Origin of the sequence: Parachlamydia sp. (genome assembly GCF_050255895.1) — a bacterium.
In the GTDB taxonomy this organism is placed as follows: domain Bacteria; phylum Chlamydiota; class Chlamydiia; order Chlamydiales; family Parachlamydiaceae; genus Parachlamydia; species Parachlamydia acanthamoebae.
This window is the reverse complement of sequence record NZ_JBFWIR010000003.1, coordinates 1-57,671: the sequence shown is the minus strand read 5'-3', so window position 1 is coordinate 57,671 and position 57,671 is coordinate 1. Positions and strand designations below refer to the sequence as shown.

At 39.4% G+C, this 57,671-nt stretch carries 53 protein-coding genes, 2 tRNA genes and 1 pseudogene (1 of these 56 running past the window's edge); 33 read left to right on the top strand and 23 right to left on the bottom strand.

All coding sequences use genetic code 11. From position 1 onward, the window contains the following. Both AB7E63_RS01110 and AB7E63_RS01105 read right to left on the bottom strand, forming a co-directional pair. Nucleotides 1-624: the 5' portion of a putative porin gene (locus AB7E63_RS01110; protein ID WP_013925756.1), read on the bottom strand. Its footprint begins 807 nt before the window's first position; only the first 624 of its 1,431 coding nucleotides appear in the window; the start codon lies at nt 622-624; the stop codon falls past the left edge of the window. 488 nt (nt 625-1,112) lie between these two features. Beyond that, nucleotides 1,113-4,082 (bottom strand): hypothetical protein, encoded by a 2,970-nt coding sequence (locus tag AB7E63_RS01105; protein ID WP_006340660.1) that lies wholly within the window; start codon nt 4,080-4,082, stop codon nt 1,113-1,115. Between the two features lie 146 nt (nt 4,083-4,228). On the opposite strand from AB7E63_RS01105, the gene thrS reads away from it, so the two are divergent. From thrS to AB7E63_RS01075, 6 genes are all read left to right on the top strand, one after another. After that, nucleotides 4,229-6,154, top strand: a complete 1,926-nt coding sequence (thrS, locus tag AB7E63_RS01100; RefSeq protein WP_006340661.1) for a threonine--tRNA ligase — start codon at nt 4,229-4,231, stop codon at nt 6,152-6,154. Nucleotides 6,155-6,282: 128 nt separating this feature from the next. Beyond that, nucleotides 6,283-7,038, top strand: a complete 756-nt coding sequence (locus AB7E63_RS01095) for a ParA family protein (protein ID WP_006340662.1) — start codon at nt 6,283-6,285, stop codon at nt 7,036-7,038. Nucleotides 7,039-7,096: 58 nt separating this feature from the next. Further along, a complete protein-coding gene (locus AB7E63_RS01090) occupies nt 7,097-7,837 on the top strand; it encodes a pGP6-D family virulence protein (protein WP_013925758.1) in 741 nt (246 codons plus the stop codon). 12 nt (nt 7,838-7,849) lie between these two features. After that, nucleotides 7,850-8,053, top strand: a complete 204-nt coding sequence (locus AB7E63_RS01085; RefSeq protein ID WP_006340664.1) for a twin-arginine translocase TatA/TatE family subunit — start codon at nt 7,850-7,852, stop codon at nt 8,051-8,053. A gap of 6 nt (nt 8,054-8,059) precedes the next feature. Next, a complete protein-coding gene (gene tatC, locus AB7E63_RS01080; RefSeq protein WP_006340665.1) occupies nt 8,060-8,974 on the top strand; it encodes a twin-arginine translocase subunit TatC in 915 nt (304 codons plus the stop codon). Between the two features lie 66 nt (nt 8,975-9,040). Further along, a complete protein-coding gene (locus AB7E63_RS01075) occupies nt 9,041-9,571 on the top strand; it encodes a biotin transporter BioY (protein WP_006340666.1) in 531 nt (176 codons plus the stop codon). A 47-nt stretch (nt 9,572-9,618) separates the two neighbouring features. Here the strand turns inward: AB7E63_RS01075 and AB7E63_RS01070 are convergent, their stop codons facing one another. Beyond that, nucleotides 9,619-10,695: a Glu/Leu/Phe/Val family dehydrogenase gene (locus AB7E63_RS01070; protein WP_006340667.1), complete on the bottom strand. Its 1,077-nt coding sequence runs from the start codon at nt 10,693-10,695 to the stop codon at nt 9,619-9,621. Nucleotides 10,696-10,997: 302 nt separating this feature from the next. On the opposite strand from AB7E63_RS01070, the gene AB7E63_RS01065 reads away from it, so the two are divergent. The 9 genes from AB7E63_RS01065 (at nt 10,998) to AB7E63_RS01025 (ending at nt 18,873) form a co-directional block, all read left to right on the top strand. Beyond that, nucleotides 10,998-11,720 (top strand): DUF2709 domain-containing protein, encoded by a 723-nt coding sequence (locus tag AB7E63_RS01065; protein ID WP_006340668.1) that lies wholly within the window; start codon nt 10,998-11,000, stop codon nt 11,718-11,720. Nucleotides 11,721-11,890: 170 nt separating this feature from the next. Continuing rightward, nucleotides 11,891-12,340 carry a tRNA (adenosine(37)-N6)-threonylcarbamoyltransferase complex ATPase subunit type 1 TsaE gene (tsaE, locus tag AB7E63_RS01060; protein ID WP_006340669.1) on the top strand — a complete coding sequence of 150 codons (450 nt, stop codon included), beginning with the start codon at nt 11,891-11,893 and terminating at the stop codon, nt 12,338-12,340. After that, complete coding sequence (gene yihA / locus AB7E63_RS01055) at nt 12,337-12,954, top strand: ribosome biogenesis GTP-binding protein YihA/YsxC (protein ID WP_006340670.1); 618 nt, start codon at nt 12,337-12,339, stop codon at nt 12,952-12,954. Before tsaE ends, yihA begins: the two co-directional genes overlap by 4 nt. 38 nt (nt 12,955-12,992) lie before the next feature. Beyond that, a complete protein-coding gene (locus AB7E63_RS01050; RefSeq protein WP_006340671.1) occupies nt 12,993-13,742 on the top strand; it encodes a putative quorum-sensing-regulated virulence factor in 750 nt (249 codons plus the stop codon). An 88-nt stretch (nt 13,743-13,830) separates the two neighbouring features. Further along, complete coding sequence (gene pdxS / locus AB7E63_RS01045; protein ID WP_006340672.1) at nt 13,831-14,739, top strand: pyridoxal 5'-phosphate synthase lyase subunit PdxS; 909 nt, start codon at nt 13,831-13,833, stop codon at nt 14,737-14,739. A 3-nt stretch (nt 14,740-14,742) separates the two neighbouring features. Then, entirely contained in the window at nt 14,743-15,339 is a 597-nt protein-coding gene (gene pdxT, locus AB7E63_RS01040) for a pyridoxal 5'-phosphate synthase glutaminase subunit PdxT (RefSeq protein WP_006340673.1), read from the top strand. A gap of 86 nt (nt 15,340-15,425) precedes the next feature. Further along, nucleotides 15,426-16,718, top strand: coding sequence for a glycosyltransferase (locus AB7E63_RS01035; protein ID WP_006340674.1), 1,293 nt, complete (start codon nt 15,426-15,428; stop codon nt 16,716-16,718). Beyond that, entirely contained in the window at nt 16,715-17,554 is an 840-nt protein-coding gene (locus tag AB7E63_RS01030) for a glycosyltransferase family 2 protein (RefSeq protein WP_006340675.1), read from the top strand. The genes AB7E63_RS01035 and AB7E63_RS01030 overlap by 4 nt, the downstream gene beginning before the upstream one ends. A 5-nt stretch (nt 17,555-17,559) precedes the next feature. Next, nucleotides 17,560-18,873 carry a hypothetical protein gene (locus AB7E63_RS01025; protein ID WP_284452620.1) on the top strand — a complete coding sequence of 438 codons (1,314 nt, stop codon included), beginning with the start codon at nt 17,560-17,562 and terminating at the stop codon, nt 18,871-18,873. A 44-nt stretch (nt 18,874-18,917) separates the two neighbouring features. Here AB7E63_RS01025 and AB7E63_RS01020 read toward each other — a convergent pair whose 3' ends face one another. Further along, complete coding sequence (locus AB7E63_RS01020; protein ID WP_284452621.1) at nt 18,918-19,514, bottom strand: hypothetical protein; 597 nt, start codon at nt 19,512-19,514, stop codon at nt 18,918-18,920. A 214-nt stretch (nt 19,515-19,728) separates the two neighbouring features. On the opposite strand from AB7E63_RS01020, the gene AB7E63_RS01015 reads away from it, so the two are divergent. From AB7E63_RS01015 to AB7E63_RS00990, 6 genes are all read left to right on the top strand, one after another. After that, nucleotides 19,729-21,132 carry a DUF1254 domain-containing protein gene (locus tag AB7E63_RS01015; protein WP_284452622.1) on the top strand — a complete coding sequence of 468 codons (1,404 nt, stop codon included), beginning with the start codon at nt 19,729-19,731 and terminating at the stop codon, nt 21,130-21,132. A 72-nt stretch (nt 21,133-21,204) separates the two neighbouring features. Beyond that, nucleotides 21,205-21,456, top strand: coding sequence for a hypothetical protein (locus tag AB7E63_RS01010; protein ID WP_036746038.1), 252 nt, complete (start codon nt 21,205-21,207; stop codon nt 21,454-21,456). Nucleotides 21,457-21,466: 10 nt separating this feature from the next. Next, nucleotides 21,467-21,541, top strand: a tRNA-Pro gene (locus tag AB7E63_RS01005). A 155-nt stretch (nt 21,542-21,696) separates the two neighbouring features. After that, complete coding sequence (locus AB7E63_RS01000) at nt 21,697-23,784, top strand: P-loop NTPase fold protein (protein WP_006340680.1); 2,088 nt, start codon at nt 21,697-21,699, stop codon at nt 23,782-23,784. 99 nt (nt 23,785-23,883) lie between these two features. Further along, the gene (locus AB7E63_RS00995) at nt 23,884-25,287 is read left to right on the top strand and encodes a DNA methyltransferase (protein WP_206535928.1); all 1,404 of its coding nucleotides are present in this window, start codon (nt 23,884-23,886) and stop codon (nt 25,285-25,287) included. A gap of 2 nt (nt 25,288-25,289) precedes the next feature. Beyond that, complete coding sequence (locus AB7E63_RS00990) at nt 25,290-26,168, top strand: hypothetical protein (RefSeq protein WP_036746013.1); 879 nt, start codon at nt 25,290-25,292, stop codon at nt 26,166-26,168. Nucleotides 26,169-26,232: 64 nt separating this feature from the next. On the opposite strand, the gene AB7E63_RS00985 is transcribed toward AB7E63_RS00990, so the two are convergent. From AB7E63_RS00985 to AB7E63_RS00950, 8 genes and pseudogenes are all read right to left on the bottom strand, one after another. Continuing rightward, nucleotides 26,233-26,457 (bottom strand): hypothetical protein, encoded by a 225-nt coding sequence (locus tag AB7E63_RS00985; protein ID WP_036746015.1) that lies wholly within the window; start codon nt 26,455-26,457, stop codon nt 26,233-26,235. Then, nucleotides 26,454-26,894: a DUF5681 domain-containing protein gene (locus tag AB7E63_RS00980; protein WP_428418455.1), complete on the bottom strand. Its 441-nt coding sequence runs from the start codon at nt 26,892-26,894 to the stop codon at nt 26,454-26,456. The genes AB7E63_RS00985 and AB7E63_RS00980 overlap by 4 nt, the downstream gene beginning before the upstream one ends. Nucleotides 26,895-26,979: 85 nt before the next feature. Continuing rightward, entirely contained in the window at nt 26,980-28,641 is a 1,662-nt protein-coding gene (locus AB7E63_RS00975) for an AAA family ATPase (protein WP_006340684.1), read from the bottom strand. Then, the gene (locus AB7E63_RS00970) at nt 28,638-28,835 is read right to left on the bottom strand and encodes a helix-turn-helix transcriptional regulator (protein WP_036746017.1); all 198 of its coding nucleotides are present in this window, start codon (nt 28,833-28,835) and stop codon (nt 28,638-28,640) included. The genes AB7E63_RS00975 and AB7E63_RS00970 overlap by 4 nt, the downstream gene beginning before the upstream one ends. A gap of 61 nt (nt 28,836-28,896) precedes the next feature. After that, a complete protein-coding gene (locus AB7E63_RS00965) occupies nt 28,897-29,706 on the bottom strand; it encodes a hypothetical protein (RefSeq protein WP_006340685.1) in 810 nt (269 codons plus the stop codon). Then, on the bottom strand, nt 29,699-31,027 hold the full coding sequence (locus AB7E63_RS00960; protein ID WP_100067492.1) for a tyrosine-type recombinase/integrase: 1,329 nt from the start codon (nt 31,025-31,027) through the stop codon (nt 29,699-29,701). The genes AB7E63_RS00965 and AB7E63_RS00960 overlap by 8 nt, the downstream gene beginning before the upstream one ends. A 306-nt stretch (nt 31,028-31,333) precedes the next feature. Next, nucleotides 31,334-31,557: pseudogene (dinD, locus tag AB7E63_RS00955) on the bottom strand (DNA damage-inducible protein D); the annotation flags it as partial. After that, nucleotides 31,553-31,753, bottom strand: coding sequence for a hypothetical protein (locus tag AB7E63_RS00950; protein WP_006340689.1), 201 nt, complete (start codon nt 31,751-31,753; stop codon nt 31,553-31,555). The gene AB7E63_RS00950 and the pseudogene dinD, both read right to left, overlap by 5 nt. A gap of 329 nt (nt 31,754-32,082) precedes the next feature. On the opposite strand from AB7E63_RS00950, the gene AB7E63_RS00945 reads away from it, so the two are divergent. Then, the gene (locus AB7E63_RS00945; RefSeq protein WP_186003467.1) at nt 32,083-32,406 is read left to right on the top strand and encodes an alpha/beta fold hydrolase; all 324 of its coding nucleotides are present in this window, start codon (nt 32,083-32,085) and stop codon (nt 32,404-32,406) included. Beyond that, a complete protein-coding gene (locus tag AB7E63_RS00940; RefSeq protein ID WP_006340691.1) occupies nt 32,388-32,609 on the top strand; it encodes an alpha/beta fold hydrolase in 222 nt (73 codons plus the stop codon). Before AB7E63_RS00945 ends, AB7E63_RS00940 begins: the two co-directional genes overlap by 19 nt. 32 nt (nt 32,610-32,641) lie before the next feature. Here AB7E63_RS00940 and AB7E63_RS00935 read toward each other — a convergent pair whose 3' ends face one another. Then, nucleotides 32,642-34,471 carry an amidohydrolase gene (locus AB7E63_RS00935; RefSeq protein ID WP_006340692.1) on the bottom strand — a complete coding sequence of 610 codons (1,830 nt, stop codon included), beginning with the start codon at nt 34,469-34,471 and terminating at the stop codon, nt 32,642-32,644. Between the two features lie 136 nt (nt 34,472-34,607). On the opposite strand from AB7E63_RS00935, the gene AB7E63_RS00930 reads away from it, so the two are divergent. Further along, nucleotides 34,608-35,339, top strand: coding sequence for a M17 family peptidase N-terminal domain-containing protein (locus AB7E63_RS00930; protein WP_006340693.1), 732 nt, complete (start codon nt 34,608-34,610; stop codon nt 35,337-35,339). Nucleotides 35,340-35,382: 43 nt separating this feature from the next. Here the strand turns inward: AB7E63_RS00930 and AB7E63_RS00925 are convergent, their stop codons facing one another. Continuing rightward, nucleotides 35,383-36,033 (bottom strand): hydrolase, encoded by a 651-nt coding sequence (locus tag AB7E63_RS00925; RefSeq protein WP_006340694.1) that lies wholly within the window; start codon nt 36,031-36,033, stop codon nt 35,383-35,385. Nucleotides 36,034-36,736: 703 nt separating this feature from the next. On the opposite strand from AB7E63_RS00925, the gene AB7E63_RS00920 reads away from it, so the two are divergent. The 3 genes from AB7E63_RS00920 to AB7E63_RS00910 all read left to right on the top strand — a co-directional run bounded on the left by AB7E63_RS00920 (nt 36,737) and on the right by AB7E63_RS00910 (nt 39,476). Further along, entirely contained in the window at nt 36,737-37,438 is a 702-nt protein-coding gene (locus AB7E63_RS00920) for a UDP-N-acetylglucosamine diphosphorylase (protein ID WP_006340697.1), read from the top strand. Next, nucleotides 37,431-38,483: a hypothetical protein gene (locus AB7E63_RS00915; protein WP_006340698.1), complete on the top strand. Its 1,053-nt coding sequence runs from the start codon at nt 37,431-37,433 to the stop codon at nt 38,481-38,483. The genes AB7E63_RS00920 and AB7E63_RS00915 overlap by 8 nt, the downstream gene beginning before the upstream one ends. Before the next feature lie 99 nt (nt 38,484-38,582). Next, nucleotides 38,583-39,476, top strand: a complete 894-nt coding sequence (locus tag AB7E63_RS00910) for a polyprenyl synthetase family protein (protein ID WP_006340699.1) — start codon at nt 38,583-38,585, stop codon at nt 39,474-39,476. A 2-nt stretch (nt 39,477-39,478) separates the two neighbouring features. On the opposite strand, the gene recA is transcribed toward AB7E63_RS00910, so the two are convergent. Further along, the gene (recA, locus tag AB7E63_RS00905; RefSeq protein WP_006340700.1) at nt 39,479-40,552 is read right to left on the bottom strand and encodes a recombinase RecA; all 1,074 of its coding nucleotides are present in this window, start codon (nt 40,550-40,552) and stop codon (nt 39,479-39,481) included. A 373-nt stretch (nt 40,553-40,925) separates the two neighbouring features. On the opposite strand from recA, the gene AB7E63_RS00900 reads away from it, so the two are divergent. Continuing rightward, nucleotides 40,926-42,407, top strand: coding sequence for a hypothetical protein (locus AB7E63_RS00900; RefSeq protein ID WP_006340701.1), 1,482 nt, complete (start codon nt 40,926-40,928; stop codon nt 42,405-42,407). Nucleotides 42,408-42,430: 23 nt separating this feature from the next. On the opposite strand, the gene AB7E63_RS00895 is transcribed toward AB7E63_RS00900, so the two are convergent. Next, nucleotides 42,431-43,249 carry an inositol monophosphatase family protein gene (locus AB7E63_RS00895; protein ID WP_006340702.1) on the bottom strand — a complete coding sequence of 273 codons (819 nt, stop codon included), beginning with the start codon at nt 43,247-43,249 and terminating at the stop codon, nt 42,431-42,433. A gap of 504 nt (nt 43,250-43,753) precedes the next feature. Here AB7E63_RS00895 and AB7E63_RS00890 point away from each other — a divergent pair. The 3 genes from AB7E63_RS00890 to AB7E63_RS00880 all read left to right on the top strand — a co-directional run bounded on the left by AB7E63_RS00890 (nt 43,754) and on the right by AB7E63_RS00880 (nt 48,949). Further along, a complete protein-coding gene (locus AB7E63_RS00890) occupies nt 43,754-46,609 on the top strand; it encodes a ribonucleoside-diphosphate reductase subunit alpha (protein ID WP_013924059.1) in 2,856 nt (951 codons plus the stop codon). A 44-nt stretch (nt 46,610-46,653) separates the two neighbouring features. Then, a complete protein-coding gene (locus AB7E63_RS00885; protein WP_013924060.1) occupies nt 46,654-47,691 on the top strand; it encodes a ribonucleotide-diphosphate reductase subunit beta in 1,038 nt (345 codons plus the stop codon). A 940-nt stretch (nt 47,692-48,631) separates the two neighbouring features. Continuing rightward, nucleotides 48,632-48,949, top strand: coding sequence for a hypothetical protein (locus AB7E63_RS00880; protein ID WP_006340706.1), 318 nt, complete (start codon nt 48,632-48,634; stop codon nt 48,947-48,949). Between the two features lie 57 nt (nt 48,950-49,006). On the opposite strand, the gene wecB is transcribed toward AB7E63_RS00880, so the two are convergent. The 4 genes from wecB to AB7E63_RS00860 are packed head-to-tail and all read right to left on the bottom strand — an operon-like array spanning nt 49,007 to nt 54,204. Beyond that, nucleotides 49,007-50,083, bottom strand: a complete 1,077-nt coding sequence (wecB, locus tag AB7E63_RS00875) for a non-hydrolyzing UDP-N-acetylglucosamine 2-epimerase (RefSeq protein ID WP_006340707.1) — start codon at nt 50,081-50,083, stop codon at nt 49,007-49,009. A gap of 11 nt (nt 50,084-50,094) precedes the next feature. Next, nucleotides 50,095-51,762, bottom strand: a complete 1,668-nt coding sequence (locus tag AB7E63_RS00870) for a Gfo/Idh/MocA family oxidoreductase (RefSeq protein ID WP_006340708.1) — start codon at nt 51,760-51,762, stop codon at nt 50,095-50,097. Nucleotides 51,763-51,777: 15 nt separating this feature from the next. Next, a complete protein-coding gene (locus AB7E63_RS00865; protein ID WP_006340709.1) occupies nt 51,778-52,884 on the bottom strand; it encodes a DegT/DnrJ/EryC1/StrS family aminotransferase in 1,107 nt (368 codons plus the stop codon). Nucleotides 52,885-52,905: 21 nt separating this feature from the next. Next, entirely contained in the window at nt 52,906-54,204 is a 1,299-nt protein-coding gene (locus AB7E63_RS00860; protein ID WP_006340710.1) for a nucleotide sugar dehydrogenase, read from the bottom strand. Between the two features lie 209 nt (nt 54,205-54,413). Between AB7E63_RS00860 and AB7E63_RS00855 the strand changes: the two genes are divergently transcribed. Then, the gene (locus AB7E63_RS00855; RefSeq protein ID WP_006340711.1) at nt 54,414-54,890 is read left to right on the top strand and encodes a hypothetical protein; all 477 of its coding nucleotides are present in this window, start codon (nt 54,414-54,416) and stop codon (nt 54,888-54,890) included. On the opposite strand, the gene AB7E63_RS00850 is transcribed toward AB7E63_RS00855, so the two are convergent. Together AB7E63_RS00850 and AB7E63_RS00845 are read right to left on the bottom strand one after the other, a co-directional pair. Further along, entirely contained in the window at nt 54,868-55,758 is an 891-nt protein-coding gene (locus tag AB7E63_RS00850) for a hypothetical protein (protein WP_006340712.1), read from the bottom strand. The two genes, AB7E63_RS00855 and AB7E63_RS00850, sit on opposite strands and share 23 nt — an antisense overlap. Continuing rightward, on the bottom strand, nt 55,728-55,952 hold the full coding sequence (locus AB7E63_RS00845) for a hypothetical protein (protein ID WP_006340713.1): 225 nt from the start codon (nt 55,950-55,952) through the stop codon (nt 55,728-55,730). Before AB7E63_RS00845 ends, AB7E63_RS00850 begins: the two co-directional genes overlap by 31 nt. A 356-nt stretch (nt 55,953-56,308) precedes the next feature. Between AB7E63_RS00845 and AB7E63_RS00840 the strand changes: the two genes are divergently transcribed. After that, nucleotides 56,309-56,396: transfer RNA gene (locus AB7E63_RS00840), tRNA-Ser, on the top strand. A gap of 215 nt (nt 56,397-56,611) precedes the next feature. Here the strand turns inward: AB7E63_RS00840 and AB7E63_RS00835 are convergent. Further along, on the bottom strand, nt 56,612-57,671 hold a 1,060-nt coding region (locus tag AB7E63_RS00835; RefSeq protein WP_428418443.1), incomplete at its 5' end, for an alpha/beta hydrolase family protein.

Here is a 57,671-nt window from a genome sequence, read left to right as displayed (position 1 = left end):
AAGAGGACGACGACCGATTTCAATATCAAAACGTGTGCCTTCGCAGCAGTATAGGTTATAACCTAAATAAGCTCTTTTGAGGTTGATTGAATCACCGAAACCACTTCCATGTAATCCTTCTCTAGCAGCTGGACATTTTCTGCTTGTTCCATCGATACCAGCAGCATTGTCGAATTGCAATTGAATAACACCCCATGTGTTGTCGCAAGAGTACTCTACGAAGAGGTTAGCTTCGATGTCATAGTCATCCCGAGAAATTGGTTCGCAATGACAATCGTCTTCGTCATGGCAAATTACATTAAATTCATCATTGCAATCTCTTTTGCAATCGCCAGGAAGTTTTCTTCCATGACCGCGTAGGTTTTGGCCTAAACGTTTTTCTTGGATGTGTCTCCACTCTGTGCGAACATCGCCGGAAATTGTTAAGTTTGTCGCTTTTTCAGCAACATTGATTGTGCGCTTTGTGTTGATGTAATCTAGCAAAGCATCCCAGTCTCTTTCATTGAGCTCTTCGTTAAAGCGCGCTTCGTCGCCAAATCTATCGTTAGCTGAATCTGCATAAATTGCAGAAGAAGTGAAACCTAGAGCTACCAGTAATGGCAACAAATACCTAAAAAGTTTCATGATTTTCTCCATTTTTGTTTGTTGCTAAGTTCTATTCAAATATTCTTTGCTAATCCCACCAAATTGTACTTGACAGCCACTCTTGGGCTCGTCTCCTATTTCATCCCTCTATCTACACGAAAAATGCATGACGTGCTAAGGGCATGTATAAGATTTAGTACATTTTTTGTAAATACAATTTGTAAATCTCTTTTTCGCTTTCTTAGCTAAAGCAGGCAATCTCGCTTTGGAAGCGACTGATTCAATTCGGTTGCGATCCTTGCTTTTTACCATTTCCCTTACAGGGGAAGCTTATGCTTAGGCTGATATAAAAGCCAAAAACGACTGCTCGTTGCTAACGTTTTACTGGATTTGGAGGGATTTAGTCAACATCTATTATGTTTTCGTGCATTTTAATTAATCAGAAGGGGGTTTGATGTTTTTTGAATCTCTTCCAACAACCCTTTCACATCATGCTGTAAATCAGGCCTGAATCATATAAATTCGAATTATTTATAATACTCGAATGGGCGGTTGTAAATTCCCCAGTCTAAATCTCTGCGACTTCCGTCTAACCACATCTCCCAGCTTTTCATAGGGACACCTGAGCTTCCAATCGGGTCTACACGCCACAGCTCTAAAGCTTCTGCCCCCGGATTAATGACAAATCCAAATTCTTCTTTTACCCAATTGGTGTCTGCAAAAATAAGGGGAGCGGGAATGGCATAACCTAATTTACGTGAAACCAAACTAATTTCTTTATGATAATCAATTGGGAACGAAGTTTTTTCAGTAATTAAACAAATAAGACTTTTACAAATTTCGCGTAAAATATGTGCAGTTAAATAAGGCTGGCTTCTGCGAGTTAAAACATTTAGTTTATCAACTGCTTTTTTTATTTCATTTAAATGAGTAACCGTCAATCCCGGCAATAATTGTATAATTTCAAAAATACGTTTTTCAAGTTGATAACGAGGAAATAGAGGCAGCCAACTATATAAATAACTATCGAGTTCTTCCGATAGTAGAGCAGGCTGATCCCCTCTTTGTAATCCGCGATCTTTTTCGAAAGCATTTAAGATTAAATTCCTTAATTCCGAAACACTTTTTCTGCCATAAAGATGTGCAAAAGTTTTTCGAAAATAATGGCGATAATTAACCGGTATTTTTTGTGCAATCAATTCAATTAAAACCTGAACCGCTTCTTCATCTAAAAGAATTTGTTCTGTGAATTCTTGTGCGGGTTTTAAAATTTGGTCTCTTAACCAAATATACGTGTAGGTCTCATCTTTCCATGCCTCTTTTAAACGATTAAATCCAGGCTTTAAAAGAAAGGCGTGTGTGGGAGAATGCATCAACATTGACTTATTGGGAGAGCGCTCATATTCTTCCTGAATTTTAGGGGGAAGCTGCTTAAGTGTATCGACCAAAAAAACCAATAGCTCCATAGGATTTTCCACCCACCTTGACATTTCGGAGGGTTTTTGATCCCGAGCAAAATAAGCACTCACCAATGTGCTCATGGAACCACCGGATGTATAAACCCATGGTTTTTTTTCAATCTGATCCAGATGATCGAGAGGATCCTTGATCGGTTTCGTGTGATGTGCTGCGGCCATGCGATAAAAGGCGGTTTCTAAAAATTCACGGGTGCGGATATGTCCCACGACAGCCGAAATAATTTCAGAAATATCTCGATCTAACCCCTCTGCAATCGGATCATTTTGAATCTCACTTTCCGTGGTGATAAAAAAGGAAACCAATGCATCAATGAATTCGTTTTGATTTTGAATAAGCGTCCATTGAGCCGTATTACTTCGTCCATGCTTAAATAAAAGGCGAAAACCCGCTGGACTGTCATCGTACGGTCCTGTTGAGACATCGTGCATATCTGCATCATAGACTTCTTGAAAATAGGAAGGAAATAGACTGTCATACATCTCAACTAGCGCTGCAAAAAGTTGCGCAAACTGCTGCGCTTTAGAATGCATTTGATCTCTTAGCTCTTGAAGAACATTTAACTCATTCGCTTTACTTTGGTATTCAATTTTAATCCATTTCGCTTCTTGTTCAGTGGAAGCATGGCGAATCCGTTGTTCTAAGTACTTGACTTGCGAAAATAACATTTCGTATTCCGCTTGTCGGTCCTGTACAGTTTGATTGCATACATCCAATTTTTCTTTAATCATCCGATAAAGGCATTCTCCAATGCCACCCGGCTCCTCAGGGGCAAACCCTAAGCTGGAGTACAAATTCCAACGAGTGAAATTGGCTTTTGTTTCTGCAAAAGAGGCTAATGTAAATTCCCAAGATTTCAACAACGCATTATCAGTCAAGGCTTTAAAAGCGCTCTTGGCATTTTCTAACATCACAAAAAAATGGGCGGAAGCTTGGTGTTTTGAAACTTTGGCTTTACCTGCTTGGGGAACAGAATGAATCAATATGTCTGTATAAAGCATCCCTTTTGTACGATTTTCATAATCCACTAAATCCTGATGGGTCAAATCTAAATATTTAAGAAGGGCTTCATGAATTAGTTCTTCCGATGAAATCAAGAAATAAGGAATATTACCTTTGTAATCTTTAAAGACTTTTTGGATGACCTGCTTGGTTTTTTGAATTTTCCTTTTCAAAGAAAGATCTTCCGTAATGATGCCCGCATTTTCAAAAGCTGCTAATAGGCCGGGAGAAAGCCAAAACTCAAAATCTTCAACCGCATTTTTAATAATCAAAAACTGTCTCTTTAATTCCCCTGCTCCCCAGCTAGTACTTAATGGAACTGAATACTCAACTCCGCCAAACGTTCTTTTTAATCGTCCTGTAGCCAAAATTTCTCGGATATCCGTCAAAAATAATTCGGGTTGTTCATCATGCACGATAATCGCGGGTGCGGTGGCAAAACAGGATCCCACATTTTGACGTAAGTAGCACATCCAAGCTGATAAAGCCGCTCTTCTGGCATGTGCATCCGTAACAGCCACATTTGGGGGTATTTGAAGGGCATCTCGAATGATTTGATCGGCAAATTTGTGTTGATAAGGCCGACTGATACTTTTCAAAACGACAGCCAAATTTTTGTCGTTTAATAACAATGTTAAAACATGGAGGATATGCTCTTGCCTTTTGGTATCGTATTGTCGGTTAGGTCCCAGAGAATATAGATATGTTTTAAGATGCTCAATTAAGGGTGGAATAAGAGAGAAATTGATTTCCCCCTCTTCATTGACCAATAAATTAGCCAATCTGCGTGTGCGTAAAACATTTCTTGCTGAGCAACTTTCTTGCAAAGAAGACTGATCCATGCGTCTGGATAATTCTTCGTATTCCTCCGCACAAACCCTCTTTAAATTATCCCCATCTTTGGCATCTCGATGTTGCCGAATTTTTGTCACAATGGCAAATAGGTTTTGAAATAGACGAGGATCCTCCAAAGAAGTTTCAAGCTGTAAAAAAAGCTGTTCGATTTTTTCAGGATCCACGGTTGCCTCTCTTTTGTCTATTGCAGAGTATACAATTTAATTACCGTTTGCAATCAAGCTTTTTAAACAAAACAATCGGATATAATGTGCAAATCAGCTAAAATCACAATTCAACTTTTTCAATGCTATTTTAAGGAAATCATATCATGTTCGTTAAGGTCAGTGGAACAAAAGTATCAGAACTGGAATTACCAGAAGAAAGCACTGCAAAAGACCTTGCAGATAAGCTTCATTTAAACGGCCCTAGTCAAGCTGTCGGTGTAAATGTAAACGGCAAAGCTGTTGATTTAACCTATCCATTAAAAGATGGCGATGCGATCACATTTTGGTCATTTGATGATCCGCAAGGCAAAGAAGTCTTTTGGCATACATCTGCACACGTGCTTGCTCAAGCCATTTTACGCATATGGCCCGATGCTCAACCGACGATTGGTCCTCCAATTGAAAATGGTTTTTATTACGACTTTGGAAATTTAACGATCTCTGATCAAGACTTCGAAAAAATCGAAGAACAAATGCGTTTGATCATTGAGGAAAACTACCTTTCCAAAAGAGAAAGCTTTGCTAATAAAGAAGAAGCCCTCCAAGCATTTGCCCATAACCCCTTTAAACAGGAATTGATTCGCAGCTTCCCAGAAGATGCAGAACTTTCAGGCTATCGCCAAGGTGAATTCTTTGATTTATGCCGTGGCCCGCATTTATACAACTTGGGTAAGATTAAAGCTCTTAAAGTGCTTAAAACATCGGGTGCGTATTGGAGAGGAAACCACGAAAACGAAATGTTGACACGTGTGTATGCCATTACATTCCCCGACAGAAAAATGTTAAAAGATTACTTAACATCTGTTGAAGAAGCTAAAAAAAGAGATCACAAAGTTTTAGGTGCTAAGCTCGATTTATTCTCTTTAAAAGAAGAAGCCCCTGGTATGCCCTTTATTCATCCAAAGGGTACTATTATTTGGAATGAGCTGTTGGCTTACTTACGTCAATGTTTGGACGACAAAAACTATATCGAAATTAAAACGCCAACCATGATGACGCGTGACCTGTGGGAATTATCCGGTCATTGGAGTAACTATCGCCAAAACATGTTTACTTCAGAAATTGAAAATCGTGATTTTGCGATTAAACCCATGAATTGCCCTGGATGCATGCTTTACTACCGCGGTCAAATTCATAGTTATCGCGAACTCCCTCTGCGTGTGGCAGAAATTGGAAACGTTCATCGTTTTGAACCTTCCGGATCCTTATCCGGCCTTTTTAGAGTCCGAAGCTTCCATCAAGATGACGCGCACATTTTCATGAAGCCAAGCGACATTCGCAGCGAAATTTTGAATGTCCTCAACTTAGCGCATGAAATCTATTCTACTTTTGGACTTACCTACCGCCTAGAGTTATCCACACGTCCCGAAAAAAACACCATCGGAACAGATAAAGAATGGGAAATTGCAACGGAAGGGCTCAAAAATGCCTTGGATGAAACCGGCCGACCTTATCGCATAAATGAGGGTGACGGCGCTTTCTACGGTCCAAAAATTGACTTCCATATTCAAGATGCGATTAACCGTACTTGGCAGTGTGGAACAATTCAGTTAGATATGGCACTGCCTGAAAAATTTGAGTTGGAATATACGGCTGAAGATGGGAGTCGGCAACGACCCGTTATGATTCACCGTGCTATTTTTGGATCAATTGAACGATTCTTTGGTATCTTAATCGAACACTTTTCTGGTCGCTTTCCTTTATGGATCAGCCCCCTTCAAGTGCGCTTAATCCCTGTTGCAGACCGTCATGTTGAGTATGCTAGAACATTGCGCAAGCAATTTAAGCAAGCAGGATTCCATTGTGATATTGATGAGTCCAATGAATCTGTCAGCAAAAAAGTTCGGAATGCTCAGCTTTCTCAAATCAACTACATGTTAACAGTGGGTGATCAGGAAGTGCAAAATCATACTGTGAATCTGAGAACGCGAGAAAATGTGGTCCTCGGAGAAATCAAACCCGAAGAGTTGATTGCATCTATGCTCGAGGAGAAACGCTCACGCGCACTCATTTCTCCTTATCATAAATAAACGGTTTGCTATACTGCAAACGTTTGCTTTTTGATCGCTTTTTTAGTTAAAACCTATCAAAAAACAAATTGTTTGCAGTATACATTGACAAGGTTAACCTTATCTGTCAGGAGGATCGTTTCTTCACCATGCCTAACATCATTGCGATTAGTAGCTTTAAAGGCGGCACAGCCAAAACATCGACAGCTTTACACTTAGGAGCTGCGATGGTAAAATATCATAAAAAGAAAGTTCTATTGATCGATTTCGATGCCCAAGCCAATCTCACCACAGGCTTAGGATTTGATCCAGATGAAAATGACAGCCTAGCACCTGTTTTACAGGGACACAAGGAGTTATCTGAAGTTGTCCTTCCTACATCCATTTCTGGGTTAAATTTAATTCCAGCAGACACATGGTTAGAACGTGTAGAAGTCACGGGAACCTTAGCGACAGATCGCTATTCTCATGAAAAACTACGCAATATCCTATCACCCTTGAAGTATGATTTTATTATCATCGATACTCCTCCTTCCTTATGCTGGCTAACAGAATCTGCTTTAATTGCAGCCCAACATACTTTAGTGTGCGCGACGCCCGAATTTTATAGCATCAAAGGTTTGGAACGGCTCTCACAGTTTGTGGAAAGCCTAAGCCAAAGACATCCGCTATCGGTGCTGGGGGTTGTGCTGTCATTTTGGAATGCGCGCGGAAAAAGCAATAAAGCTTTTTTAGATGTTATTGAAAAAACGTTTCCCAAAAAACTCCTCAAAACAAAGGTCAGACGAGACATCAATGTTTCGGAAGCTTCAATTTTCGGAAAACCCCTTTTTGAAACCATGCCTACAAGTCGTGCTGCAGAAGATTACCTTGCAATGTCCAAAGAATTGCTTAAACGACTTTGAATTTTCATGTAAAGCCGCTTTACATCGTGAAAAAACAACCTAAATCAAGAGAATGGATATGGCCAATGTTAATGCTTTGTTAAGTGAACGATTAAATACGAATCGCCAGTCTACCAAAATGGCTAAAATGGCGCATGCATCTGCGACAGGAAACCTCACAAGTTTTTCTGGCATTTTTAGCATCTCCGATCTTTCTGACAAAGAAAAGCAACTGCTTGAAGACATCCTGAAAGAATATACAACAGGTGAGCAAAATCCCGAGCATGACCTTCCCGCGCTTATGCAATTAACTTCCGAAGTCAAAGCAATCAATAGCCAAGCTATTATGTTGCATGGGGAAAGAATTAAAAAAGTGCATGACATTTTAATTCAGTACAAAGAAGGTGCTTTCACAACATGGCTGATTGCAGCTTATGGAAATAGACAAACCCCCTACAACTTTATGCAGTATTACGAACTGCATGCAAAAGTTCCTAAAAAACTGCATGCTGTGGTCGATTCCATGCCTAAACAGGCCATTTATACTTTAGCCAGCCGCGATGTAAATTTCGAAAAAAAACTAGAATTTATCGAATCTTATAATGGAGAAACCAAAACCGAACTTTTAGCCAAAATTCGCACCTGGTTTCCATTACCCCAAGAAGATAAGCGACAGGCAAACATCAAGGAAACTCTGGTACAAGGCCTAACCAGATTGCATAAATTGGTCAAACAAAATACTTTTCGTTTGTCCAAGGACGAAAAAAACCACGTTAAGGATCTTATTGAAAAACTTTCGAATCAAATTGATCAAAAATAAAAGGATTTAAGCATGATTGGAACAGGTGAATTAATTGTCATTTTTTGCGTAATTCTTCTTTTATTCGGAGGAAAAAAACTTCCTGAGCTTGCTAAAAGTTTAGGGCGAGCGATTCGTGAATTTAAAAAAGCCTGTGAAGAAGATGAGTCTCAAGAAAAAAAATTGGAGCCTTCTCGCATTCGTGTCGAAGAATCGAACCCCTCCAACGATCTCTAATGCAATATGAAAGCACCTTTCTGGGATCACGTTGAAGAACTAAGAAAAACCCTGCTCCGTTGTTTATTTTCTATCGGAGTAGGTTTTCTTCTATGCCTTCTGGCCTATAAGCCCCTTTTACATTTTTTGATTCAGCCACTCCAATCTTCTCAATGGACGGAAACATCCATTGTCCGAAAAAAACTCACGAATTCGACTCAGCAAGATCAAGTTGTGCACCTTACGCCCGACATGATGGTTGCCCCATCTTTTGCGAACGAATCGATTAAACAAAATGCATCCACTTATGTCGTCCCGGCTGGACAATCGATCGTTATTGATATTGTACAAAATGGTTCGAAACTCATCTTGACAAGTCCTCTAGAAGGCATTTCGACGGTTGTTAAATTGTCTTTTTGGTTTGGCTTAGCAGGATCTTCCCCTTTATGGATTTGGTCTATTCTTCGCTTTATCTCCCCCGCATTATCCATCAACAAGCAAAGACTTTTGCTAAAAGCGTTCTTTCTCACCATTGCTTTATTTGGGCTAGGCGTCTACGTTGCATACAGATTGACCATCCCTCTAGCCAACGCGTATTTTATGCATTTCAATCGGGAGTTAGGTATCAATTTATGGAGCCTATCATCCTATCTTGAGTATACGATTATCCTTATGCTGGGGAATGGATTGGCTTTCGAAGGCGGTGCTATTTTATTATTGCTTGTCCAAGGTGGCGTGATCTCCCAGAATACGATGAGAAAATACAGACGTCATGCCATTGTGGGGATTTTTTTACTCAGCGCTATTTTAACTCCTCCGGATGTGCTCTCGCAAATTTTGTTAGCGGTTCCGCTTATCTGCTTTTATGAGCTCGCCATTTTATATGCAAATTGGTTAGATTTAAAAAATAAGAATGAAGAAAAAATAGCTTTTGATAACTAAAACCCTTTTGAAGTTTTTGTGAATCTGCTAACCTGGTGTTTAATGATTTTAAAAGGAATATGACCCATGCAGACCCTTGCAATCCGTTCTACAAGCTTTTCTAACATCCAAAATGTTCTCCAAATCATTGGGTGTTCCCTTCTTTTAGCATTAAGTGCTCAAATTGCGATCCCTCTTCCCTTTACTCCTGTTCCTTTGACCCTTCAAACATTAACAGCTCTTTTGATTGGAGCAAGACTAGGTCCTGTGAATGGAGCCTTGGCAGTCCTGCTTTATTTAATTGAAATTGGTTTTGGGTGCCCATTTTTAGCTGGAGGCCTTGCTAGTCCGACTGCTTTATTTGGCTTAAAAGGGGGATATTTAATAGGAATGGTTGTTCAAGCTTACATCATGGGATTTTTTGCTGCTAACAGCCGCTCCTCTGCACATTTTTTTGTTGGAGGATGCTTCGCATGCTTAGCCCAACTCTTCTGCGGAGCTAGCTGGTTTTCCCTCTTTTTCGGATGGGAAAAATCCATACTTCTGGGCTTTGTCCCTTTTCTTCCGGGTGAAATAATTAAAGTTTATTTATTAACTAAACTTATTAAGAATAAATAAACATTTAGTGAATGAAGAGGGAATTGATATTCCCTCTTCTGCAAATTTTAATGAAAGATAATGGGTGTCGTTCTTTTTCCCACTAAATTTTTAAGATGACTCTCTGCCAATTCATCTGCAATGAGACTTGTCGACTGATGCTCTTTTTCAGATCGTTCAAAAATCAAAGATAGTGTTTCAAAAATATGATCCACTTTATCTCTTGAAGCTTTGGGATCATATCCCCCTTCATTATATTCCGCGGCGGCATTAATGATCCCCCCTGAATTAATAACGTAATCGGGAGCATATAAAATATTTCTTTTTAAAAGTGCCACCCCATCTTCAGGAACACGCAACTGATTATTTGCAGCCCCTGCAATAGCAAAGCAACGCAATTGAGGAATCGTTTCTTCATTCAAAATCGCACCAAGTGCACACGGACAAAAAATATCGCATGGGATATCCATAATATTAGCTGGAGCTACAGCTCTTGCCCCGTATAACCAGGATAATTCTTGTAGCTTGTGCTCATCTTTGTCTGTTAAAATAAGTTCGGCTCCTTCCCAAAACAAAATATCAGCTAATTTGGCGCCTACATTGCCAAGACCTTGAATGGCAATCGTTTTCCCATCTAAAGAACGCTCCCCCCATAATTTTTTAGCAACAGCCTGCAAGCCTCGGTAAACGCCCCATGCCGTAAAACGACTCGGATCCCCACTGCTATTTTTGGATGCTGAAGCTGCCACATAATGGGTTTTCTCATGCAAAACATTCATATCTTCGATAGAACTTCCAACATCTTCTGCTGCAATATACTTCCCTTCCAATGCGTTCAGTACCTCAGCAAACGCATACAATAAGGCTTTGGATTTTTCTTTGTGTGGATCGGCAATGATCACACTTTTTCCTCCACCTAATCCATTTGTGATCACAGCAGATTTATATGTCATCCCTTTGGCTAAACGCAAAACATCATTTAAAGCATCTTGTGAAGAATTATAAGGATAAATTCTCACACCACCCAATGCAGGTCCCAGGGAAGTATTATGGATGGCAACAAAACAGTGTAACCCACTACTCTCATCTATGCCTTCGACGACTTGTTCATATCCTGGTACTTGCATTTTTTTTATTAAAACCATTGTGTCCTAAACTCCATGTTCTTGGGATATTCACTAGCAATTCAGCTATTTTGATTAGTTTTAGATTTTTTGACTACCACAACTCTCCTTTAAACAAACTATAAACTGGACAATCGAAGAATTTTCTAAAAATTTAAAACGGAACGAAATGTCTAGATGGATCATATGGCTATTCCATACGAATAAAAATTTCCTCTAAAGGTTTATAAAAATTACCTTGATTTATAATTTCTAAACAAGTTAATCTGGAAGACGGTTATTAATTTATTGAATCAAAAAAAAATGGTATAAAAGAGGTCGCAATGACTAAGGTTGTCATCTCCGATGAAATAAAAACGGCATTATTGCATTTCCTTCAAGAGAATCCCCATGCCGATCTAGTGACAACATATCTTCGCTATGTGGAAAAAAAGTTCAACCTCTCTCCTGTGCTTTTTCCTAAAGAGAAAACAATTTTTCAGAGTACTGATCAAGCAGTCAATTTTCTCGAAAAAGAAGGTAAACTTTGGCACGAAGCTGAAATCAAGATTGGTTTTAGTAATTTAAGTGTCAATGAAGGAACTAAAAAAATTTACATTTGCCCTTTTACTGGCAAAGTTTTTGGAGACAACACGCACCCTAACCCGCAAGATGCTATTTATGATTGGGTTTCAAAATGCCCTGAAAATACAGAAAGAGTGGGCGGTCTACGTGTAAAACGTTTTTTTGTTTCTGAAGATCCGGACGTGATTCGAAGCTACATTTCGAAAACAAAAACGAAAGAATCGATTACAAAAGCCGTTTATTCATCCGTTTTAAGCGGAAAACTTTTTAGCACGAAACAAGCTGTTATCCTAGATTTTGAAAAAAATTATTTAAAAAAACTCTCTTTAGTCGAAGTTCAGAATCAAAATCGTTTCCAAATTGAAGAAAGTTTTTTGAATTTTATTCAAAAACAATTGGAAGAAGATAAGATTGCCTCATTTGTTGAATCTGTAGCGGAAATTGAAGACTTTACTCCTTTTGTTGAGCAATGGATTGAGTAATAGTATAACGATTTCTCAACACCTACTGAAGCTGAATCTACCGACTACTCTAATCTCTCTTCAGTTAAGCCAATGCATTAGGTTTAACAATACTTGCTCGACCACATATCCTATTTCCTTCAGCTTTAAAATATGGGAAAATAATAATTTCTCGTGACTTGGAACCTTACATGATGAATTCACTTAAAGCCGCGATCTATTCTTCTTCATCGGAAGAACAGACTATGCAACACGCTTATCAGTTAGGCCAAAGTCTTGTCCCAAATAGTATTGTGTGCTTCCACGGAGATCTAGGAGCCGGAAAAACAACCTTCATTAAAGGGCTTGTATCTGGCGCAACAAATTGTTTGCCATCCGAAGTGAATAGTCCAACTTTCGTCTACATGAATATTTATGAAGGCCAAAAAACTGTTTATCACTTTGATTTATATAGACTCAATCACGCTGATGAATTTCTTGGAATGGGATTTGATGACTTGCTATACGCAAATGGCATTTGTTGCATTGAATGGGCAGAGCGGATCCAAAACCTCATCCCCCCTCATGCTATTTCCGTGACCATCCAACACACTGGTGAACATGAACGCCATATTGTCATCAAACCTGGACAATCCATATGAAATACTCATTTAAAAATACATGCTTTATCACAACCGCAGTTAACCAAAAAAATTACCCTAGTGTAAAAGATACTGCAGGCCTCGTTTTACCTGAAATTGCGGTTGCCGGACGATCGAATGTAGGAAAATCTAGCTTGCTCAATCACTTATTCCAAGTAAAAAACTTGGTGAAAACATCCAGCACTCCAGGAAAAACCCAAGCGTTAAATTTTTTCAATGTCGACGAAAAACTCGTTTTTGTTGACCTTCCAGGTTATGGATTTGCACAAGTTCCTCTAGAAGTCCGTAAAAAATGGGGACCACTCATTGAACACTACCTAAGAGAACGTGAAAATTTAAAACTCATTTTATTTCTTTTTGATATTCGACGCTTACCCAATGAAGATGACAAATTATTTTTGGATTGGGTCATTAAAAATCAAAAATCAATGATCTTAGTATTGACCAAGGTTGATAAAGTCACGGCAAATCAAAAAGCGAGTCAAACACGCGCAATCCTTTCTGCTTTTGAAGCTGAGAATATTCATTATGCTTATTATTCAGTTCCAAAAAATTTAGGAAGAAAAGAATTAATTGCGATGATGAACGAAGCTCTTGAAGAAGAACGCACTTAATATTATCTATACAAAAAAAATATAAAAAAAGTTTATTTATGTCTTTGTTAGAAAAAGCAACATTTGTCTGTATCGATTGTGAAACTACCGGTTTGGACGTTCATGCCGATCGTATTATTGAAGTCGCAGTTGCGCGATTTACATTCGATCAGATCCTGGAACAATTCGAATCCTTGATCAATCCCGAATGCCCAATTCCAGAAAGTTCCATCCAAATCCATCACATCACAGCTGAAATGGTTGCTGACAAACCACCAATTACCCAAGTAATCCCACAAATTCTCGATGCAGTTCGCTCGCATACAATTGTAGGACATGGTGTTTTATTCGACATAGAACTCATTGCAGTCGCTGCAGAACGTGCAGGGATTCCATGCTCTATTCGGCAAAATCCTTACTTGGATACATTGCGTCTAGCTAGACTTTATGGGGAGAGCCCCATTAATTCCCTCGAGCAATTGCGCATGCACTTTAATATTCAATTTGAAGGTGCACACCGTGCGATGAGCGATGTTTTAGTTAATATTGAGGTTTTTAAGCATCTAGCAAAACGATATAAAACAACCGACAATCTTTTTCAAATTCTCTCTAAGCCAATCTTGCTAAGATGCATGCCCCTTGGAAAACATAAGGGAAGATCTTTAAAAGAAATTCCTTTAGACTACTTGAAATGGGCTGCTCATAAAAACTTCGACCAAGATTTATTATTTAGCATTCGTTCAGAGCTAAAAAGAAGAAAACAGGGCAATCTATTTTTGCAATCTGTAAGCCCTTTTTCAGATTTGTAAAAAAATACAAGCATAAAATTGTCCATACTTGCGATACTGTTTAGCATACGTATTCTGTAAAATTTAAGAATATCATTTCGGAGCCGATATGGTGGAAAAAAAATTAACAAATTATCCCGAAAAAAATACCTTTGAAGTCAAAATTGGGCTTGCAGAAATGCTAAAAGGTGGAGTGATTATGGATGTCACAACACCCGACCAAGCTAAAATCGCGGAGGATGCGGGAGCCGTTGCGGTGATGGCACTCGAAAGAATTCCTGCGGATATCCGCTCTCAAGGTGGGATAGCGCGCATGTCCAATCCAGAACTGATTCAAAAAATTCAAGAATCCGTATCCATTCCAGTTATGGCAAAATGTCGTATTGGCCATTTTGTTGAAGCACAGATTTTGGAAGCGCTTTTTATTGATTTCATTGATGAAAGTGAAGTTCTCACACCTGCTGATGAAGAAAATCATATCGACAAGACCCCCTTTAAGATCCCTTTTGTCTGTGGTTGCCGCAATTTAGGGGAAGCTTTACGCCGAATCGGGGAAGGCGCAGCGATGATTCGCACAAAAGGAGAGGCGGGAACAGGCAATATTGTGGAAGCTGTTCGCCATATGCGCGCTCTTCTGCGTGAAATGCGCTTGCTCACAATGCTCGATCCTTCCGAATTAATGGCTGAAGCAAAAAAAATGGGAGCTCCATTTCACCTCGTGCAACAAGTTGCGAAAACAGGAAAACTCCCTGTACCCAATTTTGCTGCAGGTGGAATCGCTACTCCCGCTGATGCTGCGTTAATGATGCAACTTGGAGCGGAAAGTGTTTTTGTTGGATCTGGTATTTTTAAATCAGAAGATCCACCACAAAGAGCAAGAGCGATTGTTGCTGCTGCAACTTACTACAATAATCCTGAGATGCTAGCTAAAATTTCTATGGGCCTTTTAAGTGCCATGGAAGGTTTGGAAATTCAGCAAATCAAAAAAGAAGAATTGCTTGCATATAGGGGCTGGTAGTCTATGCATGCGCCGGTTATTGGAGTTTTGGCCTTACAAGGAGCGTTTGCAAAACACATGGAAATGTTGCACGCTCTTTCTATTCAAGCGAAAGAGGTCCGCACCCCACAAGATCTGCAAGAATGTGATGGACTAATTATTCCCGGGGGAGAGTCCACCACAATTTCAAAACAAATGCGCTATATCCATCTCGAAGAACCTATTCGTGAATTTGCCAAAAAAAAACCCCTCTTTGGCACCTGTGCAGGCTTAATTTTAATGGCTTCTGAAGTCGATATAGGTGAAATCACGCCTTTCCATTTACTCGATATTTCTGTGCAAAGAAATGCTTATGGAAGACAAATTGAATCATTCGAAGCTGAGGTTGACATTTTTTTAGGGCGGCCCAAGCAAACCTTTCCAGCTATTTTCATCCGTGCTCCCTTAATTAAAAGCTGTGGAAAGCAAGTTGAGATTCTCAGTAGTTTTAACCACACGCCTATTTTGGTTCAGCAAGGCCGTCATCTTGGTGCCACCTTTCATCCTGAGCTCTCTCATCAAACAATGATCCACAGGTATTTCTTTAAGCTTGTCAAAGATGCAGCTTCTGCAAAAGACTAATACCCAACTCCATCAATTCGTTTGAATTATACGCCTGCCTTTCTTATGATATTGCCTGCCACAATCTTCAAAAAGGAAAGTTTGCTTTGCGCATTTTAATTATCTCGACTTTTTTCCCCCCCCTAAATTCTATAGCCTCTCTTAGACCCTATTCTTGGGCCAAATTTTGGGCAGAAGCAGGCCACGAAGTATCCGTATTAACCACACAAAAAATGCCTTCCTCATGTACATCTCTTACTTTGGAGAATTCAGGATTTAGGGTGCATGAAATTCCTTATTCAGATTTTTTGAGCACCGTTAAAAAAAGTTATCAGAAAGATAGAAAAACGCAAGAATCGCAAAAATCATTTTCGCTGAAAACGCTTCTCTGGAATAGCTTTCAAAAGCTCCGTACCAAAACAGGAATTTTTAATGCCTGTCGCATGCCCGATTTAACCGATCTTTGGATTAATCCCGCTTATAAATACATTGAAAAGCAAGGAACTTGGGATTTAATCGTCAGCACTTCAGGACCTTATGCCGTACATGTCGTCGCTCAAAAGCTCAAGAAACAGGGACTAGGGAGAAAATGGATTGCGGACTTTAGGGATTCATGGAGTGATAATTATATCTATCCTGGCATTTTCCCTTTTAACTGCTTCGAAAACTGGTGGGAACGAAAACTCATGCAATCAGCCGATCTTCTAACTACAGTCAGCACACCCTTTGCGAAGGATTTTGAAAAAAAATACCCACAGAAAAAGGTATTGACCCTTGAAAATGGGTTTGATCTAAGTGATCGTGAAAAGCTTCCAGTGGAATCGATCTTTCCCGAAGATGGGAAATTTCGCATTGTCCACACCGGCTCAATTTATTCAGCCAAAAGAGATCCCTCTCCCCTTTTTCAAGCCATTGCAGAAATGCAAAAGGATCCTCATGATCTAGCTCTCTTAAATAAATTAGAAGTGATTTTTGTCGGTGAACAGCTCGGAAATCTCCACACACTTGTTGAAAAATATCAAGTCTCTCAATGGGTCAAGAACTATGGCATGCGCAAAAGAGAAGATGCCCTACGCATGCAAAGAGATGCACATGCCCTTTTATTTCTTCCCTGGACAGATCTGGATTTCCCTGGCGTTTTGACAGGAAAAATCTTTGAGTACCTATTTTCGGGTACTCCGACTATTGCTGTCGGTGGAAAAGGAATTGAACAATCACAACAACTCATTTTAGATGCGCAAGCGGGTGAAGTATTGGAAAATGTGGAAAAAATAAAACTGTATTTACGAAACAAGCTAGACTGTGTTGTGAAGGAATATGTCCAGCCTTGCCGAACCATTTTAAGTCAGTATGATCGCAAAACCCTCGCGTTAAAACTTCTTGCAAGCATACAAATATGAACCAGATAGCCATCATTATTGTCACTTATAACAGTCAACTCCATCTCCCTAAAGCCATGGAATGTTTGCAAAATCAGACCGTTTCCCCCTCACAAATTATTATTGTTGATACAGGTTCCAAAGATAAAAGCTATTTATGGGATTATCAGGAAAATCCTTTGGTTGAACTTGTCTACGCTCCACAAGATGCGGGCTTTTGTGTGGGAAATAATTTGGGATGGAAAAATGTGGCTCCAAATACCGATTATGTCTTTTTCCTAAACCCCGATGCTTTTATCACCAGCACCTATTTAGAACAGGCCTTGCAAATGATGCAAAATCCTTCCCATGCCAACTGTGGAGCCTTAACAGGCACAACTTTAAAATATGACATGCAGGCAAACCAACCTAAAAACGTCTATGATACAACAGGCATTTTTCATACATGGTATGGGCGGTGGTATGATCGTGGACAAGAAGAAACATACGAACCTCAGCGCTTTCGAGAAATCGAGAAAATTCCTGCCATCTGTGGTGCCGTTTTCTTTTGTCGAAAAAAAGCATTAGATGCTGTTTTAATTAACGAACAAGAGATTTTTAATAGCGATTTTTACATGTATAAAGAGGATATCGACTTATCATTGCGTCTCCAAAAAAACAATTGGTCGCTTCTTTTTCATCCGAATTTGATTGCTTATCATTGCAGAGGGTGGACACCACAGCGTCGAAATATGCCGAGAAAAATGCGCTTACACTCTGCTCAAAACGAACTCAGAATCAATTTAAAACACATCTTTCCTTTTGGTGCAGCTTACTCCTTTTTAAAATACTGCCTCGTCAAGTTCTTAGATAGGTAACCCATATGCGCCTTTTCGATAAAAAAACAACGTGCCTTATTCTTGCCTTTTGTTTGCCCCTTCTGTTTTTCCCTAAAATCAATCTCATTAAATTTTCGGAAAAAGAAACGGCGGGTATTCGCCTAGACGATGTTATTTTACTAGGAACATTTTTTATCCTATTTTGGGCACGTTTTTCCTTAAAAACCTCCTTATGCAAGTTCGAAAAGTGGCTTTTTGCAGTTGTGGGATTTTCTCTGTTTTCTTTTTTTTGCAATCGATTTCTAGTCTCGATCGATAGTCTCCATGTGCATTCCAAAATCTTTTATTGTTTACGTATTTTAGAATATGCCACATTTTTTTATGTCGGATGCTTTGCTTATGACTTTGTGAGCGAACGCAAAATCATGTATGGTTTTCTTGTTTGGAATTTAGCCATCATGGCTATGCAAAAAGTCGGTTTAATTGGAGGATTTAGCTCTGCAGGTTATGGAGAAAACACCTATCGTGTTACAGGAATCGCCTCTTTTCCATCTGAAACGGGCGCTATTCTTAACCTGCTATTTTGTTATTTGGTCTTCGACGATTTTGCTCGCAAACGAATTCCCATCGTGATTCCTCGCTGGCTAAAAACGGTCTATCATAAATGCGCCATTTTTGTTCAATTTGTGATCTTTGCCATTTTTGTCATCTTATCCGGATCACGCATCGCCCTTGCAGCTTTATTAGTACCCTTTATGATCAAACTAAAAAACTTGGTTAGTCTTAAATCGATTATTATCGTTGCCAGCTTTCTTGGATGCTTATCGATTGGAATTGCGTATCTCGTCGTCAACACGGAAGGCTTACGCAGTGACGGCCTACTCAGTTACAAAAACATCGAAATCATGAAACAGGTTTGGGAAGACATCGATATTCGAGCAGAACCTGAAATCAAAAAGCTGGAAACAGATGAAAAATTCGATCAAAGCTGGTGGATGCGTATGCATAAGTGGTGCTATGCTCTTAAAATATACTTAGCTAACCCACAATGCTACTTGCAAGGTATTGGTCCTGGTTTTGCTTTTCCAGCTTTGGATGGGGGGTTTTTGCGTATTCTCACAGAAAATGGCCTCATTGGCACGTTTTTGTATGCCGGGCTATTCCTTTCAATTAGCAAACAAAGTAAGCAGTTGACGTGGATGGTCATCGTTTTCATGGTGAACATGATCTTCTTTGACGTTTATCTCGCATACAAACCCATGGCTTTGCTTTTCCTTATCTCGGGTTATGCATATGCCAGATCGCTTAAAGAAGAACCCTCATACGCCAATTTTGAGGCGGTACAGGCTCTTGCATAAAACGAAGGAAGAACATAGAAATTCTTCCTTCCTTAAAATCTCTTCTATTTACAAAGGAGATACCATCTTCTTTTCTTTTTCTCATCCGTATTTACAAACAATTCGTTTGGATCTTCTAATTGCTGTGGATAACGTTTTTCCAACCAAGCCTTAATATGGCCATCTTTTAATTTTTGATATTCATACTCATTAAATTTTTCTACCGAAAGGAGCTCTTCACTCAAAAAATAATGGCTGTTTTTTTTAATCATGACATTTTTTACCTGGAGATTTTGAAAAATCTGTTCAGTACTCTCCGTTACTTTTAAACGAATCCGATTTTCATCATCGATAATCAAAGTTCCAATTCGCCCTTCACTAAGAATTTTATTTACGCGGACCATTGTCGAAACCTCTTCAAATCTTTTAACAATAACAACCTTTTCATTCGTGTGTAAATCGGCAAAAAGACGCGAGATCACGACGGTTTGTTGTTCTGTAGCTAAGAAAACTTTTTGGTCGAGTCTCTCAGCAAAAACACATTCCTTGGGATGCTCTTTGTCTCCGTTCAAATAAAATTGATATTTCATACTCAAATCAATTTGCTTACCTGTTTCCAAATCAAATTCCCCAGCCCGTAAACTATCTACTATCCAACTCATAACTTCTTTCTCCTTGTGTTCCAGTTTTTCGTATTTTCGTAGTCATTGTCTAAGTGGAGAGGTAAATTCCCTCTTTTTGTGGATATTAAAATTTTTTTCATTTATGTAAATTGCTAACGCTTATTTTAATTTTTTTTCGAAAAAAGACTCCTACAGCGCTTAGAGCTAGATTTTTTGATCAGCCTAAATGCAAAACACCACAAAAGGACATTTTATGAAGAACTCATTCGTTCTCAGTTTCTGTTTTTTAATTTCAATTCCACTTGCATGCTTTTCTCAGAGTATAATCAGCGATGCAGAAGCAGAAGCAATTGCGATCGATGCCTACATTTATGGCTATCCGTTAATTACGATGGATGTGACGCGACAAGTGATGACAAATACGGAAAATTCCACCGTTGGAAAAGCCCCAATGGGACAATTTGGAAATCTAAGAACCTATCCCAATGCAGATTTTAAAGATGTTACGACACCTAATGCAGATACTCTTTATTCAATAGCCTGGTTAGACCTTTCGAAAGAACCCTATATTTTGCATGTTCCAGAAGAAGGAAACCGTTACTACCTGATGCCTATGCTAAGCGCTTGGACCAATATTTTCGCAGCCCCAGGAACTCGAACAACGGGCACACAAGCAGGAGATTATGCCATCACAGGACCCAAATGGAATGGGACATTGCCAGATGGAGTGAAAGAGTTCAAATCACCCACCAATCTCGTGTGGGTTTTAGGCAGAACTTACAGTACAGGAACACCGGAAGATTATAAGCTTGTGCATGCCATACAAGATCAATATAGCGTGAAACCACTCAGCTACTTTGGAAAGGATTACACACCACCCAAAGGCTCTTTTAATCCTAAAATTGATATGAAAACACCCGTGCGCGATCAAGTGAATTATTTAGATGCCGTTACTTTTTTTAACCGCATGATGGCGCTCATGGTAGAAAATCCCCCGGCCCATGAAGATGCCCCTATTCTGGAGAGAATCTCTAAAATTGGGATAGTGGCAGGGCATAAGTTGGAACAAGCCCAGTTAAACCCAAACATTGCACGTGTTCTACAACTGGTTCCAAGGCTAGCACAAGAAAAGATCCTAGCACACGTCTCAAAAGCAGGTAAAACGATCAACGGCTGGGATTTTATCCTTAAAACAGGCCAGTATGGAACCGACTATCTTCAGCGCGCTTTCATTGCGGCTGTGGGATTAGGAGCCAATTTACCTGAAGACGCCATCTATCCATCCACACACGTCGATAGTCGTGGGCAGCAACTCGACGGAACCTACAAATACGTCATCCATTTTGAAAAGGGTCAAATGCCTCCAGTCAAAGGATTTTGGTCCTTAACCCTCTATAACAACCAGTATTTTTTTGTAAAAAATCCTTTGAATCGATACAACCTAAGTTCTCGCGATCCTTTTAAATATAACTCCGATGGATCGCTAGATCTTTACATTCAAAATAGCCCGCCAGATAAGGAAAAAGAAGCCAATTGGTTACCAGCTCCTAAAGGTCCATTTGTTTTGACCTTTCGTTTTTATTGGCCTGAAAAAGAACTATTGGATGGAATGTGGAAGCCCCCCATTGTCCAAAATAGAGGCATTTCGACATTATAAAGGAGGTATTTTAACGTTGACTTGAAACAAAAAAGAGCGTACGATTTTGCTCTTTATCAAGAGAGAAATCATATGGACCTTGCTCAGAATAACTTAATTCGCTTTATTAATATTACGAAGAAAAAAGATGGCATTTTTGCCAATTTTAAAGCGAAAGGCATTCGCGGCGGAGCTGTTTTTTCAGCCTCTATTTCTGTTGATATTTCAGCGGCAGAAGTACATCCTGCAGATCCTCTCGAAAAGATTATTGAAGAATGCGCGCGTATTGCCGTTCTACAATTTAGGAATACAGACCTTCAATTTGAAGGCCTTGTTGCCCTTTAATTCATTTTATCTGGGTGTAGCGCAGCTTGGCTAGCGCACTTGCATGGGGTGCAAGGGGTCGGAGGTTCGAATCCTCTCACTCAGATTCTTTTTCCTTAAGGACTTACGAAGGCTTGATCGCTTTTCTTAAGTCCTTTTTTTTCTTCGGGTGGTGGATAGGTGGTGGATTCATGCATGTCATGTTTGTGATTTACGTATCGTTCAAAATTTATGTTTTCCAGTCATTTTTAGGAGCCTCAAATGATAATTCACTCTGATGAACCTCTAAGAGACCCTTCTCAAGATGTTCTAGGCTACAATTCATTTGCTTACCAATTAGCTAAAACAATAAGACACATGTCCTCAGAAGGGACTGTGCTAAGTATACATGGGCCGTGGGGCTCAGGAAAAACTTCTGTGTTGAACCTTGTTCAACATCATCTTAAGGAAGAGCAAGATTCTCAAGTAATCGTAGTTTCTTTTAATCCATGGTGGTTCTCCGGACAGGAAGACCTAACCATTCGTTTTTTTGCTGCTCTTAAGGCTGCCTTGAATCAAGCTGATGCAGGCGATTTAGCTAATCTGCTTTTAGATTTTGCAGATCTCGTATCTGAGGTAGACGTTCCGTGGTATGTAAAAATTGCTTATAGATTGATCTCTCAATTTAAGAAAAAATGCATCGAGAAATATGCATTGATTGATCAAAAGCGTGAGACTCTCGTTAATGCTCTTCGTAAGCAAAAGAAAAAAATATTGATAATTATCGATGACATAGACCGCCTGACAAAGGAAGAAGTTTCCCAAGTATTTAAATTAGTTAAAAGCGTCGCAAATTTTCCAAACGTTATCTATCTCTTGGCTTTTGACGAAAACGTCGTTGCTCATGCCCTGAAAGAGCAATTTATTTCCGGCAAAGACTACTTAAAAAAGATAATTCAAGTACCATTCGAGTTGCCCCAACCCGAAAAAAATGAGCTGATATCCTTTTTGTGTAAACGCCTTGATCAATTGCTATGCGATCTACCACGAGAACATTTTGATCAGCAACGATGGCACACGACCCTTCTTCGCGGTATTCAGTATTACATTAAAACTCCCAGAGATGTTATTCGGTTAATGAATACATTAAATGTCACCTATCAATGCGTCCGCAACGAAGTGAATCCTGTTGATTTCATAGCTTTAGAAACTCTTAGGGTTTTTTGTCCAGATAGCTATCATCTGGTTAGGACAAGTTCAACATTGCTAACAGGGGGTGGAGATGACAAATCCTCTAAGCAATGGATCGAATCTCTATTGGAAGGCAAAAATTCAGAAGAGCAGGCGGCTCTAACTTCCATTTTAGAAGTATTATTTCCAAAATTACACAGAACAATAAAATTCGATGCCGGTTGGCAGGTGTCCTGGAGGAAGAATCGTCAAATTTGTAGTCCAGATTGCTTTACCACGTATTTCCGACTCGCCGTTCCTATAGGTTCAATTTCACACACCGAGATGGAACATGCGCTATCCATAGCAAAAGATTCCGGAGCTTTTGTTACTCTATTGCTTCGGCTGAATGAGGAGGAAGGGGCTAATGGGCGCACCCGATTGCATGGATTTTTAAATCGTTTAACAGACTTTACTCAAGAAACCCTACGACAAGAAGATATTCCCAATGTAATTAAAGCCCTTTTTTGCGTTGGTGATCAGCTTCTTTCAATTAAAGATAGACAGAAATCTTTTTGGGATGCTCCAGATAATGTTTTTTATGTTTGGGACATTATCTCCAAGCTTCTTCGACGAATATCTTCAGAAAATCGGATCAAAATTATTGTTGACTCAATAGGTAGTAGCAATAGCGTTTCTTTAATATTTTTTATATTAGGAAGATTGCAATTAGAACATACTGAAGACATTGCTTCAGCAGGTCGACCAGAAAGTCCTCTAATTCCCAAAAATGAGGAATTGATTCCTTTGTTCCAAGAGGCCGCAAAAAAAACAAAAAAACTGGCACACTCCCCTCAATTTTTAAGCTCTCCTTACCTTCCGATGGTACTCAAATCTTGGAAAGAACACGGAGAAAATCCCTCTGAAATGAACGAATGGTTAACTGGAGCATTAACAAAGGATGAAGATCTTATCCAGTTCCTCGGATACTTCACGTTACCTGAATTTTATATTGATCCTTTTAGCGGTTTTCATCAAACTCGCTACACCATTGACCTAGATAAACTTGATCCTTTTCTAAACAGCGACCAAATAATCGATCGAATTAGATCCCTAAAATCAAAAGACTCTGATTCCCAAGATGTTTTGAGCATAATTAATTGCTTTATCCACAGTTACGAAGAACGGTTAAAATGCTAGGTTTTATATGAAAAATACTTTATTTTACAAATTCTGCTCTTTTAGAGCAGGCGATCTATCGAAAACCATAGAATCATGTGTTTATGGAAAAGAAAGCTTATGAAAGTTCAAATGAAAAAATATTGCTGCTTTTTGTGGTTTTTCATTTTACAAACCCATTTTATTTATAGTGAGATACCTGAAATGCTAGCCCAAGAGACCATTCCAACTAGATTTTGTGATAATTCGAATATAAAGGCTAAAGCGACTAAAAAATCGGATAAAAAAACCTCCGGAACTTTTTTAGATAATATGAAAATTCCAGTGCATAGATGGTTTAGATATTCGGCTGGATTTTCGGCTATTTGGGTAGAAGAAGTGTTAAACGCCTGTAACGCTACTGTGGTTCTTGACCCATTTGTTGGCTCTGGTACTGTCTGCGTCGTAGCAGATAAACTCGGTATTCACTCTTATGGTATAGAATCTCATCCATTTGTATATCGACTAGGGAATGGAAAACTATCTTGGGATGAAAACATTGAAAATTTTGAAGTTGCCATTAATGATTTAAAAAGATTAGCTATAGAACTTAAAGATACAATTACACTTAATGAAACACCAGAATTAATTAAAAAGTGTTACTCAGAAGAAAACTTACAAGATCTGTATGCTCTTAAAGCTGCTTATCTCGAACTTTCACCTTCGTGGTCAGTATCAATCAACAATCTAGTTTTTTTAGCGATTAACTCAATTTTGCGAGCAACGAGTCATGTTGGTACTGCACAGTGGCAATATGTGTTGCCTAATAAGAATAAAGCAAGAGTAACTAACCCTTATGATGCACTTCAACTTCAATCAAAGTGTATGTTGGATGATATGCAATTCATGCAAAATCAATCCAAAGAAAGTCTCGCTAAACTCATTCAAAGTGATGCCAGAACTCTTGCTGGTGTTCCTGATAATTCTATAGATCTAGTCATTACTTCACCTCCATATGCCAATAACTACGACTATGCGGACGCTACAAGGTTGGAAATGACATTCTGGGGTGAAGTAGCTTCATGGGGAGATTTGCATGAAACTGTAAGGCAGTATTTGATTTGCTCTAGCTCACAACATGCATCCAAAGACAAAATGGATTTGAATGAATTATTAAATGATCCTTACATTCTGCCGATCAAAGACGAATTAACAGTCGTATGCAATGAGTTAAATGAAGTAAGAAAGACAAAGGGGGGGAATAAAGCATATCATCTCATGATTGCCGCTTATTTTGCTGACATGGCAAAAACCTTTAAAGCTTTGAGAAGAGTTACAAAATCAGGTTCAACAATCTGTATTGTCATTGGAGATTCCGCTCCTTATGGTGTTCATGCTCCTGTAGAACGATGGTTTGGTGAACTTGCAGTTGCTTACGGCTTTAAATCATGGGAATTCGAAAAAATCAGAGATCGAAATGTTAAATGGAAAAACAGAAAACATGATGTTCTTCTACACGAAGGCCGTCTTTGGATTAAAGGATAGTAATGGCAGCTTCACCATCACATAAGTTCGGACAGGAATTAGGTAACCTGTTGGAAGATTTAGTATTAAACAAAATATTGCTACCTCGTTTACTAGAATTCACTAAGTCAAAAAACTATTATTTGGACTGGCAAAAAGATCGTAAAGCTAGAAAAGGCAAAAAAGTAACTTGGAATGATAAATATGGAAATACTCATGATCTTGATTTTGTCATTGAAGCCAATGGAACTGAGGATTTGATTGGGAGGCCATTAGCCTTCATCGAAGCCGCCTGGAGACGTTATACAAAACATTCTAAAAATAAGGCTCAAGAAATTCAAGGAGCCATTCTGCCTATTAGAGAATTATACGAATTATCTGCGCCTTTTATTGGTGTCATTCTTGCTGGCGAATTCACGGAGCCTTCTCTGAGACAATTAGAGAATAATAGATTTGCTGTTTTATATATACCCTATGACGACGTTATCAAAGCTTTTGAATTCATAAACATTAATATTAGTTTTGATGAAGATACTGAAGATTCTGACTATGTCTCTGCTATACAACAAATAGCAGAAATCTCAATCAAGAAGAAAACGGAATTGCTCGACAGTTTAATTAAAATTAGCTTTGATAACATTGAAGCCTTCATGAACAAACTAAGGGCTGCTCTTGAAAGATATATTATTAGTGTGGCTATACTTCCCCTTTTCGGAAACCGTCATGAATTCCCTTCTGTTGAAGATGCAATCAAAAAACTAGAAAATTTAGATATCAACCATCCCATTGGAACATTTGCTAAATTCGAAGTTATTGTGGATTATAACAATAACGATATAATCAGAGCCTCTTTTTCTGAAAAAGAATCGTTAATTACTTTTCTTAAAACTGTGCAATGCTAATTTGATGCTTGCCAATAGCGAATAACATATGAATCCTCTGGTACTACACCATAGCCTTGATCAATCATGAATAACGAATTAAATATCCTTCAGATGGTAGTGACTTGTCTCTTGGTGATCTACGACCATTGTCCGGCAAACACAAAATGACATCTGCTTCGATATGTGGAAGATTGGCTCGAGAACAAATATCGGGATTATAAATCACAGTCGCAATTCGCCGCTTGCTTTGATTGACTTTTAGTATGACCTCAAGCTTTTTCACCCTCTCTTCAATCGATTTCGTCATTTCCTTACCTCTTGCTCTAATTTGACAACCCTTTTTTCAACATCATAAACTTGAATAGCCTTCATAAAGGCGTCAACGACTTTAGACATCGCTTCCCCTTCGCTTGGTGTGATGTTTCCACAACTTACAGATTCAATAATCAACGACATCGCCTTCACGGCGTCATCTGTTGTTTGTAGTTTTGGAAGTCTAATTTTGATATCGCGATCTCTTTTTATCGGTAATACCCGGTCTAGGACTAACCTGATTGCTTGTATATTTCCAGTCAAAGCCTCTTCAATCAACTTGTGACATATATTATCCAAATCACTTTGTAAGACTTGCTCGGCTGCAAGGGTAGCCCGATTCTTTGTACCCTTGGCTTTGCCTTGTGGGTTGCCGGATTGTCCCTTTCGAAATTTTCCCGTCACCTGCATTTGTCCTGCATTTTCAGGCATGTGAAACCTCTATTTTATTGATCTGATGGTTTTTCGGTTTTTTATGGCCTGCATTGAAAAACCGAAAAACCGCCTACAACTTTTCTCATTTCTTTGGTTTTTCAGTTTCCTGATCCTTAGGAGATGGAAAACCGAAAAACGGCTTATAAATTGACGCGTTATTATCCCCTTTCCCTATGTACCAGTGAGTAGTCAACCCTTTATCTAATAGCTCTTGAGCCTTTTTATTGGACGTATCAGCTAAACTGCCTTTGATTTTTACGATCAAATCTCCTTGGTTAATTCCTGTCTTGGGAATTAGGGCTCTAACTTTTTCAAGATTAGCATCATTGACGCAAGATCCTGGTTCAAGAACTGCACTATGAATATTTTTTCCTTTATGATCTAAAATACCAATGCTGATAGGGGACAAACGAAATGAAATGGTAGGAGGAAGCTCCGAATCCTTCATCTTAGTAGCAGTCATTGAAATCAATTCATTCTTTTTTCTAATGCAATACTCTGCATCCAAAGCACCTTTTAAAGCCATTGCACCTCTTGCACGATCCTTATCATTATGGCCTGTGTGATGGATAATCAACACACAGCACGAAAAAGGTAATCTAATATGCACATCTATCGAAAAAATAAATTTATTCATGTCTTGGGTTTTATTTTCATCTCCACCGCCGAAATTTCGCGCTAGGGTATCTATGACAATAAGCGCCGGCTTACCATGTGCTAGTGATAGGTTTCGAATTGCTTCAGAAACAGTCCTTGCATGATTTTCATCCATAAACTGAGCGGGTTGTTTGCTAATGTACAAATCTTCTACAACTAATTCATAGTATTCACTCCATGCCTTTAGTCTACGTGACAAACCGTTATGCCCTTCTCCGGCTATGTAAAAGACAACTCCCTTTTTTACTTCTTTCCCCATCCATGATTTCCCTGTAGCAATCGATGCCGCCAAGTCCAATGCGATAAAGGTTTTACCGGAAGCTGGATCTCCAAAAATTTGTGCTAAACTATTTTCTTCCAAATAATCTTCAACGATCCATTTAGGAGGTGATATTTCAAGATCGCTAGCCTTCACAAATATAAACTCTTTTAAGCTACCCTTTGTACCTTCTAACCTTCCTTTTGTTTGAAGCTCTACATCTTCTTGCAAGTGTAAATCTAAAGAGCGTTGAAGGTTTTCCCGTTCCTTTTCAAGATTCTTTCTTTTTACGGCAGAATCATACAGGCGGTTTTCTATACAAAACCTAAGGTCATCGTTTGGCTTAGCAGGTTCATGTGGACTAGGTTCTACTTCAAAATCTTGATATGCGCGTGTACGGTCATAATGATGGGCTTGAACAATAAATTCGTTAAATAAAGTGTGTATTTCTTCATCAAGTATACTTAAGCGCGTTTGCAATCCTTCAATTTTTTGGCCTTTTTCAAGGTTGGCAAAAATGTCTATCAATTTAACTTCAATGCCTGACTTATCCAAAAAGGATTGAACTTCGGCCTTCCTCGCAATGGGGCCAATAAACAGCTTATAGCAGTCGCTGAATCGACATCCGAATTGTTGTTTTATGGTGTTTTTTACGGATTGAGTAAAAATAACCCCTTTTCCTTTTACGATTTTGAAAGCATTGGGTTGTATCTTAGGACTATCTTGGATATACTTTGTGTCGATCGAATCAGGATTCTGATTTATAAGATTGCCGTCCATTGCCCGGACGGCATCTTTTTTATCGATAGGATTTGATTTAGGCATCATTTATCCTCCCCTGAAAACTGTGAGCTCTCCCATTGTTCTAGCTCTGTTATACGCCATCGCGTTGACCGAATTCCAAGCTTACACGGCTTAGGCAATTTTCCTTTCTTGACCCATCGCCAAACTGTCGACCTGTCGACAGAATAACGGTTTGCAACTTGCGTATCTTTTAAATATGGTGTAAATTGCGTTTTCACATAGTCTCCTTTGTTGTTACTATGTGTTAAAGCGTCTCACACCGAATTCTATTTAGCGTCGCTAGCTGGAATTTTTTTCGAATTCTCCCTTGATTTTTTGAATTCGTGCATAGAAAGCTTTGATGCCAAATTCTTTACAACCACACTCGATATCATGAAATAATTTATCATTTTCTCTATAAAGTTCCCCTCCATCACGCTCCCAAGAAATTAAAGCCCACAATTCTTTTGGTTTTTTCTTTGGATTATTCCCCACAAGCTCCTTAAGAAGCTTCTCCATTTCTTTACAACCCCGCGGTTCACTGGCTGATTTTGAATTTCTGAGACTGGTGTCTTTTTCTTTTTGCACTTTGACGTCCAGTTTGCTACGGATCAATTTCAGTTTATTTTCCTGCTGGCTTAGTTGAGTTTTTTGGGTCTCCAATTCCAAATGAGTTTTTGTTAACTTATCATGAGCAATTCTAATATCGTCGTCTTTTTGAACTATTATCCCTTCTTGGCTTTTCAATACTTTGACCGTTTCATTCAATCTTCTTTGACCATCTTCAATCAAAAGACTTTTCTCAAAACCTGTTATGTCCTGAACTACAGCATGTATTAGGTTATCAATATGCTCATTTCTCTCTGTTTCTGAATAAAGCCACGCATACTTCAAAAAAAGGATGACATCATGTGGATTATAATTAAGGCTAGCATCACAATCTACAGACCATCCTGTAGGATTCGACAATGTCGGCAAATTCAAGCTGAATCTGGTAAGCATTTTATATGCACTGAAGCCTGTAATCTCGATAAGGGCTTTCCCTACGTGACTATCTTCTATCATTTTTAGAAAATTCGCTGAAATGACTGGCGTGAAAGTTTTAACCATTTTTCGCTCCAAGACTTAATGTTACTCCCGTTAGCTTCTCAAGATGATTTCCTAACTTCTCCCAAGCCATTTTCATTTCAGATTCATAGGTATGACGCTGATAGATTCGCTTAACCCGGTTTTCTTCAGTATGGTTGAGGCAACGTTCAGCAACCTCAGGAAGAACTCCAAGCGCAGTCATCAATGTGGCTCCCGTCCTGCGTAAATCATGCGGCTTCCAAAGGCCTCTGGAAAGCATGAGGGCTGCATTATTTTTTGTCCGGTTCTTGAGATTAGGCAGAGAACGTTGACGGTCTGTAATTTGCTTGGTAATAGTTTTAGGGCAAACATGATGATCATCAAGGCGACTGGCAGGAAAACACCACTCTCCTTCACCTGTGATTGCTTTGAGTTGGGTGAAGAGACTAAATGTAAAAAGGGAAAGGAAAATAATGTGTTCACGGTCATTTTTGCTATTTTCAGAAGGGATGCGCCACAACTTACGGTTAAAGTCAAAATGGCTCCAACGTGCTTTCAAGAGTTCCCCAATACGACAACACGTACCAAGCACAAGCCAAATTGCTATGGTTGCTGTATCCGCCATACCCGCAGATGAAAGTTTTATTCCAAGCTCTTGGATTTCATCCTCGCTTAATACGCGATCGCGTTCAACATTGGCCCCTCCAATTGTTGTTTTGCTAATGGCGGCAGTGGGGTCAAACTCAAGAAGGTCGCGTGTGACAGCAAAGCGAAACATCTGTCGGATAAGGCTAAAAACAACTTTTGCCATTCGGTTGACGCCTCTTTGTAAAAGTTGATCCGTGATTTCAGTAATATGACCCTTTCTGACTTCTTTAATGTTGAGTTCTCCGATAGAGGGGATAACGTCCTTAAGCATCATTCGGCGCGCTTCAGCTCCTTTATCTTTACGGTTTACCAGGTCAGTGTTGGCCCAACGTTCAAATAGATCTTTTACCAATACCCGACTCGCTTGCTCGCGAATAACCTCGGCAGCCCGCTTTCGCTTATCCTCTACCGGATCGGCTCCGTTATGCCTTACTTCATGCTTCATCCTTTCAGCTTCTGTTCGCGCTGTTTTGACGGATACCCCTGCAACACCCGTGCGTCCACCTTTAAAACATCCAAGTCCTTTTTTTCGTTCACGCCATTTACGCTTGTGGCATGGAACCGTATAACAAAAAATCCATGACTTAGATCCGGTTGGTTTGACTCGTAAGACTAGACCTTTAACCTGTGAATCGCGTACGTAATAGGGCTTTTCTTTAGGCTGAAGCTTTTGACAGTAGTCATCAGCGTTAGTTTTCGGAATAATCTCTTTCATAATCAATCTCATATTTTGGGTGGTGGACAGGTGGTGGATAAGACCACTTAATAAAGGATCGCACATTATGCAACAAAATATTGATGTAAATCAATACAAGATATAGCCTTAAGGCTTATTTTTGAGGGGACAATGAGATTGAATGAAATGGGAAAAAACAGTAAATTACTTGCATGGGGTGCAAGGGGTCGGAGGTTCGAATCCTCTCACTCAGATTCTTTCCTCTAGAACTTACGGGCATTCTCTTTTAGAATGCCCTTTGTATTTTTGAGGCTGTAGGTAAGATTTCACAAAGAATTTTTTAAGTTAATCCTTAGTTGCTTCTATTAACCTTTTACTGATTTTTTTTTCCAGTTGCCTAATACTTTTTTCAGCAACAGGTAAATCTTGTGGCATAGTACCTCCTAACTTTTCAATAGTTTGACGTAGTGAGTTTGGTTAGCTTTATTTTTCCCTTGGATATTTTCTCGACGAATTTTACCTTTAGCTTGAGTCGCTCTAAACAGATTGGCTGTGAGCTCTGTACTACCCCATATAATCCCTTTTTCCATCTCCGCAACCAACATCTAAAACATTGTCGCATTCATTCCAAGGAATTAAATCGATCGTTTCCATCGCAATGCGCCACTGCAATGTAGAATGATGGTGATAAGTTTGAGCATCTTCGATTCCATTTGCGCATAGCAAAAAAGGAATCAGAATAAAAAGTAGAAAGATAAATTTCATACGTGTCCATTTGAAAATTTTATATATAAAATCTTCCCTCTTTACATTGCTCTCAAGTCTTTTTTCTGCATTTATTTATGAAATCTATTGTTTCTTCTCGCCCTTCTATTTTCAACATTTTGTTTTTACTTGATGTGAAGCAAACTTTTGTTAAGATTCATCATACGAAACTTTTCTTGTCCTGCATAGTGGATCTGGCTTATCGCAAGAATATTTATTACCTCGTATGAGCAAGCTTGCGGCAAGCCATCTCGTCATTTTCTATGACCAAAGAGGAAGTGGTCTTCTGGAGGAGGGCTGGCCCCTCTCTCATTCAACTTGAGGTTTTTGTGAAAGATTTAGAAGCTATCCGCAAAGAATTTGGTTTTGACAAAGTAACCATTTTAGGACACTCATGGGGTGGATTTTTAGAAATGAAATATGCTCTTTCCCATCCTGAAGCAATTGATAAGCTTATCTTATTAAACTCTGTTCCCGTATCTCCTGATGAGTTTGCTTTGTTTTTTCAAGAACAGTCGCGTCGAATGGATCCTCACATGGAAAAGCTTAACGAAATCGAACATTCTGCAGAATTCATTGCCGGCGACACCAAACCTGTGTGGATTTCTTCAAAATCATTTTTAGCAATTATTGTGTGCTTCCCCAAAAGGTAGAGGACGTTGTTTCCCATCCTTTCGACATCCATCATGCACTTAAGAAATTGTTATGTAAAACACTCATTGTGCATGGTGACCAGGATCCTATTCCTGTATCAACAGCCGAAAACTTGCACAAAAGTATCGAACGCTCAACATTTGTGGTCATCGAAGAATGCGGACATTTTCCCTACGTCGAAAAACCTGAAGGATTATTTTAAATTTTAGATCGATTTCTCAAGTAAAAAATCCATCAATAGGCAAAACAATCACATCCATATGACCACGGATTTAGTGGTCGTTTCGGATGTGTATTCCCTAAAATACCATCTAAGCAATCTTTTTTGGTCTGACAGGCACAGTTTGCGTGTTTATCTGGATTAAAATATCCCCCATAATGGATGACTGGTGACCAACTTGGACTGACCGGTAGATTTTTGTTCTGATCCAAGCTTGCAAATTCGTCTGCTCCATAAACAGCCTTGCCTCCCAGAATGGTTAGAAGAGATGTTATCTCTTTAATCGATTCTTCCGGCACATTAAAATAATCATGGGATAAAACCGCAAGGTCCGCATATTTTCCAATCGAAAGAGATCCTTTCATCTCTTCTTCACGCGATAGTTTGGCGCTCCCTAAAGTATAGAGACGTAAAGCCTCTAAACGATCCAGCTTGTTTTCCGCTCCATAAAGAACGGTTCCTCCAACAGTTTTACCTGCAACCAACCAATAGAGAGAAACCCAGGGATTATAGCTTGCAACACGTGTTGCATCAGTCCCTGCTCCGATGGGAATATCCAAATCGAGCATTTTTCGAATGGGTGGACTTCGTTTAGCAGCTTGTTCTCCATAACGCTGAATAAAGTACTCTCCTTGATATGCCATGCGATGCTGAATCGATATGCCCCCGTTCAAGGCTTTAATTCTTTGCAAATTTTCATCGGTCACGGTTTCAGCATGATCAAAAAACCAACACAAATCATTAAAAGGAATCTCTCGATTAACCTCTTCAAAAACACCTAGAGCTCGATTAATGGTTTCGTTATATGTGGCATGCAAGCGAAATGGCCATCGGTTTTCGACTAGGAAGCGGACAACTTTCTTGAGGTCACCTTCCATATTAGAAGGCATATCTGGCCTTGGATATAAAAAGTCTTCAAAATCAGCAGCAGAAAATACCAGCATTTCCCCTGCACCATTTTGACGATACATCCCATCCCCAGAATAAGGCTTCACCATCTTTGACCACTTTTGAAAATCCTCCAATTCCCTACCTGGTTTTTGTGTAAACAAATTATAGGCAATCCGAATCGTTTGCTGACCGTTTTTGTGCAAATCCTCAATAACTTGGTAATCATCGGGGTAGTTTTGAAATCCACCACCTGCATCAATACAGCTTGTTAATCCAAAACGATTGAGTTCGCGCATAAAATGACGCGTCGAATTGATTTGGTCTACCAAGGGCAGTTTTGGGCCTTTAGCGAGAGTCGAGTAGAGAATCATCGCATTGGGTTCGGCAATTAGTAATCCTGTCGGATTTCCATTCTTATCTCTTTCAACACTTCCTCCAATAGGATTCGGCGTGTCTTTGTTATATTGAACAGCTCGCAAAGCAGCCGCATTTAACAAAGCGCTCCCATATAAGTGAAGAATAAAGACTGGTGTTTCGGGAGCGATTGCATTAATTTCTTGCAACGTTGGCATTCTTTTTTCGGCAAATTGAAATTCAGACCACCCTCCAATGACACGAACCCATTGAGGGGGTGGCGTACGCAATACCTGTTCTTTTAACATCTCAAGAGCTAAAGCAAGCGAAGGCACTCCGTCCCACCTTAATTCCATGTTGTAACTCAGTCCTCCACGAATCAAATGCAAATGGGAGTCATTCAAACCTGGAATGACTCTTTTTTTATTTAAATTGATCACTTGAGTCTGATCGCTGGCAAGTTTTTTGACTTCGTCATCCGCCCCTAATGCTGCCACCAATCCATCTCTAATCCCTATCGCGGTCACTTCAGGTTTTTGTTTATCGAGTGTTGTGATTTTCCCATTAAATAAAATTAAATCTAGCTTAAGTTCATCCATAAAATTTTCTCTTGAATGTTAATTTAATCCATGTTGTAACCTAAAAATAAATTGAAAAAAAGCAAATTAACCACTTCTTTAAAACGATTATCTAAACAGCTTAATCTCATAAAGAAGACTTAATCAGGGGATTTTTATGGTCCTAATCAGACAAAAATTTTTAGAAAATTTAACTAAATTGGTGTACTTCTTTTTCATTGCATGCATTTCTGCAACGACTATGCCTCAAACTTTACCAAAAGTCGGCACACAAGAAATTGTGGGAAAGGTTAACAATGTAAGCATAGAAGCCTTAGTTCAAAGCCCTTCTGCACAAGAAACCCCTTTACAAATTGTGTGTGTATTTGAATACTCGGAAGGAGATATTTTTACATCGCCCCCAGCATTACCAAAAGAACTAAACGGTTTATTGCATGTCGATGCCGCTTTGCATGGCTTGATCACAGAATTACGCAAAACAAACAAATTCGAGGGTAAGGATCTTGAGACTCTTTTGATCACACCTCCCCCTAATACAATTCCCGCAAAAAAACTTTTACTTATTGGATTGGGAAATCGAAATGCATTCAAGGAAGAAAAAATGCGTATGATCGGTGTGACAGGTATGCGAGAGGCCTTAAGACTCGGAGTTTCTAGTTATACCCACGCAAGCGATGTCAAAGATGGGGGCGTTGACTCTATAACTGGAGCCGTAACAGGTTATGTCACACAAGGTGCCCTAGAAGCTTACAAAACGCAACAGTTTTTGAAGGGTCAAAATGCGAGTGAGAATTTAACCGTCAACAAAGTGACGATTCTGACAGGTCCTGCCTTTTTTGAAGATTCTATTGTGGGAATAAAAAAAGCGATTGAGAATTTTAATCCATGATCTTAAAGAGTGCTACATATAGGATGCAGCACTCTTTATAAGGCTATTTCTTAGAGCCGCCTTCGGAAGCATGTTCTCCTAGTGCCCATTTTGAAAAAGTCACTTGGAAACCGTAGGGTGAATGCGCTTTCAAAATTTCCATTACCCCATTATATGTTTCTGAGCGCGCCCAATCTTGCTGCAATTCAAACAAAAACTGCAGCGAAGTAATGGGGACGGCGCCGGCTTGAATCATTCTTTGGATACTGCGTTCGTGTGCCTCTAAAGTCACATCTCCGCAAGCATCTGCCACAAAATACACTTCATATCCAGCTTTCAGCAAATCCATTGTCGGAAATAATACACATGCTTCAGTCCACAATCCTGCTAGAATAATTTTTTTCCGTTTCGTTGCTTCAACAGCTTTTCTGAAATCTGCATCAAGCCATGCATTGATCGATGTTCGATCGATCACTTTATGGTCGCTTAGAGCGGTTGTCAAAGCTTCGTCTACGGGTCCGCTAAAAGAATCTTTGGCAACAGATGTTAAAATGGAGGGGACTTTAAACAATTTTGCTGATTTAGCCAATATCACTGCATTTTCCATAATGGTAATCCGATCGTGACTTTGTACACCAAAATACATCGCGGGTTGATAGTCGACTAAAGCAATCGCACAATTTTGTGGGGTTAATAAATCATTATAATGGCTCATAGGTTTCCTTTGTTAAATTTGCATGATTTTCAAACCCAAACTTACGAACTTGCCCGTTTTAGTCAATTCATATTTTTAAACCTTCGACCATCAAAAAGCTTTTTTTGAATGAAAATTTCGGTGGAAGTTTTGTTCATAACCCCACCTAATTTTGTCAGCTCCTTTGTTTGCTTCTGAACAAAAGTCCCACCTCTGAACAAAACCGAGTAGTTATCAACGTTTTCCGAACAACTTATAAACAGACTGATTTCTCTCTGTTATTTACCCTTTTGCAAACATTTCCACAGGGATAGAGGAAGAAGAAACAAGAGATATATCTATATATCTTCTTCAAAAGAGACTATGGAAAATTCGGGTTTTCAAAAACACACGATTTTTTCAAGGACCCATTTTCTGAAAATGCAAAAAGCATGAAATGTTGTTCATAAGTCCCCTTTTTTCGGTTGATTCTTGTGAATGCATTTTTGTGCATAATTAATTTCTGTCGATAAGCCGCCTTTTTTCTTCCATCTACTGACAAAAAACGAACAATCTAAAACAGGGTAAATAACGAGATAAGATGTCCTTCGTTATGAACATTTCCACAGCAAAAGAAGAAGTAGAAACATGCTTTATATAAGATATATTCAATAAAGAAAGCTGTTGAAAATATTGTCAGTACCTCGTAGTTTAAATGGTTTTAGAGAAATAATCAGGACTCGCAATGGATTTCCTTTTGCCTTCTTATTTCTTCGATTTAGACACGTACACACATAAAGACCTATTTGAACCAAACGCACATGTTTGGACTGCCTTAAATCGATTAGAAAGTTATTTAGAAAAAATGTCGTTCCAAAAACAGGAGGCAATTGTCTCTCCTTCTGCTTACCTTGTGAATCCAGATCAAATTCATTTAGGCAAAGGAACAGTTGTGGAACCAGGTGCCTATATTCAAGGTCCCTGCTGGATTGGAGATCGTTGTGTTGTTCGACATGGGGCTTACATAAGGGGATTTGTTGTAACAGGGAATGATTGTGTCATTGGACACGATACAGAAATCATCCGCAGCATTTTGCTTGATCATGCGCATGCAGCGCATTTTGCTTATCTAGGGCAGTCTATCCTTGGGAACCATGTTAATTTGGGCGCTGGGACCAAATGTGCGAATCTGAAGCTGGATAATCGACCTGTATCGATTGTTGTGGAACATCAAAAATATCAAACAGGTTTAAGAAAGCTGGGTGCAATCATTGGTGATTCATCCCAAATTGGCTGTAATGTTGTGACTAATCCAGGAACTTTACTTGGGAAAAATGTCTTATGCTATCCTACGCTTAATTGTGGGGGATTTATTCCGTCTTTCCACATTATAAAATCGAGGGCTCAAACGATGACGATACCGATTCAAAGAGGTCAAAATGGTTAAATCAGTTCCAAAAGTACAAGAAAATACATTTGCGTATTCGCCCAAGTTTTCCCGGTCTTGGCATGAAAAAAAGGTTTATCAAAATCGACAAATTCTTGTTACTTCTGCAATTACAACGGTGATTTTGGGATTTTTGGCTACTTTAACCGGCATTCTTGGACTCCCACCCCAAACGGTGAGTTTAGGAACATGTACAAGTATGATGGGTGTTGCGACAGCTGTAGCGTTGCGATCTTTGCGAAAGCGTACCCAAATTATGAGGAAACAAAAACACATCTATAAGCATTTACAAACCTTCGAAGCGCAATTAAATGATGGAAAATGCAAGTCGATAGTTCAAGGTATTCAAAGATTTGTTTCCACGCATCCTCTCTCTATTGCTTATATGCGAGACTATCAAAAATTCCGCGATTCGTTAATTGAAGTTACGACGGAATTTTCTGAAGATCCCGTACAATCTAAGGAATGGAAAAAAATAATCGGGCATTTACATAAGCTTCCTTTTTATCTAGCTGATGGAAGAGTGATTGCTTTGGATTTGAAGCGGGAAAAATCCATTTTAAAAGGAAAAGACCCTTTTTCAGGAACTCTAGAAATAAAATCTTTAACTTCTAAGCCTTCTAGGAGTGATTTAAAAGCTATTCAGTCGATTTTCAAACAGAGCGCCATTCAACCTGAATTTTCTAAGAAGCGAGCTTCCATTAAAAAAGAGCTTCAAAAACCTGACATGATCGTGAAGGTCGTGCGTGAAAAAAACACCGTCGCTGGGTTGATTTGGCTAAAGAAAAAACCTGGGGCTTTGTCTATTAAGCATTGTATAAGTGCTGGGGATCAACCTTCTTTTAGAAAAATCGAAGAAGAATTGGTAAATGCTGTTTTAGCAGAATCCCCAACTGATCGATTAAAAGTTTGTGCACTTCAGGGGGATTCGGTTTCTCAAGAGATGTTTAAAAACTTAGGGTTTGCATACGCGGGCGTTAAATCTGGTCTTCATGGGTTGTTAGAGGATGGAATGATTCGGATGACTCGGGAAAATAATTTATAGTCTTTCTGTTTCTAAAATTTACGATGTAAAATAAAGATAAATTCTTTATCATTTTTTTGTTAATGACATCAACATGTTCTTAGACATAAAGAGTTTCTAGTGAACCCATTTTCTATTCTTTTATCTTATCAGGCCCAAGTTGAAGCAAAGATTGAGCAAAGTATTGCGGCCTTAGGTGCTAAAAGCAAAGTCAGAGATGCTTGTGAATATGCGCTTCGCAATGGCGGAAAACGTTTTAGGCCCGCGCTTGTTTTAATGGTTGCAAAAACATTGGGTAAACAAGCAGATGCTTCCGAAGCGGCTTTAGCGGTGGAATTTTTTCATACGGCCTCGCTCATTGCGGATGACCTACCTTGTATGGATAATGATGATGAAAGAAGAAATATGCCTTCCCTCCATAAAGTTTTTGGAGAAGACATAGCTTTATTAGCCAGCTATGCGTTAATCGCTGAGGGCTACCGTTATTTGGCTCAAAATAGTGAAACTCTCAAGCAGCAGCAGGTTTCTTTTTCCGATCGGTGTGATCATCTTTGTGTTTTAGCTATTCAAAACGTCTCTTATAACACAGGGCTTTTTGGGGCCACAGGTGGACAATTTTTAGATATTCATGAGTCTAACCTCTCTTTATCTGCATTACGCGATATCTTGCACAAAAAAACGGTCTCATTGTTTGAAATTTCATTTGTGCTGGGGTGGTTATTTGGTGGTGGAGAGCTAGAAAAATTACCTTTGGTGAAAAAAGCCGCTTCGCATTTTGGAATGGCTTTTCAAATTGCTGATGATTTGAGTGATATGCAACAAGACTTAAAGAATGGACGAAAAGCCAACATGGGATTGTTAATGGGAGTGGAGGAAACAGTTAAGATGTTCCACAAGGAAACAGTTTCTTTTCTGACTGTTTTACAAGAACTTGATATTCAAGGGCAGGAACTTGAAGCTTTAATCAAGACACTCATACAGAAAACTGAAGAGTGTCTTGCTGTGCAGGGCTAATATTAGACTTCAACAAGCTCTTTTTCGTCAGCATCAACATGTGCAGCAGACTTGAGTGATGTTGTAGCCAGTCCATCTTTACATTTTTGCATGATAAGCTGCTCAATTTCATCCAATAGCTTTGGATTCGTTTTTAGCTCATCGCGGACAGCTTCTCGCCCTTGTCCCAATCTCTGCCCCTGATAGCTAAACCAAGCGCCTTTTTTATCGATAATCTGGTACTCTGTTCCTAAATCGATAACAGCTCCTGTTCTAGAAATTCCTTCGTTAAAGAGAATGTCAAATTCAGCTGAGCGGAAAGGTGGCGCAACTTTATTTTTGACAACTTTCACTTTGACTCTATTTCCAACTTCAGAGTTGTCAGGACCTTTAATACCAGCGGTACGGCGAATATCTAGGCGAATAGAGGAGTAGAACTTTAACGCACGCCCACCCGTTGTTGTCTCGGGGTTTCCAAACATGACACCAATTTTTTCACGAATTTGGTTAATGAAAATGGCGCAGGTATTGCTTTTAGCAAGTGTTGCAGCGAGTTTTCTTAAAGCTTGAGACATCATACGAGCCTGCAAACCGATAAAGCTATCGCCGATTTCGCCTTCTAGCTCACTTTTTGGAACAAGCGCTGCAACGGAGTCAATTACAATCACATCCACTGCATTTGAACGTGCAAGTGTTTCTGCGATGTTAAGCGCTTCTTCACCACTATCGGGCTGTGAAATGAGAAGTTCATCCACATTTACCCCAATTTTTGCAGCATAGGAAGGATCAAGCGCATGCTCTGCGTCGATATACGCAGCAAGTCCGCCTGCTTTTTGGGCATTTGCCACAATGTGAGTGGCCAAAGTTGATTTTCCGGAAGATTCGGGACCGAAGATTTCAATAATACGGCCGCGAGGTATCCCGCCGATGCCAAGCGCAACGTCTAAAGTTAAAGCGCCTGTTTTGATGACGCTAATTTCGCGCATGGAAGAGTGACTTCCAAGCGACATAATCGCTCCATCTCCAAATTGTTTTTTAATATGACTGACCGCTAGGTCAAGAGCCTTTTTTCTTTCTGCTTCACTAGGTTGAGCCATGATAACCCCTCATTTTTCTAATTGATGATTCCCTTAGTTCAGCAGTAGAATACCCGAACCGGCAACTCTTGTCAGGTAAAAAAACAATTAAAAATATCGATATGGGACATAAAAAGAAGGATTTGTTTATAAAGGCCTGCAAAAAATTTAAGTACTCTATGAAGAGGGTTCTTTAGGTGTAGCAATGAACCTTTTTAGATATTAATTATTTTGCTTATAGATTGTTATGTTTTGTATAGGTGTGATAAAATTTTGAAGATGTAAAGGAGCGCAATGGACTGAATTTGTTCTATGGTTGTAATCAAAGCTATATCAACTAATCTCTCCACTTTTCTAAAGAAAGAGTCAATAATAATTAATTAAAGGTTTTTATATGCCTATTTCATCCATAAACCATTTAAACCGAGGGGAGCATCGAAAAGCTTGGGATCCTAAACCTTCTCACGAACGACCTGGAAGGCAAGAAGCTCATCATTGCATCTCCATAAGAGATAGAATACGCTCGATCATCCTAGAAATGCGTGGTAAAACTTGGGGAACGAGAGAATTTCTTTCTGTTTCTAATGAGTTATTTACGCTTCTTACAAATCCTCTTTTGTTAGCGGGTTTATATGAGGAGGATATCCAACATCATGTAGAGGCTCGGGTAGCTACAATATGGGGGCAATTCAACGTCGCTTATGATGAGGGTGGGGAATTTGCTGTTAATGAGAAAATAAGACAATTTTTTGTTTCTCCATCTTTGAAAATTGTTTCAGAAGATGGAGACGCTGCTGAAGTGAAATATCAAGCAGCCCATTCAAGTACATTGCCTGTTTTAAAAGTTCGTAGAAGAGAAGATGGAGCCCCGTACTTCGAAGTTTTAAAAGGTTCTCACTTGGATAACCTCAACAACTCAACTATGGGATTGCCTGATTTTGTCAATCAGGTTGATACATTGATAGATGGTACAAATACAAAGGGTTTGCGAAGTGATGCTATTGCTTTAGTTAATGCCGTTGCTCAAAGGATCATAAGTCCTGTTGAGGCAATGCAAAATTACCTTGATTGCTTTGCTGGACAATTAGTGAGTCGACCAAAAGTCAGCCGCAGCATGACTCCGGAGAAAGCAAAGGTCGTTAGGATTTATCAAGAGAAAGTCCAACAGATGAGGGCTCTTGCAAATGTTCCTTTTGACATACAAGCTAAGCATCCTTTTTTTGATGATCTTTTAAGCGTCAATCTTCAGAAAGATCATCCACAAGATATTCCTTTTATAAGAAGTATTTTGTTTGAGCTAAAGCCTGAAATTATTCATGAAGCATGGATTGTTGAAAGCAACATTCAAGAAAAGATTGAGGAAATTTCTCATGGACATGAGGATGCAAACTTTGTTCGGCACTGCCTTATCTATCTCGCCAATGAAAAAGATGAGTTTTTAAAAAGAAGTTTAGAGAAACTATTTTGCGTGAGTTTATCTGCTATGGCAGACAGCGAAGCATGGATAAACGCAATAGAAAACGAACTTGAGGCAAACGAGGAATTGTACGAAAATATTTTAGGAAAAATCCAAAAAGAGATTGAGTATTTTAAATTAGAAGAAGAGCAATACCGACTTAGATTGATAGACAGGCTTCGTGGAGAACTATGCAGGATGTCTTTAGATCAGTTGATGGATGAAGTTGGTTTGGCAATTGAACGAAGAATCGAACAAGAAAAAAGTTGTTGGCAGCCAAATGATGAAGTGATTCGATCCCTTGAGAGATTATTTGTGTATTTTTCTATGAAAGATCCTTTAGCTCTTGAGGTTATTGCTGATGCTTTAGAGGTTAGTTCGGATCATTTTAAAAATTCTTTTTTTGCTTCAGATGAATAGCGTTGAAAGGCGACTTTGTCGCCTTAAGTTTGCATAGATAAGTTAAGTAACTCTTGACTTAAAGCATGATGTAGCATTCCATTAGTGGCTAAGATTTTCCCCGATTGGAGATCAAAGGGGGTTTCATTGTAGGCCGATATTTTTCCACCTGCTTCTTGAACGAGTAAGGCACCAGCCGCCATGTCCCAGGGCTTAAGCCCACGTTCCCAGTATCCATCAAAACGACCAGCAGCGACAAAGGCTAGGTCCAATGAAGCGGCCCCAAAACGACGCACGCCATGTGTTAAATTGGTTAAATGGCAAAATTCTGGATAATTGGTATCAGTGGTTGTGCGCCGATCATAGGCAAAACCTGTGGCTAAAAGGCTTTTGTCAAGAGCTCTGGTTTGAGAAACGGTGATTTTTTCTCCGTTTAATGTGGCTCCCATCCCTTTAATAGCTTGGAATAATTCTTGATAAAAAGGATTAAAAACCACACCTACAACGACCTTATTTTGATAAAGTAGGGCGATAGAGATAGCCACCATGGGATTTTGATGGGCATAATTGACTGTGCCATCCAATGGATCAATGACCCACAGAAAATCAGAAGAGGAAGAAAGGTGTTTTTCAGAGGATTCTTCAGCAAGAATGGCGTGATCGGGATAAGCTTCGGTGATCATTTGTAAAATGATTTTTTCTGATTCCTTGTCCGCCTCTGTAACTAAATCACCAGCTGTACTTTTATCCTCGATCTGTTTGACATTTTTCCAGTACTTTTTTAAGATTTTACCCCCGCTAGTAGCAGCCGATGTCGCTGTTTTTAGGTAGGCCTGTAATAGAGTTAAGTTAGGGAGTTTCATCTTTGACACCGAAGTTAAATTATGCGATAATTATCTGTTTCTAAAACAGTTATTGGTTTATACTAACCAGCTTAATTAATTTCACTTAGTTATAAGTTTGAGCGGGAATTTGTTATTTTCATAAGTTTACCTTTGGATCTTAATCGTTTGCAAAAGTCGTCAATCTGGAATGAGCAAAAAGCTTGACGATTTAAGGTCCCAATGGTTATGAATGAGCCTGATTTTGCATGACTTCGGCAGGCAAAAAGAACAATGTCATTCATATAGTGATTATTTTAAAGTAATCATCTTTGCCGGCCAAGAGAAGCGGAATCGAAACAGAAAAGCAGGATCATGATTTCTTGCGCATGGATCGGTTCTCTTTTCTTTTTAAGAAGCGATATTAACGTTGCTAGCTCTTAAAATAGGGCGTCTTAGTCTTATAAGAGAAAATTCTTTTTTTGCAACGGAAAATATTTGAATTGCAACAAGATTAAATAGTTTGATTGATCATGGGAGTGAGTAATGTCTGATACATCACCGGGGACTTTATGCCCCTCTGAATTTGCAAGCGAGTCCAAGAACTTGTGGGTAGTTAAACGCAATGGTTCTTCCGTGTCGTTTGATGGAGAAAGAATTCGTTTGGCGATTACAAAGGCATTTCGTGCTGAGCTGCTTTTGGGAGCTGACCAAGCTTTACCTGAGGAAATCCAAAAGGTGACGAATGGAATCACGTCCGCTGTCATTTCATCTATCCTTTCTTTAACAAGAGACGAACCCGTCCCTATCGAAAAGATCCAAGATCTTGTCGAAAAAGAATTAATGCAAGAAGGATATCATCAGGTTGCACGTGGGTATATTTTATACAGAGAAGAAAGAAAAAGAGCGCGAGCATTTAAAGAAACGGCGATACCCGCTAACGAACAGGTAAAATCTACTTTGTACGTGACGTATCCTGATGGAACAAAATCCCCATTAAACACACAAAAAATGCAATCCAAAATGGAGCATGCTTGCGCCGACTTTAAAGAGTTGTGCAATCCGCAAGAATTGATTGAAGAAATGCTTAAGCATCTTTATGATGGTGTGCTTTTTAAAGAATTGAATGAATCCGCAATCTTTTCTGCACGTTCAAAAATTGAAAAAGAACCCGCATACAACTATGTAGCTGCACGTTTACTTCTTCAAGATATTTACAATGAAGTTTTTGAGCAAGAATGCCACCCTTCAGAAGTTGCTAACTTGCACGTATCCCATTTTGAGCAATATATCAGAAAAGGGGTAATGGCTAAGCGTTTAACACCTGAATTATTTGGATATGACTTAGAGAAGTTGGCCCAAAACTTAGATTCTTCGCGCGATAAGCTATTTACTTACATTGGTGTTCAAACACTCTATGACCGTTATCTGATCCATGTTAAAAATGATCGCATCGAAACACCGCAATACTTTTGGATGCGTGTTGCGATGGGTCTCGCTTTAAATGAAAAGGAAAACCGAGAAGAGCGAGCCATTGAGTTTTATAACGTCTTATCTCAGTTCCATTTTATTTCTTCTACACCGACCCTGTTCAATTCTGGATCTTTGCATCCTCAATTGAGCTCTTGCTACCTTTCTACAGTGCAAGATGATTTGGTTAACATCTTTAAAGTGATTGCTGACAATGCGAGTTTATCCAAGTGGTCAGGAGGAATTGGTAACGATTGGACAAATATCCGTGCAACAGGTGCTACAATTCATGGAACGAATGGATTAACACAGGGTGTTGTGCCCTTCTTGAAAGTTGCTAATGATACAGCTGTAGCGGTAAACCAGGGTGGAAAGCGAAAGGGAGCTGTTTGTGCTTATCTAGAAACTTGGCACTTGGACATCGAAGACTTTGTGGAATTGCGTAAAAATACAGGAGACGAACGTCGCCGTACGCATGACATGAACACCGCGAACTGGATTCCAGATCTTTTCATGAAAAGAGTTAGAGAGCAAAGCGTCTGGACTCTGTTCAATCCATCAGATACACCAGATTTACATGATTTGTATGGCATCGAATTTGAAAAGAGATATTGTGAATACGAAAGACTTGCGCAAGAAGGCAAAATCAAGTTATTTAAAGTAATTCCAGCCATGGATCTTTGGAGAAAAATGATCACCATGCTCTTTGAAACAGGGCACCCATGGATGACATTTAAAGATCCTTCCAATATTCGATCACCACAATCCCACGCTGGTGTTGTGCATAGTTCGAACTTGTGCACGGAAATTTTGCTTAATACATCTGAAAATGAAACCGCTGTTTGCAACCTAGGTTCGATTAACCTTGCTGCACATATTAAAGGCGACTTCTTAGATGAGCAGTTTTTAGCAAAAACAATCCGAACGGCTATGCGTATGCTAGATAATGTGATTGACATTAACTACTATCCAACAAAAGAAGCGCGTGAGTCTAACTTGCGACACCGTCCAGTTGGACTTGGTTTAATGGGTTTCCAAGATGCCTTGTATCATTTCAGAATTGCTTATGACAGCCAAGAAGCTGTAGAATTTGCAGATGCAAGCATGGAAATGATTTCCTATCATGCTATTCTAGCTTCTACAGAGTTGGCTAAGGAAAGAGGTGTTTACTCTTCTTATAGAGGATCCAAGTGGAGCCAGGGCATTCTTCCAATCGACAGCATTGCGCTTTTAGATAATGAAAGAAAGGGTTATCTTCATATGGATAGAACCTCGAAAAAAGATTGGAGCGTGGTTAGAAAAGAGATTCAGAAACATGGGATGCGTAATTGCAATACTATGGCGATTGCTCCAACAGCGACGATTGCACATATTTCAGGGCTTAGTCAATCAATTGAACCGACATTCTCTCTACTGTATGTCAAATCTAACCTTTCAGGTGAATTTGCGGTGTTAAATGAATGGTTAGTCAAAGACCTAAAAGAAAGAGATCTTTGGAACCAGGATATGTTAGATGAGCTCAAATATTATGATGGATCTGTTCAAGAAATTGAACAATTCCCTGAAGATTTGAAGGGCTTGTACAAAACAGCTTTCGAAATTGAACCCAAGTGGTTAATTGAATGTGCTAGCCGCAGACAAAAGTGGATCGATATGGGACAATCTTTAAACCTATATGTAAACGCACCTGATGGTAGAAAGCTGAGTGACATGTATTTATTAGCATGGGAAAAAGGATTAAAAACGACCTATTACCTACGATCAAAAGCTGCAACCCAAGTTGAAAAATCGACTTTAGATATCAACAAAAAAGGGATTCAGCCACGCTGGATGAAAAGTCGTTCCGCATCGGGATCAATCCGTGTTGAACGTGATAGCTCTATTCCAAAAAGTTGCAGTTTATCTGGCGATGAATGTGAAAGCTGTCAGTAAGGAAAAGATGAAAATATTTAAATTAGTAATTGGAGGAAGGAATCATGTCGAGTTGTCTTATTCCTGAGGAAGCGGAAGCAGCCGCACAACAAAAGCGCATTTTAAATTGCAAGCAAGTTGATGTGAATCAACTGATGCCTTTAAAATATCATTGGGCTTGGGAACATTATTTGAATGGGTGTCATAACAACTGGATGCCTTCAGAAGTTCCGATGCAGAAAGATATCGAATTATGGAAATCAAATCGTTTAAGCAACGACGAAAGACTTGTGATTATGCGCAACCTTGGCTTTTTCAGCACAGCTGAAAGCTTGGTGGGAAACAACATTGTTTTGGCTATTTTTAAGCACTTAACAAATGCTGAAGCGCGTCAGTATTTGCTAAGACAAGCTTTTGAAGAAGCTGTACATACGCATACTTTTCATTACATCGTGGAATCTCTTTCTCTTGATCAAAGAGAAGTTTTTGACATGTATAATGCTGTAAACTCCATTCATGCAAAAGATGCGTTTGAGATGAAGCTTACAGAAGAAGTTATGCAGGAAGGGTTCACGACAGATACTCCAGAAGGGGTTCAAACGTTTTTGAAGAACTTGATTGGATTTTACATCATTATGGAAGGAATCTTCTTCTATAGTGGATTTGTGATGATCCTCTCTTTCCATCGTAAAAATATTATGACGGGAATTGGCGAACAATTTCAGTACATTTTAAGGGACGAAAGTATCCACCTCAACTTCGGAATCGATTTGATTAATACAATCAAAGAAGAAAATCCAGAAGTGTGGACACCTGAGTTTAAAGATCAAATCATAGACATGGTAAAAGAAGCTGTTGAGCTTGAAATTCAGTATGCGGCTGATTGCTTGCCAAATGGAATTTTGGGTTTAAATGCGGCTCTTTTCCGCGACTATGTCGGTTATATTGCGGACCGACGATTAGAAAGAATTGGTTTAAAGCCTCAATATAATACAGCGAATCCATTCCCTTGGATGAGTGAAGTCATGGACTTAGACAAAGAGAAAAACTTCTTTGAAACACGTGTGACTCAATACCAAAGCGGCGCAGCCCTCGTTTGGTAATCTTCCAATAAAAGCCTAGAAGAACTTCCTCTCTTCTAGGCTTTTTATTTCTTAATCAAATTTATGAAATCCTTCCCATCTAAAATAGTCCTCCTTGGCTAGGAGCAGAAAAATCTCTCGAGTGAACCACGAATTTGGCTTTTTCCCATCAGATTTGATGAGTGTCTTATTTTTTGAAATTTTTATTTCTAAATCTTTTGAGTATGGAGTCGAGATAATTTATTCAATCTGCATGTGGAGTTCGATTTTTCAGATAAACGAATGGTCGGTTCAAGGCCATTAACTCCACTAATTTAATGTGGTTGGTTGATCTTGGTATGGACGCCAGACTAATCCAAGTGGCGGGTTCGATATATGAACGTTTAGTCTATCCCTTGGTGAGTTGCTATATGCATTAACCCCGCTTTTCTCCAAAAGATTTGAGTCGTGCGTGACCCTCTTGACTCCTAAGATGGATTGTTCCTTTATAGAGAGTTTCCCCGTTGACGAACTTCCAAAAAACAGATTCATCGGAAAATGTCAGCGATTGATTTTCATCAAGAGATTGCAAGTGGGAAGCCTATACGTGGCAGGCCTGCGCGCATTAAAACATTTATTGCTATTCAAAAAAAAGTAAACTTGTGCTCTCAACCGCGAGCGCTATGAGAGAAAAGAAGAGAAATTTTAATCTATGAACAATTGATTTGTTGAGTTAAGTTATTTTTAATTTCGATTAATTTTACTCAATCAATACAAAATGTGCGTTTTATTTAAAAAATACTACTTTTGCGATCTTCCGTCAATTTTTCCAAATGTTGCCTTGGAGACTTAACATAATAAATCAGCCCAACTTGATGGATATAAATCGCTAAAGTTTTTCTTTGAATAAGGAAAGAAAAACATTATTTGACAAAATAAAAAAAACATTTTAGCTTCCGATCAAACCTACAAGGAGGATTTTATGGATATCGTGAGTCTCATTATAAGTTTATTGAGCGGTGTTGCTGGAGGAAATCTTGCTGGTGCTGCAATGAAAGAAAAAGATCTAGGTGGATTAGGCAACACAATTGTTGGCTTAATCGGAGGTGGTGCAGGTGGGTCTCTTCTCCAAATGTTAGAGACATTGCATAAAAGTGGTGTAACGGATGCAATTGGACATGCTGCAGGCTCTGGCTTAGATATCGGTTCTATCCTTGCCAATATCGGAAGTAGCGGTATCGGCGGAGCTGTTTTAACTGCTGTTGTTGCTTTAATTAAAAGTGCGCTGAGCAAATCATAAGCGACCGAAAGAGTTTCTCTTTCCTTGGAACCCATGCAAGTGTTTGGATGGGTTTTTTTATTTTAGAAAGCTGACAATTGCTTTCGCAGCTTCTCCGTTCCCATATAATGAAACATTCCAATCAGGATTCATGGAGCTGTGAGCATCATATTGCTCTTCAATAGCGCGGGCTTGAATCGGAACTAAGCGATTAAAACCGTAATCAACAAGCTCAACCCACTCCGTTTCTTCTCTTAAGGTTAAGCAGGGGACCTTAAAGAAATAGGCTTCTTTTTGTACGCCACCCGAATCCGTCAAAATCAACCTAGCGTGATTTTCAAGTTGCGTCATATCGAGATAGCCCACTGGATCAACTAACGTCACATGCTGTTTAATGGAGTCCAATAAAGCGAGTTTTTGAAGTGCTTGTTGCGTCCGAGGATGGAGGGGAACCACGACAGACGTACGACGCCCAATGGCAGATAACCCCAAAAATATCTCTCTCAGACGATCTGGGTCATCTGTATTTTCGGCACGGTGAATTGTGGCTAATACGAACTGTTTAGACTGGAGGTTGAGGCGATTAAGAATGGTGCTTGTTTGATGGGACTTTTCTAAATAGAAAAGGGCAGTATCATACATCACATCGCCTGCTTGAATAATTTTTTTTTCCGAAACACCTTCACGTTTAAGTTGTTGCGTTGCATAGGTTGTCGGAGTGAAAAGCAAATTCGAACAATGATCTGTCAAAATGCGATTAATTTCTTCTGGCATTTTGCGATTGAAAGAGCGGAGCCCTGCTTCAACATGTGCAACAGGAATGTGTAGCTTAACTGCTGCTAAGGCTCCCGCTAGGGTTGAATTTGTGTCGCCAAATACGAGTACCCAATCCGGTTTTTCTTGCAGCAAAATTTCTTCAATTTTTTCAAGCATACGACCCGTCATAGCTCCTTGAGAACACCCTCCTACCCCAAGTTGGTAAGTGGGGGCAGGAATGCCCATTTCAGAAAAGAAAACATCCGACATATTGCGGTCATAATGTTGTCCCGTATGAATAAGAATTTCCTGAATATGATCGTGTTCCGAAATGGCACGACTTAAAGCTGCAGCTTTGATGAATTGAGGGCGCGCCCCAATAATTGTGGCAATTTTCATGAAAAAATTCCTTAGAATGCTTCTTGAAGAAGGTTTTCGGATGCTACTTGGGAAATATCTACTGGTACAATTCGATTCCCTTTTAATTGATAACGTTCTCCTGTGACAGGACAGGATGCTTCAAGTATTTCATCTTCAGGAATAGAAACTGGCAAATCGAGTTTTTCTCCATGGCGGCTCATCCAACCAATCTGACGGCCAGGATTTCCTACGATAAGAGCATATGGAGGAATATCTTTTGTAATCACAGCGCCGGATCCAATAAAACAATATTCGCCAAGCTCAACACCACAAACAATGGTTGCATTGGCACCGATTGTAGCTCCCTTACGAACGAACGTTTTTTGATATTCGCCGCGTCTATTGACTGCACTGCGGGGATTAATCACGTTTGTGAAAACCATGCTAGGACCTAGAAAAACGTGGTCCTCGCAAATGACGCCCGTATAAACACTGACGTTGTTTTGAACTTTGACATTTTTCCCTAGCACAACAGAGGGGCTAATCACCACATTTTGACCAATATTGCATGCTTGGCCGACTTTTGCTCCATCCATGATGTGGCTGAAATGCCAAATTTTAGTGCCCACTTCAATTTCTGCTTGAGGACCAATTATAGCCGTGGGGTGGGCATAATATTGAGGAGAGGTTTGCTCTACAGAAGATTTAATGGACGGATTTTTTTCCGCTCCATCCTCATTTAAGCTAGCTTGAGCAGCTTGTAAAACCTTCAGCACTTGTAAGCCTTCTTTACCATCAGTTCGGGGGGCAATCCGCTCTTGGCAGCATTTAATGAAGTGAAGGCATTCCTCTCTGAGAGGCTCAGCTTGAGGAACAACGACTTTTTCGGCCTCATTTTTGTTTGCCAAGGGAATATTTCCATCTGTCCAAGTTACGTGATTTCGATAAAGCACAAGCTTTTCATCCCACGGTTTTGTGTCGTCGAAAACCGCCATTCCAGTCGATCCAATCACCACAAGTTTTTGCTCTTTAAAAGGGTGCAACCAGCTGACATAAATATGAGCGCGCACATCATTGGCAAAGCGAAGAGTTGTCATGGTCGTATCGGCAACACCTTTAGAAAGGTAGTCAGCACCAGTACAACGCACTTGATGAGGAAGGTTGTGTCCTACTAAAGACAGAATGACGGAAATGTCATGTGGAGCAAAGCTCCACAGCGCATTTTCTTCTGTGCGAATGCTGCCGAGATTTAAACGGTTTGAAACGATATAGTGTAATTTTCCTAGCTCTCCTCGTCCCAAAAGCTCTTGCAAAGCTTTGATGCAAGGATGGTATTGCAAAAGGTGTCCTACCATGAGGATACAGCCTTTTTCTTCAGCTAAATGGATGAGCTCTTCCCCTTCTCGGCTATCTAAACACAAAGGTTTTTCGACATAAACATCTTTTCCAGCAAGAAGAGCCTTTTTTGCAAGAGCATAATGAGCAATAGCTGGTGCAGCAATGACCACAGATTGAATGTGTGAATTGTTCAGAACTTCATCATAAGAAGACGTCAGATGGAGTTCCGGGTAATTTTGCCGAAAGGTTTCTAAAGTGGTTGGATGAGAGTCGCATAATGTATGCAATACACCCAACTGATAGAAATTTCTGGCCAAGTTTTTTCCCCAGCGCCCACCGCCTATTAAAGCAAGGTTTTTATTATACGATAAAGTTGTCATTACAAAAAGCTCCTTTTAGCATGCAGCTGGGGCACAGCAAAATTCTTTAATCATGTTTATGATATGATGTTGATCTTCTTCTGTTAACCAAGGGTGCATTGGAAGGCTAATCACTTCATCTGCCATTTTTTCTGCAACAGGCATCGATCCCCTTGCATAGCCCAAAGGTTTGAAGACGGGTTGTTCATGCACACATTTTGGATAATAAATGCCTGTTGGCACACCTTTAGCTTGTAAATACTTGGCTAGTTCATCTCTTTCGGGTGTTCGAATGGTATACTGTGCATATACATGCGTATTGCCAGCTTGAATTTCGGGGATAACACAATAACCAGCTAGTTCTTGGGAATAAAAATGGCCAATGCTTGCGCGTGCTTGCGCTTCCTGATCAAAATGTGGAAACTTTGCTAATAAAATGGCTGCTTGCATGGTGTCTAAACGACCGTTCATTCCGAGGCACGTGTGATGGTGGCGTCTTTCACCGCCATGCGTGCGAATTGCGCGCATTTTTGCCGCTAAAGTGTCATCATTTGTAAAGAGGGCTCCGCCGTCACCATAGCAACCGAGAGGTTTAGCTGGGAAAAAACTCGTTGAACCAATGGTTGTAACAGAACAGCTTTTTCGGCCGTGCTGAGTCGCTCCAAAACTTTGAGCACCGTCTTCAATGACGGGCAAGCCATATTTGTTGGCAATTTCATTAATGGCTGTGTAATCAGGCATTTGGCCAAATAGACTAACAGGAAGAATGGCTTTTGTTTTAGGTGTAATGGCTTTTTCAAGTTGTTCGACATCGATATTATAGGTGCGGTCTTCGATGTCGACAAAAACGGGTGTGGCTCCGACTAGACCAATGACTTCAGTCGAAGAAATCCAGGTGAAAGGCACGGTAATCACTTCATCGCCAAAACCAACTCCAAGAGCCATAAGAGCAATTTGTAAACTGTCTGTCCCACTTGATACCGTAATGCAATGCTTGGTATTTGTATATTGAGCAAGAGTGCTTTCTAGAGTGCGTACTTGTTCACCCATAATAAAATTTCCTTGGTCAAGAACTTCATGAATGGCCAAGTCGATCTCTTTTTTGTACAGTTGATACTGTTTTTTGATGTCAATGAACTCCATGATTCCTCCTTAAAAATTTCACTAGGCTTTAAAGACAAGTGAATTTTCTGGTAAAAAATTTCTTGTATCTACAGTGGGGACCCTAAATGATAAAATGTGATCTGCCGAAAAATAGCTGTGTTTAGTTGCCAAAACAAAGCAGTCATAATTTTCAGACAAGGAAACGCTTTTTTTGCCTTCTAAGAAGCTGTATTCTCTACTCATTCCAATTTCAGGAATGTGATTGTCGTGATAATCAACAACCGCTCCTTTTTCTTGCATCATTTTGATCAGCTCTAAGCTGGGACTTTCGCGCATATCGTCGATGTCAGATTTATAAGCGAGCCCTAAAATCAAAATTTTGGATCCTTTCATTGGTTTTTCAGATTGATTTAAGCAATCTTGAACTTTGCTTACCACATAGCGTGGCATGGATCGGTTGATTTCGCCGGCAAGTTCAATGAAGCGTGTTTGTACGCCAAATTCTTTGGCCTTCCATGTGAGGTAAAAAGGATCAATCGGAATACAGTGTCCGCCTAATCCTGGGCCTGGCCAAAAAGGCATGAAACCAAATGGCTTGGTGGCTGCTGCTCGAATGACTTCCCAAACGTCAATACCCATAGGGTCACAAATCAATTTTAATTCATTCACTAAGGCGATGTTAACACTGCGAAAGATATTTTCGAATAATTTAGCAGTCTCAGCTACGCGCATGCTGGAAAGAGGAACGATATTTTCGATTCCAAGTCGATATAATTCTACGGCAAGTTCTAAACTTTTTTCGTTTGCTCCACCCACAAGTTTCGGAATATTTTTTGTGCCAAAAGACTTGTTACCTGGGTCTTCCCTTTCAGGGCTAAAGCAAAGGTAAAGATTTTCATTAAGGCGCACTTTTCCGGATTTTTCTAAAATGGGAAGAACGACTTCATCAGTTGTGCCAGGCCATGTGGTGCTTTCTAAAGAAACTAAAGTGTAGGGTTGCAAATGAGGAGCAATCGATTCACATGTTTCTTCTACAAAGCGTAAATCAGGCTCCAAGTGATGATCAAGTGGCGTAGGGACGCAAATAATGACAGCATCGCAGTGGGAAATTTGTTCATAATTCGAAGTTGCAGTAAATTGATCGTTTTCTCGTACCTTTTGCAATCGACCATGATTAATATGATGAATGTAGCTTTTACCTTCTTGAATGGCAGAAATCTTGTTAACATCGATATCAAAACCAATAACACGAACATTTGCTTCAGCAAAAACTAGAGAAAGAGGAAAACCCACATAACCTAAACCCACAATGCCAATCGTAATTTGTTTGGATTTAATTCTTTCAATTGAAATGGGCATAATAAGTTCCTTAATTCGGGAGCATTTACAAATTAGATTTTACGGTTTCTTTCTTGATTTAGAAAAGGCCTCTAAGGCGCACGACTGTATCAAATTTTGAACCGGATTACAATAGATTTATGAATGAAAATTCAGCGAAAGAGAGATGATTTACAAGCGATGGGAATAATCTTTTCTTTTTTAATACAAACAAATAATAAGGAGTAACTATGAATCCAATATTAGAAAACTTATATAAATTAGATAGCAGTTTGGAAAAGCTAGGAATGACACCTCAATCTGCTAAAGAAGCACTAGAGTGGCATTATGCACCCGAAACCAAATTTCGGAAGCCAACTAAAGAATGGATCATCGAGAAAATGGATAATCTCTCAAGAGAAGACACGGATCGGATTATTGGGAATATTTTTAGAAAAAATGGATCGAAAGCAGAAGAAATCCCACTCTATCAAGGTTTTAAAAAAGGTATGGCTGAAGAAGCTGCTTATGTGTTTTCAGTAAGCTACATTAGTCAAAAACTTGCTCTTCCAGAGAATTGCCAACTTGTAAAACAAATTGCAGAAAAAGCCATGCCCATTATCCAAAAAGAAGTTGATGTTCAGATCGATATCCTCTATTCCCTTTTTGTGAAAGACAGAATTCATTACTTTCTAAGACCAGCTCCTAGCTTTTATCGTGAAGGCTAGGACCTTTGCTGGCGTGAGTAATCATTTGCCCCTTTTCTCTGAAGTACTTTGCAGCCGCTTCGAGAAAATTGGGGCAACTCACTTCTAAAGGAACTGAAATGACGGTACGGCTGTCTGATGAGTCAAGGGGAGCATAATTGTAGAAGACCTTTGTTGTTGTTTCGGGAACAAAGATCACTTGGCATGTTTGAGGGACGTTAAGACTATCCCTCAGATGTTCAAATCTTTTGGGGAGCAAAACTACATCGAAGGATCTAGGATCAATATTGGCTAGAATTTTGATTTCACGACAGCCATCAAGTGCTTCAGTTTCTGTTTGCTCTTTAAAATCATGGATCACTGAGTTTTCAATCGAAAGAGATTCTCCATCGTTATCGACGAGTTGCATTTTTTGTGGTGTTGTTAAAATAAGTAAACTGCTATTTGCTCGATCAGATAAGATCGAGAGAGCTTCTTCAGTAAAAGTTGGCCCTTTATCCTTTAACTTCAATTTTGTGAATGTTTCTTTTAGAGTAGCTGGTAAACCTTCCAGGGATTTTTCTTCTTCAGGTGTGAGTTGAGCGGGAGGTAAGTCTTCAGTTAATGTATCATGTTTACGCTCGAGGGCAACGGATAAAGCTCCTTTTGCTTTGCTTGTCTCTGCTGAAGGTCCATTCACAGCAACTTGAATTCCTTTTAAATCCGAGATACAATTAACCTCAACTTCATTAGGAGGGCGTGGATTTTTGTCTAAGGAGCTAACTTGCTTAATTCCTAAAAGAATGGCTCGGTTAGAGCAGACGATGCCATGCTCAAATATCCCATTCAGGTATTCAACAAATTTCTGTTCGTAATCTCTCACCTTTTCACTAACAACAGATTCGAGCATTTTTTCTCGAATATTTGTAGGTAAAATTTCTTCGTTAGAGGGAGGGAATTTAGAGTCGCTTTAACCATTTCTAAGACGACTTGTTTCAGAGGCTTAAAAGATGTGGGGTGGGAAACCGCCCTTTCTTTTTCTTCTTCGAAGAACTGACCTTTTTGCATGGAGTCAACATAAGGAGAACCTTCATACTTATTCATTATATCACCATAGTTAAATAAATATTCAAGGCAGAAAGATTTGTTATTTTATTATAACAAAAAGATCTTTTTGTAATTAAATTATTTAAATACCTTCTTGGTGATGCAAATTATTTTTATCTGTATTATTCGTCTCATTTTCTTATGCTCCATATGAAGAGCGTTTATTGATAAATTTGTTATGAATGATTGTTAATGGCATTTATCATAAAATGCGAGCGATGCATTGCTCTGTTTATCTGAATGGGCAAGATTGATCTTTGCTAGCTTACGCAATGTAAAGCCGCTTTACATGAAACAGATTGATTTAGCTCTTGCAGGATAATCCAAATTCAACTACAATTTTCTTTCATTTCGGAGGAGTGTCTGAGCGGCCGAAAGAGCACGCTTGGAAAGCGTGTGTACGTTTATCGCGTACCGTGGGTTCGAATCCCACCTCCTCCATTCTTTTTTCTTATTCCAGAAAACATCAATATTTTTTGATTCATACGAGGATCGAGCTCAGATCGGAAAAAGTGCGTTTTTATCTACTTGGGATTTGACAAAAGATTTTTCAAAATTTTGGAAGATGTCATATCTTTTTATTTAAATTCAATAGCCTACGAAATATAGCTTGATTTTCATCGATTTGATATTGTGTCCGTTGATGCCACTAATCTCTATTCATCTGGTTTTTTGTCTTTAGGCAAAAGGTGATGGTCATAAAATGCAATAATCCGTTTTACTGCATCTATAGCATTAGAGTGATTCCAGTTGTTGATCACATGTCCTTCTTTCTTATAGATAGCAAGGTTAACTTTTTTACCAAGCCGCTTAAGCGCGGTAAACATCTTTTGAGCCTCTTGTACTTCGCAAGTTATATCTTTCTCTCCATGGATGAGCAAAAGTGGTGTGTAAATATCTTTAGCTAGGTAATAGGGAGAATTTTCCAGATATCTAAACATATTTTCCCAAGGATGGGTTCCCATTCTCACCTGCCTGTTTTCGTACCAATCTGTGTTTGCAAAACCTTCCCAATTTTTGCTAAAAATTCCATATGCTCCTGTCAAGTCGTATATTCCAGAGATAGATACAGAGGCTCGAAAAAGATTCGTTTTTGTTACAATTCCCGCTGCGCCATAACCACCAAAAGATTGGCCAATAAGGCCCAGGCGATTAATATCTATCAATCCTAAACAGGATGCCTGATAGATTTGAGGCAGCAATCGGTCGACTGTCTCTTGTATCGGATTGCCAGGTTCACCTTCAGGCCTAATTCGCAAATCCGGCAATACTATCGCATATCCCTGTTCTAATAAAAGTCGAGAAGGAAAAGAAGCAATATTTCCTCCCCCAAAGCGATTTACTGCCGATTGAAGGTTTGCTCCTGGGTATACTTCCACAATGGCTGGAAGCTGTTGATTCGGTTGTATTCCTTTTGGCAATAGAATGGTTGTGTCCACTTTTTCAAGTGTTCCATCGTAACGAGGGACTGTTGATTCAATGACTATAGCAGTGATTTCTTCTAAGAAGTCTTGCAGGGGGTCGATATGGGTCAAACGCGCGACAATTGAAAAATCAAATGACGCCCGATAAATATTTTGGGAGGTGTTTAGGTTTTCATTTATATAAAAGACCTGGTTTGTTTCTTTGGAGGCAATCATTCCTTTAACATTAGACTGGCTCTTCCACAAGATTTCATAACAATTTGTTTCAAAATAAAATTTCACGATCGCGTTT

Coding starts and splice junctions, on each gene's coding strand:
- AB7E63_RS01065 (WP_006340668.1), top strand. CDS start 10,998: ATGACTAAGGTTGTCATCTCCGATGAAATAAAAACGGCATTATTGCAT.
- pdxT (WP_006340673.1), top strand. CDS start 14,743: ATGCATGCGCCGGTTATTGGAGTTTTGGCCTTACAAGGAGCGTTTGCA.
- AB7E63_RS01095 (WP_006340662.1), top strand. CDS start 6,283: ATGCCTAACATCATTGCGATTAGTAGCTTTAAAGGCGGCACAGCCAAA.
- tatC (WP_006340665.1), top strand. CDS start 8,060: ATGAAAGCACCTTTCTGGGATCACGTTGAAGAACTAAGAAAAACCCTG.
- AB7E63_RS00930 (WP_006340693.1), top strand. CDS start 34,608: ATGGTCCTAATCAGACAAAAATTTTTAGAAAATTTAACTAAATTGGTG.
- thrS (WP_006340661.1), top strand. CDS start 4,229: ATGTTCGTTAAGGTCAGTGGAACAAAAGTATCAGAACTGGAATTACCA.
- AB7E63_RS00890 (WP_013924059.1), top strand. CDS start 43,754: ATGTCTGATACATCACCGGGGACTTTATGCCCCTCTGAATTTGCAAGC.
- AB7E63_RS00950 (WP_006340689.1), bottom strand. CDS start 31,753: ATGAAATTTATCTTTCTACTTTTTATTCTGATTCCTTTTTTGCTATGC.
- AB7E63_RS00995 (WP_206535928.1), top strand. CDS start 23,884: ATGAAAGTTCAAATGAAAAAATATTGCTGCTTTTTGTGGTTTTTCATT.
- AB7E63_RS00915 (WP_006340698.1), top strand. CDS start 37,431: ATGGTTAAATCAGTTCCAAAAGTACAAGAAAATACATTTGCGTATTCG.
- AB7E63_RS00960 (WP_100067492.1), bottom strand. CDS start 31,027: ATGAAAGAGATTATTCCGAAAACTAACGCTGATGACTACTGTCAAAAG.
- wecB (WP_006340707.1), bottom strand. CDS start 50,083: ATGAAAATTGCCACAATTATTGGGGCGCGCCCTCAATTCATCAAAGCT.
- AB7E63_RS01015 (WP_284452622.1), top strand. CDS start 19,729: ATGAAGAACTCATTCGTTCTCAGTTTCTGTTTTTTAATTTCAATTCCA.
- AB7E63_RS00895 (WP_006340702.1), bottom strand. CDS start 43,249: ATGAAACTCCCTAACTTAACTCTATTACAGGCCTACCTAAAAACAGCG.
- AB7E63_RS01070 (WP_006340667.1), bottom strand. CDS start 10,695: ATGGTTTTAATAAAAAAAATGCAAGTACCAGGATATGAACAAGTCGTC.
- recA (WP_006340700.1), bottom strand. CDS start 40,552: ATGGCTCAACCTAGTGAAGCAGAAAGAAAAAAGGCTCTTGACCTAGCG.
- AB7E63_RS00975 (WP_006340684.1), bottom strand. CDS start 28,641: ATGATGCCTAAATCAAATCCTATCGATAAAAAAGATGCCGTCCGGGCA.
- AB7E63_RS00850 (WP_006340712.1), bottom strand. CDS start 55,758: ATGCTCGAATCTGTTGTTAGTGAAAAGGTGAGAGATTACGAACAGAAA.
- AB7E63_RS00985 (WP_036746015.1), bottom strand. CDS start 26,457: ATGACGAAATCGATTGAAGAGAGGGTGAAAAAGCTTGAGGTCATACTA.
- AB7E63_RS01000 (WP_006340680.1), top strand. CDS start 21,697: ATGATAATTCACTCTGATGAACCTCTAAGAGACCCTTCTCAAGATGTT.
- AB7E63_RS01085 (WP_006340664.1), top strand. CDS start 7,850: ATGATTGGAACAGGTGAATTAATTGTCATTTTTTGCGTAATTCTTCTT.
- AB7E63_RS01050 (WP_006340671.1), top strand. CDS start 12,993: ATGTCTTTGTTAGAAAAAGCAACATTTGTCTGTATCGATTGTGAAACT.
- AB7E63_RS01010 (WP_036746038.1), top strand. CDS start 21,205: ATGGACCTTGCTCAGAATAACTTAATTCGCTTTATTAATATTACGAAG.
- AB7E63_RS00900 (WP_006340701.1), top strand. CDS start 40,926: ATGCCTATTTCATCCATAAACCATTTAAACCGAGGGGAGCATCGAAAA.
- pdxS (WP_006340672.1), top strand. CDS start 13,831: ATGGTGGAAAAAAAATTAACAAATTATCCCGAAAAAAATACCTTTGAA.
- tsaE (WP_006340669.1), top strand. CDS start 11,891: ATGATGAATTCACTTAAAGCCGCGATCTATTCTTCTTCATCGGAAGAA.
- AB7E63_RS00855 (WP_006340711.1), top strand. CDS start 54,414: ATGAATCCAATATTAGAAAACTTATATAAATTAGATAGCAGTTTGGAA.
- AB7E63_RS00885 (WP_013924060.1), top strand. CDS start 46,654: ATGTCGAGTTGTCTTATTCCTGAGGAAGCGGAAGCAGCCGCACAACAA.
- AB7E63_RS00870 (WP_006340708.1), bottom strand. CDS start 51,762: ATGACAACTTTATCGTATAATAAAAACCTTGCTTTAATAGGCGGTGGG.
- AB7E63_RS00845 (WP_006340713.1), bottom strand. CDS start 55,952: ATGAATAAGTATGAAGGTTCTCCTTATGTTGACTCCATGCAAAAAGGT.
- AB7E63_RS00980 (WP_428418455.1), bottom strand. CDS start 26,894: ATGCCTGAAAATGCAGGACAAATGCAGGTGACGGGAAAATTTCGAAAG.
- AB7E63_RS00965 (WP_006340685.1), bottom strand. CDS start 29,706: ATGGTTAAAACTTTCACGCCAGTCATTTCAGCGAATTTTCTAAAAATG.
- AB7E63_RS00925 (WP_006340694.1), bottom strand. CDS start 36,033: ATGAGCCATTATAATGATTTATTAACCCCACAAAATTGTGCGATTGCT.
- AB7E63_RS00860 (WP_006340710.1), bottom strand. CDS start 54,204: ATGCCCATTTCAATTGAAAGAATTAAATCCAAACAAATTACGATTGGC.
- AB7E63_RS01020 (WP_284452621.1), bottom strand. CDS start 19,514: ATGAGTTGGATAGTAGATAGTTTACGGGCTGGGGAATTTGATTTGGAA.
- AB7E63_RS00990 (WP_036746013.1), top strand. CDS start 25,290: ATGGCAGCTTCACCATCACATAAGTTCGGACAGGAATTAGGTAACCTG.
- AB7E63_RS00935 (WP_006340692.1), bottom strand. CDS start 34,471: ATGGATGAACTTAAGCTAGATTTAATTTTATTTAATGGGAAAATCACA.
- AB7E63_RS01075 (WP_006340666.1), top strand. CDS start 9,041: ATGCAGACCCTTGCAATCCGTTCTACAAGCTTTTCTAACATCCAAAAT.
- AB7E63_RS00920 (WP_006340697.1), top strand. CDS start 36,737: ATGGATTTCCTTTTGCCTTCTTATTTCTTCGATTTAGACACGTACACA.
- AB7E63_RS01030 (WP_006340675.1), top strand. CDS start 16,715: ATGAACCAGATAGCCATCATTATTGTCACTTATAACAGTCAACTCCAT.
- AB7E63_RS00880 (WP_006340706.1), top strand. CDS start 48,632: ATGGATATCGTGAGTCTCATTATAAGTTTATTGAGCGGTGTTGCTGGA.
- AB7E63_RS00865 (WP_006340709.1), bottom strand. CDS start 52,884: ATGGAGTTCATTGACATCAAAAAACAGTATCAACTGTACAAAAAAGAG.
- AB7E63_RS01090 (WP_013925758.1), top strand. CDS start 7,097: ATGGCCAATGTTAATGCTTTGTTAAGTGAACGATTAAATACGAATCGC.
- yihA (WP_006340670.1), top strand. CDS start 12,337: ATGAAATACTCATTTAAAAATACATGCTTTATCACAACCGCAGTTAAC.
- AB7E63_RS01025 (WP_284452620.1), top strand. CDS start 17,560: ATGCGCCTTTTCGATAAAAAAACAACGTGCCTTATTCTTGCCTTTTGT.